Annotated in this window: 37 protein-coding genes; 22 read left to right on the forward strand and 15 right to left on the reverse strand. The window is 70.4% G+C overall.

What is annotated here, in order from left to right:
* Positions 1–27: 27 nt before the first annotated feature.
* From HZZ10_RS13230 to HZZ10_RS19855, 3 genes are read right to left on the reverse strand one after another with little or no spacing between them, the layout of a single operon-like run.
* A complete protein-coding gene (locus tag HZZ10_RS13230; protein ID WP_179913864.1) occupies positions 28–1,311 on the reverse strand; it encodes a DUF4350 domain-containing protein in 1,284 nt (427 codons plus the stop codon).
* The gene (locus HZZ10_RS13235; protein ID WP_179913865.1) at positions 1,308–1,955 is read right to left on the reverse strand and encodes a DUF4129 domain-containing protein; all 648 of its coding nucleotides are present in this window, start codon (positions 1,953–1,955) and stop codon (positions 1,308–1,310) included. The genes HZZ10_RS13230 and HZZ10_RS13235 overlap by 4 nt, the downstream gene beginning before the upstream one ends.
* Complete coding sequence (locus tag HZZ10_RS19855) at positions 1,955–3,307, reverse strand: hypothetical protein (RefSeq protein ID WP_179913866.1); 1,353 nt, start codon at positions 3,305–3,307, stop codon at positions 1,955–1,957. The genes HZZ10_RS13235 and HZZ10_RS19855 overlap by 1 nt, the downstream gene beginning before the upstream one ends.
* 117 nt (positions 3,308–3,424) lie before the next feature.
* Between HZZ10_RS19855 and mtrA the strand changes: the two genes are divergently transcribed.
* The 9 genes from mtrA to secA all read left to right on the forward strand — a co-directional run bounded on the left by mtrA (position 3,425) and on the right by secA (position 18,486).
* Entirely contained in the window at positions 3,425–4,108 is a 684-nt protein-coding gene (mtrA, locus tag HZZ10_RS13245) for an MtrAB system response regulator MtrA (RefSeq protein WP_179913867.1), read from the forward strand.
* 29 nt (positions 4,109–4,137) lie between these two features.
* On the forward strand, positions 4,138–5,898 hold the full coding sequence (gene mtrB / locus HZZ10_RS13250; protein ID WP_179913868.1) for an MtrAB system histidine kinase MtrB: 1,761 nt from the start codon (positions 4,138–4,140) through the stop codon (positions 5,896–5,898).
* A gap of 68 nt (positions 5,899–5,966) precedes the next feature.
* The gene (locus tag HZZ10_RS13255) at positions 5,967–7,730 is read left to right on the forward strand and encodes an LpqB family beta-propeller domain-containing protein (RefSeq protein WP_179913869.1); all 1,764 of its coding nucleotides are present in this window, start codon (positions 5,967–5,969) and stop codon (positions 7,728–7,730) included.
* Between the two features lie 534 nt (positions 7,731–8,264).
* Entirely contained in the window at positions 8,265–8,990 is a 726-nt protein-coding gene (locus tag HZZ10_RS13260; RefSeq protein ID WP_179913870.1) for a ComF family protein, read from the forward strand.
* Between the two features lie 119 nt (positions 8,991–9,109).
* Positions 9,110–9,772, forward strand: a complete 663-nt coding sequence (hpf, locus tag HZZ10_RS13265; RefSeq protein ID WP_056136862.1) for a ribosome hibernation-promoting factor, HPF/YfiA family — start codon at positions 9,110–9,112, stop codon at positions 9,770–9,772.
* A gap of 164 nt (positions 9,773–9,936) precedes the next feature.
* Positions 9,937–11,259 (forward strand): winged helix-turn-helix domain-containing protein, encoded by a 1,323-nt coding sequence (locus tag HZZ10_RS13270; protein WP_179913871.1) that lies wholly within the window; start codon positions 9,937–9,939, stop codon positions 11,257–11,259.
* A gap of 173 nt (positions 11,260–11,432) precedes the next feature.
* Positions 11,433–13,169, forward strand: coding sequence for an ABC transporter ATP-binding protein (locus HZZ10_RS13275; protein WP_056136866.1), 1,737 nt, complete (start codon positions 11,433–11,435; stop codon positions 13,167–13,169).
* Positions 13,169–15,340 (forward strand): ABC transporter ATP-binding protein, encoded by a 2,172-nt coding sequence (locus tag HZZ10_RS13280; RefSeq protein ID WP_373367335.1) that lies wholly within the window; start codon positions 13,169–13,171, stop codon positions 15,338–15,340. The genes HZZ10_RS13275 and HZZ10_RS13280 overlap by 1 nt, the downstream gene beginning before the upstream one ends.
* Before the next feature lie 350 nt (positions 15,341–15,690).
* Positions 15,691–18,486, forward strand: a complete 2,796-nt coding sequence (gene secA / locus HZZ10_RS13285) for a preprotein translocase subunit SecA (RefSeq protein WP_056136868.1) — start codon at positions 15,691–15,693, stop codon at positions 18,484–18,486.
* A 166-nt stretch (positions 18,487–18,652) separates the two neighbouring features.
* Here secA and HZZ10_RS19595 read toward each other — a convergent pair whose 3' ends face one another.
* The gene (locus HZZ10_RS19595) at positions 18,653–19,180 is read right to left on the reverse strand and encodes an Rv3235 family protein (RefSeq protein WP_056136870.1); all 528 of its coding nucleotides are present in this window, start codon (positions 19,178–19,180) and stop codon (positions 18,653–18,655) included.
* A 225-nt stretch (positions 19,181–19,405) separates the two neighbouring features.
* Between HZZ10_RS19595 and HZZ10_RS13295 the strand changes: the two genes are divergently transcribed.
* Complete coding sequence (locus tag HZZ10_RS13295; protein WP_179913872.1) at positions 19,406–19,891, forward strand: DUF6912 family protein; 486 nt, start codon at positions 19,406–19,408, stop codon at positions 19,889–19,891.
* Between the two features lie 105 nt (positions 19,892–19,996).
* Here the strand turns inward: HZZ10_RS13295 and hisN are convergent, their stop codons facing one another.
* From hisN to HZZ10_RS13315, 4 genes are all read right to left on the reverse strand, one after another.
* Positions 19,997–20,797, reverse strand: coding sequence for a histidinol-phosphatase (gene hisN, locus HZZ10_RS13300; RefSeq protein WP_056136875.1), 801 nt, complete (start codon positions 20,795–20,797; stop codon positions 19,997–19,999).
* Between the two features lie 104 nt (positions 20,798–20,901).
* Positions 20,902–21,936 carry a ribosome small subunit-dependent GTPase A gene (rsgA, locus tag HZZ10_RS13305; RefSeq protein WP_056137156.1) on the reverse strand — a complete coding sequence of 345 codons (1,035 nt, stop codon included), beginning with the start codon at positions 21,934–21,936 and terminating at the stop codon, positions 20,902–20,904.
* Positions 21,937–21,941: 5 nt separating this feature from the next.
* A complete protein-coding gene (aroA, locus tag HZZ10_RS13310) occupies positions 21,942–23,273 on the reverse strand; it encodes a 3-phosphoshikimate 1-carboxyvinyltransferase (protein ID WP_056136877.1) in 1,332 nt (443 codons plus the stop codon).
* Between the two features lie 96 nt (positions 23,274–23,369).
* On the reverse strand, positions 23,370–23,927 hold the full coding sequence (locus tag HZZ10_RS13315; RefSeq protein ID WP_179913873.1) for a DoxX family membrane protein: 558 nt from the start codon (positions 23,925–23,927) through the stop codon (positions 23,370–23,372).
* Positions 23,928–24,151: 224 nt separating this feature from the next.
* On the opposite strand from HZZ10_RS13315, the gene HZZ10_RS13320 reads away from it, so the two are divergent.
* Together HZZ10_RS13320 and rsrA are read left to right on the forward strand one after the other, a co-directional pair.
* Positions 24,152–24,862 carry a sigma-70 family RNA polymerase sigma factor gene (locus tag HZZ10_RS13320; protein ID WP_306526180.1) on the forward strand — a complete coding sequence of 237 codons (711 nt, stop codon included), beginning with the start codon at positions 24,152–24,154 and terminating at the stop codon, positions 24,860–24,862.
* Entirely contained in the window at positions 24,859–25,101 is a 243-nt protein-coding gene (gene rsrA / locus HZZ10_RS13325; RefSeq protein ID WP_082544226.1) for a mycothiol system anti-sigma-R factor, read from the forward strand. Before HZZ10_RS13320 ends, rsrA begins: the two co-directional genes overlap by 4 nt.
* Before the next feature lie 159 nt (positions 25,102–25,260).
* Here the strand turns inward: rsrA and HZZ10_RS20175 are convergent, their stop codons facing one another.
* On the reverse strand, positions 25,261–25,335 hold the full coding sequence (locus tag HZZ10_RS20175; RefSeq protein ID WP_156968370.1) for a 50S ribosomal protein bL37: 75 nt from the start codon (positions 25,333–25,335) through the stop codon (positions 25,261–25,263).
* 164 nt (positions 25,336–25,499) lie between these two features.
* On the opposite strand from HZZ10_RS20175, the gene HZZ10_RS13330 reads away from it, so the two are divergent.
* From HZZ10_RS13330 to HZZ10_RS13360, 7 genes are all read left to right on the forward strand, one after another.
* Complete coding sequence (locus tag HZZ10_RS13330; protein WP_179913875.1) at positions 25,500–26,588, forward strand: type IV pilus twitching motility protein PilT; 1,089 nt, start codon at positions 25,500–25,502, stop codon at positions 26,586–26,588.
* A gap of 186 nt (positions 26,589–26,774) precedes the next feature.
* Positions 26,775–27,812, forward strand: a complete 1,038-nt coding sequence (locus HZZ10_RS13335) for a LacI family DNA-binding transcriptional regulator (protein ID WP_179913876.1) — start codon at positions 26,775–26,777, stop codon at positions 27,810–27,812.
* The gene (locus HZZ10_RS13340) at positions 27,809–28,774 is read left to right on the forward strand and encodes an ABC transporter permease (RefSeq protein WP_179913877.1); all 966 of its coding nucleotides are present in this window, start codon (positions 27,809–27,811) and stop codon (positions 28,772–28,774) included. The genes HZZ10_RS13335 and HZZ10_RS13340 overlap by 4 nt, the downstream gene beginning before the upstream one ends.
* Positions 28,775–28,781: 7 nt before the next feature.
* Positions 28,782–29,759, forward strand: a complete 978-nt coding sequence (locus tag HZZ10_RS13345) for a carbohydrate ABC transporter permease (RefSeq protein ID WP_179913878.1) — start codon at positions 28,782–28,784, stop codon at positions 29,757–29,759.
* 46 nt (positions 29,760–29,805) lie between these two features.
* The gene (locus tag HZZ10_RS13350) at positions 29,806–31,416 is read left to right on the forward strand and encodes an ABC transporter substrate-binding protein (RefSeq protein ID WP_179913879.1); all 1,611 of its coding nucleotides are present in this window, start codon (positions 29,806–29,808) and stop codon (positions 31,414–31,416) included.
* An 89-nt stretch (positions 31,417–31,505) separates the two neighbouring features.
* On the forward strand, positions 31,506–32,924 hold the full coding sequence (locus HZZ10_RS13355; RefSeq protein WP_179913880.1) for a glycoside hydrolase family 32 protein: 1,419 nt from the start codon (positions 31,506–31,508) through the stop codon (positions 32,922–32,924).
* A gap of 151 nt (positions 32,925–33,075) precedes the next feature.
* Positions 33,076–33,936, forward strand: coding sequence for a DUF4097 family beta strand repeat-containing protein (locus HZZ10_RS13360; protein ID WP_179913881.1), 861 nt, complete (start codon positions 33,076–33,078; stop codon positions 33,934–33,936).
* Between the two features lie 200 nt (positions 33,937–34,136).
* Here the strand turns inward: HZZ10_RS13360 and HZZ10_RS13365 are convergent, their stop codons facing one another.
* From HZZ10_RS13365 to HZZ10_RS13390, 6 genes are all read right to left on the reverse strand, one after another.
* Positions 34,137–34,757, reverse strand: coding sequence for a GDSL-type esterase/lipase family protein (locus HZZ10_RS13365; RefSeq protein WP_056136890.1), 621 nt, complete (start codon positions 34,755–34,757; stop codon positions 34,137–34,139).
* A gap of 181 nt (positions 34,758–34,938) precedes the next feature.
* Complete coding sequence (locus HZZ10_RS13370) at positions 34,939–38,769, reverse strand: multifunctional oxoglutarate decarboxylase/oxoglutarate dehydrogenase thiamine pyrophosphate-binding subunit/dihydrolipoyllysine-residue succinyltransferase subunit (protein ID WP_156382895.1); 3,831 nt, start codon at positions 38,767–38,769, stop codon at positions 34,939–34,941.
* A 257-nt stretch (positions 38,770–39,026) separates the two neighbouring features.
* Complete coding sequence (locus HZZ10_RS13375; RefSeq protein ID WP_179913882.1) at positions 39,027–39,845, reverse strand: ABC transporter permease; 819 nt, start codon at positions 39,843–39,845, stop codon at positions 39,027–39,029.
* Positions 39,842–40,831 (reverse strand): ABC transporter ATP-binding protein, encoded by a 990-nt coding sequence (locus HZZ10_RS13380; protein ID WP_179913883.1) that lies wholly within the window; start codon positions 40,829–40,831, stop codon positions 39,842–39,844. Before HZZ10_RS13380 ends, HZZ10_RS13375 begins: the two co-directional genes overlap by 4 nt.
* Before the next feature lie 54 nt (positions 40,832–40,885).
* Entirely contained in the window at positions 40,886–42,028 is a 1,143-nt protein-coding gene (locus HZZ10_RS13385) for a HAMP domain-containing sensor histidine kinase (protein ID WP_228087564.1), read from the reverse strand.
* An 18-nt stretch (positions 42,029–42,046) separates the two neighbouring features.
* Positions 42,047–42,784, reverse strand: coding sequence for a response regulator transcription factor (locus tag HZZ10_RS13390; protein ID WP_056136898.1), 738 nt, complete (start codon positions 42,782–42,784; stop codon positions 42,047–42,049).
* 234 nt (positions 42,785–43,018) lie between these two features.
* Here HZZ10_RS13390 and HZZ10_RS13395 point away from each other — a divergent pair, with 234 nt between their 5' ends.
* From HZZ10_RS13395 to HZZ10_RS13405, 3 genes are all read left to right on the forward strand, one after another.
* Positions 43,019–44,347: a hemolysin family protein gene (locus tag HZZ10_RS13395; RefSeq protein ID WP_179913884.1), complete on the forward strand. Its 1,329-nt coding sequence runs from the start codon at positions 43,019–43,021 to the stop codon at positions 44,345–44,347.
* Entirely contained in the window at positions 44,344–45,384 is a 1,041-nt protein-coding gene (locus HZZ10_RS13400; RefSeq protein ID WP_056136902.1) for a hemolysin family protein, read from the forward strand. Before HZZ10_RS13395 ends, HZZ10_RS13400 begins: the two co-directional genes overlap by 4 nt.
* A gap of 345 nt (positions 45,385–45,729) precedes the next feature.
* Positions 45,730–46,491: a M15 family metallopeptidase gene (locus tag HZZ10_RS13405; RefSeq protein ID WP_162246179.1), complete on the forward strand. Its 762-nt coding sequence runs from the start codon at positions 45,730–45,732 to the stop codon at positions 46,489–46,491.
* Positions 46,492–46,705 lie beyond the last annotated feature (214 nt).

Genomic DNA, 46,705 nt, shown 5'->3' on the forward strand with positions numbered 1-46,705 from the left:
CGGATGAGGGGGGTGGGGGTGGTGTGCTCACGCGCGGTGAACCTCGCTCTCCAGCTCGTCGAGATCTGTGGCCAGGCGCGTCAGCTCGACGTCGCCTGCTGGGGGTGGTCCGTAGAGGAGTCCGAGCACCTGCTCCCAGGGTCGGGAGGTGGCGCGGCAGACGGCGTCCACGAGCGCGTCGGGGCTGCTCGACCTCGGCAGGCCCAGACGCCGGGCGATCCTGTCGGCAGCGCCGGCCCGCAACGACGCACCGGCGTGCCCGTAGGCACGCGACCGCCTGTAGAGGCGCCCCCGGCCGAGCGTCGTCTCCGAGGAGCGCACGACGACGGGGAGGTCTTCGGTCGCGAGCGGACCGAGACGCCGCCCCTGCCACAGGGCCAGGACGATCACCACGAGCAGCAGCTGGACGGCGAGCGGCACGGCCCACGGCGGGAGCATGGCCATGACGCCCCCGGGCTCGCCGGCCGCCGTCGGGCGGTCGGGGACCAGCCAGACGAGGGTCTCCTCGTGCCCCAGCATCCGCAGGCCGAGCGCCGCGTTGCCGGCCGTCGTCACCTGGGCGTTGGTCAGGCCTGTCGCGTCGTCGAGGATGCGCACGGTGACGTCGGGGTCGTCGTCGAGCGTCGTGACGGCGTAGTGCCCGGCGCCCGAGGCGTCGGTGAAGCAGACCTGCGCGTCCTGCGCGTCGTCGGCGAGCCTGAGCAGTGCACCCGCCGTCGTGACCTCACCGGCCGCGACGGCGTCGGGGTCCTCGCAGCGGGCGGGCGACGGGGTCGCGAGGTCGGGGCTGCGGGAGGCGTGGGTCACCTGGTCTGTCGCTGCGGCGAGGAGCTCGGGCCCGGGGGCGACGAGCACGACCTGGGCACCGGTGCCGGTCAGCGACCGTGCGACGTCGTCGGGCATGCCGTAGTCGTCGGCGACCAGCAGGGTCGTCCCGGGGCCGGCGAGGCCGATCGCCTCGGCGACCGACGTGGTCGGGCGGACCCTGACCCCCTGGTCGCCGAGCACCTGCGCGAGCGCCATCCCGCCGTCGGGGGAGGGGTTGTCGGCGGCGAACCTGATGGTCGACGTCGTGGGGGTCAGCGTCACGAGGACGGCCCCCGCGAGCAGTGCTGCGGCGAGCCCGGCCACGACCATCCGGGACGTCCGCCAGCGTCGACGCGCGCGGGACGCGACGGTGGTCCCGTCCCCGCGCACCGCGGCGCTCGCAGACGCGGCCGAGGTCTTCGACGGCTGAGAGGACGACGTCGTCGTGCTCGCCGGAGACGCCGGAGCAACGGGTGCCGCGGTCCCGGGTCCCTGGAGGCTCACGAGAGCGTCCCGACGACGGGCGTGCGCGCGGCCGGCAGCTGCGGGGCGGTCGCGGCGAGCGCGTCGTCGAGCGCGCGGATGCCGTCGTAGGTGCTGCGGTCGCTCGGGCGCCGCCCGTAGTAGACGGCGTCGAAGGTGGCACCGGCGTGGTCTAGGGCCGACGCGTAGCCGGGGAACGGTGCCCCGAGCGCCCTGACGGCCTCGTCGGCGGTCCTGCCGGGGGTGTCGTCGAGCAGCGCACGCTCTTCGCAGCGTCGCACGAGGGCGCGGAACGCGTCGAGCGACGCACCAGACAGGTCGCCGGCGCGGGCCTGCTGATCCGCAGCAGCCAGGAGGTCTGCGGCCGACCGGGTGTCGTCCTGGTCCAGGACCGGGGCCGCGGTCCGGCGGTGGTCTCGGCGCAACGGCCCGGAGACGACCAGCGCGACGCCGGCGACGACGAGCACGCCGGCGACCACGAGCACCGCGCCCCAGACACCGCTGACCCCGGGCACGACAAGACCGTCGAACAACCCCGTGAACCAGCGCACGAACCTCTCGAAGAGTGTCGGGCTGTCGTGGTAGACGGGGTTGGTCAGCTCGCCGCGCAGCAGGTCGCGGGCTGTCGTCGCGTCAGGGTCGACGGGGATGCCTGCGAGGTGCATCAGGCCTCGTCGGCCGCCGCGGCCAGCTCGACGTCGAGTCCTTCGCGCCGCATCCGCACGTCGATGTAGAGCAGGGCGACCACGCTCGACAAGAAGGTCGTCGAGATGGTCGAGGCGATGATCTGCGCGACGACGGTGATCGCGACCGCGCCGAGGGGGACGGTGTCACCCGTGGGGAAGAGGATGCTGGCGATGATCTGACCGGGCGAGGCGACGAGGCCGGAGACGATCGAGGTGATGATCGACGACAGCAGGTAGATGCCGAAGAGCCTCCAGAACGACCCGCGGCTGAGCGTCCACCCCCGGGCGATCGACGTGCCGAGCCGCTGTCCCTCGAGGACGTAGGCGGCGGGGGTGAGGATGAACCTCGTCGTGAGCCACACGGCGACCACGACGATCACGACCAGCGCGACGACAGTCACGAGCAGCACGAGCCCGACGGCGTCGGCCGACGCCAGCAGGGCGATGGCGCCGATGAAGACCCCGGCCACCAGCAGGATGCCGATCGAGGGGAGCAGGGAGATCGCGACGAGCCCGACCAGCTTCGAACGGACCTGCAGCCAGAGCTCGGAGACCGTGAAGGACTTGCCGATGACCGAGCGCGAGATGGCCACGATGAGCAGCCCTGTCGTGACGATCGAGCCGAGATACACGCCGATCGTGACCAAGAGGGTCTGGGACAGCTGGCCGGCCAGGCCGTCGAGCCCGAGCTCGGAGGAGACCTGCCCCGAGCCGTCGTCGAAGAGCGAGACGACGCCGTCGTCGAGCCACTGGTTGGCCGACGGTGCGAGGAGGTAGGAGATCAGCGCGGGGACGATGGTCGCCACGGCGGTCACGAGGGCGACCACCCCGAGCATCACCTTGGGGTTCTTGCGGATCGCCGCGAAGGCACCGTCGTAGATCTCGCCGAGGGAGAGCGGACGCAGCGGGATGATCCCGGGCTTCGCCGGACCCGGGCGCCAGCCCGGCGCGGGGAAGCCACCGTGCTGCTGCCCGCCGTGCTGGGCACCTCCGTACTGCTGCGCGCCGTACTGCGGCTGCCCGCCGTACTGCTGCCCGCTCTGCGGCGTCCCGTACCCGGGGCCCGAGGGCGGCGCGCCCGGGTACGGCTGCTGTCCAGCCCCGGGCGCGGCCTGCGGCGGGCCGCCCGGTGCGTACTGCCCGTAGCGGGGCTGGCCGTAGCCGACCTGCGCGGAGGGCTGGCCCCAGCCACCGGGTGCCGGGGTCGTCGGGGAGGTGGGCTGCACGGCACCAGGCTGCGCGGGAGCAGCAGGACCGGGCTCTGGCGGCGTCCCACCGGGCGGTGCGAACGGCGCGGGCTTCTCCTCGGGCGCGTCCTCAGGGCTCGTCATCGGTGGTGCCTCTCGCTGTGCTCGCCGGACCAGAACGGGGTGCTGCTCGTGGAAGATCATCCTCCCTGCTCATCGTGCCACGCGCCGCCCACGCGGGGAGGATGGCAAGATGGCTGGATGAAGTCACGTGTGCTGGTCGTTGACGATGACACCGCGCTCGCCGAGATGATCGGGCTGGTCCTCAAGACCGAGGGATTCGACCCGGTGTTCTGTGCGGACGGCGACGCTGCGATCGGGGTCTTCCGCAGCACCTCCCCGGACCTCGTCCTGCTCGATCTCATGCTGCCGGGCAAGGACGGGACAGAGGTGTGCCGTCAGATCCGCGCCGAGTCCGGCGTGCCCGTCATCATGCTCACCGCCAAGAGCGACACCCTCGACGTGGTCCAGGGGCTCGAGTCCGGTGCAGACGACTACATCTCCAAGCCCTTCAAGCCGAAGGAGCTCGTCGCCCGGATCCGTGCGCGGCTGCGCAGGACCGACGAGCCGGCCCCCGAGCGGCTGACCATCGGCGACCTCGAGATCGACGTGACCGGTCACCGCGTGACCCGGGCCGGAACCGCGATCTCCCTGACCCCCCTCGAGTTCGACCTGCTGGTCGCCCTCGCCCGCAAGCCGTGGCAGGTGTTCTCCCGCGAGGTCCTGCTCGAGAAGGTCTGGGGTTACAGGCACGCGGCCGACACCCGCCTCGTCAACGTCCACGTGCAGCGTCTGCGGTCCAAGATCGAGCACGACCCCGAGATCCCCGAGATCGTGCTGACGGTCCGCGGCGTCGGGTACAAGGCTGGCGCCACGGCGACATGACCGGGGCGCCTCGTCCGGTCCCCCGGTCGGTGAGACGCAGCCTGCGACGTGCCGTCCGCCGGGTCCAGTGGGCCCTGCGCAGGGTCGTGCGTGCCTGGCGCACGTCGATGCAGCTGCGCGTGACGTCCACGGCGATCGGCTTCGGGCTCCTCGCCGTGATGGTGCTCAGCACCTACCTCTCTGGCGCGATCCGCGACGGTCTCTTCGAGCAGCGGATCACCCAGGTCCTCACCGAGAGCGCGCGCTCGACCTCCCAGGCGCAGACGACCTTCAACACGACGACCGCGACGACCACGACAGGTGTCCAGCAGCTCGTCAACGACCTGGTCCGCCTGCTGCAGGGCGGTGGCTCGAGCGGCCGCGAGATCTTCCTCTGGCGCACCGACCCCGACAGCGCGTCATCAGTCCTCAACAGCAGCACCGCGCCTCAGCTGAGCGGGCTCGTCACCGACGACCTGCGTGCCCAGACCGCCCAGGGCGAGGAGCAGCGCTGGCAGTCTGTCTCGATCCCCGACAGCTCGGGGACGGGGACGATCCCGGGCGTGCTCGTCGGGTCGAAGGTCGACGTCCCTGTCGCCGGGAGCTACGAGCTGTACTTCTTGTACTCCCTCGAGGCCGAGCAGGAGACCCTGAGCTTCATGCAGCGTGTGCTCGCCATCGCGGGCGCGGCCCTGGTGATCTTCCTCGCGTGCAGCACGTGGGTCGTCACCCGCCAGGTGGTCAGACCGGTCCAGCGCGCCGCGCAGGTCGCCGAGCGCCTCGCCGACGGGCACCTCGACGAGCGGCTGCTCGCCAAGGGTGAAGACGAGATCGCGACGCTGGCCCGCTCCTTCAACGAGATGGCCGAGAGCCTCCAGGACCAGATCCAGCGCCTCGACGACCTCTCGACCCTGCAGCGCCGCTTCGTCTCGGACGTCTCGCACGAGCTGCGCACCCCGCTCACCACTGTGCGCATGGCGAGCGAGCTCATCTACGAGAGCCGTGACGAGCTCGATCCCGTCCTCAAGCGGTCTGCAGAGCTGCTCCAGGCGCAGCTCGACAGGTTCGAGGACCTGCTGGCCGACCTGCTCGAGATCAGCCGCTTCGACGCCGGGGCCGCCGTCCTCGACGCCGAGGCGCTCGACCTGCGGGACGTCGTCAACGCGGCGATCGACCACGCGACCCCGCTCGCCTCGCGCAAGGACGTGTGGGTCGCGGCCTACTTCGACGAGCGGCCTGTCACGGCTGACATCGACCGCCGGCGGGTCGAGAGGGTGGTGCGCAACCTCCTGGTCAACGCGATCGAGTACGCCGAGAGCGGTCCCGTCGAGGTGCGCGTCTCCTCCAACCTCACCGCGGTCGCGGTGCACGTGCGCGACTACGGGGTCGGCATGCCCAAGGACCAGGTCTCGCACGTCTTCGACAGGTTCTGGCGCGCCGACCCTGCGCGAGCGCGCACGAGCGGCGGGACAGGGCTCGGGCTCGCGATCTCACTCGAGGACGCGCTCCTGCACGGCGGGTGGCTCGAGGCGTGGGCCCGACCCGGTCTGGGCGCGGCCTTCAGACTGACCTTGCCGCGGCGGGCAGGCATCGTGCTGACCAGCTCGCCGATCGAGCTGGAGGCCGGCCAGGCGCCAGAAGACCGCGAGTCGGACCCGGAGACGCACGTCCGCCGCAGCGACGAGGCGGGACCGGCGAGCCTGCCCGACATCGCCCACCTGCCCGGGCACGACGACCACGAGCCTGACGGCGACGAGGGTGCAGGTCCAGGTGCCGTCGGACCCGTCCACGAGCTCGGAGGGCCACGATGAGCCGACGAGAGCACCAGTCCATACCCGGTAGCGGTGGCACATCGCGGCCCGGACGTGCCCGCCGCGCCGTGACGGGGCTGCTCGTCGCCGCGAGCGTGCTCGTGACGGGAGCCTGTGCCCAGATCCCCCAGAACGGCGGGGTCCAGCGGGGCGACGTGACCATCACCGACCCCGGTCCCGTCTACCTCCAGCCGCGCGGTCCGCGCGCCGGGGCCGGCCCTGAGGAGATCGTCGCCGGATTCCTCAGCGCCCAGGCCGGTGGCGTCTACGAAGACTGGGTGACGGCCCGCGAGTTCCTCGACGAGGGCGCGGCTCAGGCCTGGGACCCGACGGTGCGCACCGTCGTCATGGCGCGCGACCCCGAGCTGGACCAGGTCTCCGGCCCGACGGACGAGACGATCGCCGGTGCGCCGACCGACCTCGACGACGGCTCGGAGACCGACGAGCCAGCAGAACCTGTCCTCGCGGAGATCCGCGGTCAGGTCGCGGTGACCTCCCAGCTCGACGCCGAGGGGCGCTACACCGAGGCGACAGTCGGCACGCTGCAAGACCTCTCGTTCTCCCTCGAGCAGCAGCCCGACGGCCAGTGGCGTATCACCGGGACCGAGGACGGCACCTTCATGTCGGACTCGAACTTCAGCACGATCTTCCGCCAGACGAGCCTGTACTTCCCGTCGCGGGACGGAGAGTTCCTCGTCCCCGACGTGCGGTGGTACCCGAGCACCAACACCGCGGCGCACGCTGTCAACGGGGTGCTCGCGGGACCGTCCGAGTGGCTGCGGGACTCTGTCTCCGTCGTCGCCCCCGAGGGCACGCGGCTCGTGCTCGACTCGGTCGTGGTGGACGAGGACGGGACGGCGAGCGTCGACCTCAGCCAAGAGGTGCTCGGGGCGACAGACGACGAGCGGGCGATGCTCCGGGCCCAGCTCGAGGCCGTGCTGCTGCGTGTCTCGGGTGTCCGGGCCGTCGAGGTGACCGTCAATTCTGCGCCGCTCGACATCCGCACACGGGTCGACCCGACCCGTGACCCCATGCCCGCGCTCGCGAGCCCGCTGGTCCTCAGCGGCGAGGCCGTCAGCACGGTGTCGAGCTCCGGGGTCGAGCCCGTCGAGGGTCTCCTGAGCCTCGCGGGCAGCGACCCGACGGCCCTCGCGATCAGCGTGACCGGGGCCGAGGTGGTCTACAGGTCGGGGCGGACGACGATCCGGACCGCGGCGACGGCAGCCGAGCCCAGCCGGGTGCTGCTCACCGGGAAAGACCTCGTCGCGCCGTCGATCGACCGCTTCGGCTGGACCTGGTCCGGGGACATGCTCCCCGGCTCGCCGCTCCAGGTCGTGTCCCCTGACGGTGTGGTGACGGCTGTGGCCGCCGACTGGCTCGACGGCCGCAGCGTCGTGTCGATCCAGGTGTCCCGCGACGGGGCGCGCATCGCCGTGGTCTCGCGCGACGGCACGGGGACTGCGGGGCAGACCAGGATCGACGTGGCCGGGATCGTCCGGGGCGACACCGACATCCCTGTCAGGCTCTCCGACGCGCTCGTGGCAGGCGCGGCCGTCGTCGACGCCTCGCAGGTGGTGTGGGTCGACGAGTCGACGCTCGCCGTGCTCGCCCAGGGCCAGACCTCGGGTGTGCGCACGGTCCACCTCGTGCCGCTCGCTGCACACTCCGAGGCGCTGTCTGGCGTCGAGGGGGCCGAGTGGATCGCCTCGGGCCGCGGACGGCGCGCCGTCTACGTGGTCACGACAGACGGCGAGCTGCTCAACCGCGCGACGACAGGGGCGACCTGGACGCGGGTCGCCCAGGACGTCAGGCTGCCGACCTTCCCGGGCTGACCGGGCCGGCCGGGTCGACAGGGCCGACCGGATGGCCCAGGCCGACCAGGCCGACCAGGGTGCCCAGGCTCCTCGGCTCCGGTGCCTCGGGTGCCCTGCTCCCTCCGGCGCTCTCGGCGTTGACGGGGTCCTCGCGGCGGCTCAGGACTCGTCGTCCACACTGCGCTGGACGCGGGGTGACGTCCACAGGTCTCGCGGGCTGGATGGCCGGACAGCGGCAGGTCCTGGGACCGTCGGACCATGAGATCTCAGCGGACGACCACGACCTGCGTCACACTCCTCCAAGACCTCGTCCGCCTGGTGGTACCGCTGGCCTGTGCCGGCTGCGGTGCCCCCGACGCTGTGGTCTGCCCGGGCTGCCTCGGTGCGCTCGGGACGGCTGCGCGCCGTGCTGACCTGTCAGCACCGCGGCTCGCCCGTCTGCCGCCGCCCCGTGCTGCTCCGGCGCGGCACCGTGAGGGCGACCCCACCCGAGACGTCGGCGCCTCTCCAGCCGGAGGTCTCGGGGCAGACGCCGGGGAGGATGACGGGCTCGTGAGCCTGTGGCCGGTCCTCGCCGGCGTCCCGTACGCCGGGTCCGTCAAGACGCTCGTCGGTGCGTGGAAGGACCGCGGACGGACCGACGTCACGCCGGTCCTGGTCTCGCGTTTCCGCGAGGTCGTCGCCGAGGGCCGAGCCGTCGTCGACGAGCACCTCCGGCTGGGCTGCGAGGTGTGGGTGGTGCCGGCTCCCTCGACGCCTTCTGCTGTGCGCCGACGCGGGAGGCAGCCGACCACCGAGCTCGCGCGGGCGGCGGTCGAGGTGCTGTCGGGCGCGGGGCCCGCAGCGAGCTCGAGGAGAGCCGGAGGACGGGGCGCGGCCGCCAGGCGTGCGCAGGAGCCCGGTGTCCGGCTCGTCCGTGCGCTGGGCCACCGGAAGAGGCGGACGCTCGACCAGGCTGGCCTGGGTGCGCGAGAGCGCGCGAGCAACCTCTCCGGGGCGCTGCGGGCCCGCCGGCGTCACCGGCGTCGCGCACGGCCGGGGACCGGGCGGGAGATCGTCTGCGTGCTCGTCGACGACGTCCTCACCACGGGTGCGACCCTCGCGGAGTGCGAGCGCGCCCTGCACGAGGTGGGGTGCTCGGTCGTCCTCGGGCTCGTGCTGGCGGTCGCACCCAGGCCTGGCGCGATCGGTCGAGAACTCCCTGGTGAGAGCTCCGACGAGGGTGTCACAGACTCTTCTCAGAGTCTCGTGGTGCACTCGGGTCGTCGGACGGGATAGCCTGTCTAGAAGATCTCGACAGAGGTGGGAGGTGGTGAAGAACTGGCTCCCGCGAGGGCGCCCCCGTACCTGGTAGACGGGCGTTGGAGCAACGCCCCCCCACTCCCTTGGAGGCTCACATGGAGATCGTTGTCGTCGGTAGGCACACCGAGGTGGCTGACCGTTTTCGCCGACACGCTGAGGACAAGCTCGCCAAGATCGAGCAGCTCGCACCGAGCGCCCAGCGCGTCGACGTCGAGGTCACTCACGAGAACAACCCCCGGCAGTCTGGGATCCGCGAACGCGTCGAGCTGACCGTCCGCGACAAGGGACCCGTCGTCCGCGCCGAAGCCGCAGCAGACGACCGTTTCGGAGCACTCGACCTCGCGATGAACAAGCTGACCGAACGCTTGCGTCGCGCCAACGACCGTCGCAAGAACCGCTTCCGCAACCCCGCCCCCATGGACACCGCGGACGTCCGGCCGTACGAGCCGCCGCTCCCGCCCGTCACCCCGGAGCCGACAGCTCCCTCGGACCCGGGCGAGACCGTCGAGACGCAGCTCGGAGACTCTCCTGTCGTGATCCGGCAGAAGCTCCACTCGGCTGAGGCCATGACCATCGACGACGCGCTCTACGAGATGGAGATGGTGGGGCACGACTTCTTCCTCTTCATCGACTCTGAGACCGCGCGTCCCTCTGTCGCCTACAGGCGTCGAGGGTGGACCTACGGCGTGATCGCCCTGGACACCTCCTGCAGCATCGACGCTGCAGCGCTCGCAGCCGCGGCGGCAGCGGCCGACTGAGGCGTCCGCCCGTCCCGACGCAGCATCACCTGCGGCGGTGACCAGCAGGACAGCACGACGGCGGCGCGACCTCAGCAGGGGTCGCGCCGTCGTCGTGCGCGGGCACAGGTGAGGGGCGCGACCTGACCTCGACGGATGTCGGTGGCGCAGGCCACACTCAGCCCATGGTCTCTCCAGCACCGCGTGCCGCCCGTCGGATGTCCCTGTCTGCCGCGCGCCGGACCGCGCTCGCCGCGCAGGGGCTGGCAGGGGAGCGGCCGTCCGGGCCGGTCTCGGCGGCACGGTTCCACAAGGCCGTGGGCCGGATGGGGCTCCTGCAGATCGACTCGGTCAACGTGCTCGCCCGGGCGCACCTGGTCCCCGTGTACTCGCGGCTGGGCCCGTACGACACCGCGCTGCTCGACCGTGCCGCCGGTCGCGCGCCGCGACGTCTCGTGGAGTACTGGGCGCACGAGGCGTCCTTCGTCCCGCCCGCCACCTACAGGCTGCTCGAGTGGCGACGACGCAGATACCGGGACCAGGCCTGGGGGAGCATCAGCGCGACCGAGGCCACCCACAGCGCCGAGGTCGAGGCGATCCGCCAGATCGTCGCCGAGCACGGCCCGCTGACGGCCACCGAGGTCGAGCGGCACCTAGGTTCGGCCTCTGACCGGCCCGAGGACGGCTGGGGCTGGCGGTGGAGCGTGGCCAAGCGTGCGCTCGAGCTGTTGTTCTTCACAGGAGAGATCACCTCGGCGGGGCGGACCGCCAGCTTCGAGCGGAGGTACGACCTCGTCGAGCGGGTGCTCCCCGCGGACGTCCTGGCGGCACCTGTGCCCACGGACGCCGAGTGCATCCGTGGGCTGGTCGAGATCGGTGCGAGGGCGCACGGGGTCGGCACGCTGCGCTGCTTCTCCGACTACTTCCGGCTCAAGGGTGCGGCCCCGCGGGACGCTCTCGCCGAGCTCGTCGAGGAGGGCGCACTCGAGCCCGTGGTCGTCGACGGGTGGGACCGCCCCGCCTTCCGCCACCGGGACGCGACCACGCCGCGCCGGGCCGTCGCGCAGACGCTGCTGAGCCCCTTCGACCCCCTCGTCTTCGAGAGAAGGCGACTCGCCGAGCTCTTCGGCACGCACTACCGCATCGAGATCTACGTCCCGGCGCCCCGCAGGGTCCACGGCTACTACGTGCTGCCCTTCCTCGAGGGAGAGTCGATCACCGCGCGGGTCGACCTCAAGGCGGACAGGCGCGCAGGTGTCCTCAGGGTGCTCTCGGCGCACCGCGACCCCGAGGTCACCGACCGCACCCCGGCTGCGCTCGCCCAAGAGCTCCGCGTCCTCGCCCGGTGGCTCGGGCTCGACCGCGTCGAGGTGGAGCGGGCCGGCGACCTCGCGGGCGAGCTCTCGGGGCACCTCGACCGCTCGGTGCCCCTAGGCAGCCCGGTGCCCTTGGACGACTCGGCACCCCTTGACGACTCGGCCGCCCCGTCCGGAGGAGAGCAAGAATGAAGTAGCAGAATTTCGCTCATGTCGGGCATGATCTGTGCGGACGTGCTCGCCCCCGCTCGTCCAGCTCTGGACCGCACCGTCGTCGGACCTCTCCGGTCCGTGCCGTCGCACCTGCCTCCACAGGCGTCGACCTGTCCCTTCCCCTGTCTGCTCGACTGCTCGAAGGAAGTCCCGTGACACTCGTCGCTCTTACCTTGCGCCACGCGAAGCCGTACTCCGCGTGGATCGTGGGGGTGTTCATCTTGCAGCTGGTCTCGACCATCGCTGCTCTCTACCTCCCCAGCCTCAACGCCCAGATCATCGACAAGGGCGTCTCGACCGGAGACACCGACTTCATCTGGTCCACGGGCATCACCATGCTCGTGGTGTGCCTCGTCCAGGTGCTCACAGCGATCGGCGGCGTGTACTTCGGCGCCAAGACCGCCATGGCCGTCGGTCGCGACCTGCGCCGCGAGATCTTCCGCAAGGTCGACTCGCTGAGCGCTCTCGAGATCAACGGTTTTGGCACCGCGACGCTCATCACCCGGAGCACGAACGACGTGCAGCAGGTGCAGATGCTCGTGCTCATGACGCTGAACTTCATGGTGTCGACGCCGATCATGTGCATCGGCGGGATCATCATGGCGCTCCGCGAGGACGTCGGTCTGTCGTGGCTGCTGTGGGTCTCGGTCCCGTTCTTGCTGATCGTCGTCAGCTTCCTCGTCTATCTGCTCCTGCCCCTGTTCCGGCTGATGCAGGACCGTATCGACGGGATCAACGGTGTGCTGCGCGAGCAGATCACCGGCATCCGCGTCGTCCGTGCCTTCGTCCGGGAGCCCTTCGAGTCGGAGCGCTACGAGCGCGCGAACATGGCGATCACCACGGTGTCGGTCAAGGTCGGCAACGTGTTCGTGCTGATGTTCCCGATCATCATGATGATCCTGCACCTGGCCACAGCCGCGGTGCTGTGGTTCGGAGGTCACCGGGTCGACGCGGGCGAGATGCAGATCGGCTCGCTGACCGCGTTCCTGCAGTACCTCCTGCAGATCCTCATGGCCGTGATGATGGGCGTGTTCATGGTGATGATGGTGCCGCGCGCCGTCGTCTGCGCCGAGCGCATCGACGAGGTCCTGCGGACCAAGACCAGCCTGACGGTGCCGCGCACGACTGCTGCGACGGTCCCGACCGCAGGCCGGGTCGAGTTCCGCGACGTCACCTTCGGGTACCCGGGCGCCGAGCGTCCCGTGCTCGACGGGGTCAGCTTTGTCGCCGAGCCGGGCCAGACGACCGCGATCATCGGGTCGACAGGTGCCGGCAAGACCACGCTGCTCAGCCTCGTCTCGCGCCAGTACGACCCCCAGCAGGGCAGCGTCGCGATCGACGGGGTCTCGGTCAGCGATCTCGGGCGTCACGAGATGGCCAGCGTGGTCGGGCTGATCCCGCAGAAGCCCTACCTCTTCTCGGGGACGATCGGCTCGAACCTGAGGTTCGGCCGCCCCGAGGCGACAGACGCCGAGCTCTGGGAGGCTCTGCGGGTCGCCCAGGGGGCTGACTTCGTGCGGGAGAAGACGCACGGCCTCGACGAGCGGGTGTCCCAGGGCGGCACGAACGTCTCCGGCGGCCAGCGTCAGCGGCTCTGCATCGCTCGAGCCCTCGTCGCACGGCCTCGCGTGTACCTCTTCGACGACTCCTTCTCGGCCCTCGACGTCGCGACCGATGCCAGGCTGCGCGAAGGCCTCGGCGAGGCCACGGCGGGCGCGACGGTGATCATCGTGGCCCAGCGTGTCTCGACGATCCGGTCGGCCGACCAGATCCTCGTCATGGACGGGGGCGCTGTCGTCGGTCGAGGGACCCACGACGAGCTCCTCGAGAGCAACGAGACGTACCGCGAGATCGTCGAGTCACAGCTGAGCGTGGAGGGGGTGGCGTGATGATGGCGCGCAAGAAGACGAAGGACGTCGCCGCAGGCGACCACCAGCCCGGCTCGACAGTGGTGGTCGACGAGGTCGACGACCTCGAGCCCGAGTACGTCCCCACCGAGATGGACGGGGACATGTTCGGCGGTGCCCCCGCCAAGAAGGCCCAGCACTTCTGGCCCTCCGCCAAGCGGCTCGTCGGGCTCCTGGCCCCCGAGCGGGTGCGCATGTCTGTCGTGGTCGCGCTCGTCGTGGTCTCGGTGGTCCTCACCGTCATCGCGCCGAGGATCCTCGGCCGTGCGATGGACACGATCTTCAACGGGGTGCTCGGCTCCAGGCTGCCCGAGGGCGTGCCGCTCGAGGAGGTCGTCGCCGGCGCACGCGCGGAGGGGAACGACCAGTTCGCCGACCTCCTCTCCAACGCCGACATCGTGCCCGGCCAGGGCATCGACTTCGACAGGCTCGGCCAGCTCATCCTCGTGGTCCTCGGCCTGTACGTCGTGGCGTCGTTCCTCAGCTGCGCCCAGGGGTACATCCTCAACGGCCTCGTCATGCGGGTGGTCTACAGGCTGCGCCAGGACATCGAGGACAAGATCAACAGGCTCCCGCTCAGCTATTTCGACACCCGGCAGCGCGGCGACCTCATGTCCCGCGTGACCAACGACGTCGACAACATCCAGGCCGCGCTCCAGCAGGCCTTCTCCCAGCTGGTCCAGTCGGTCCTCACGGTCCTGGGCATCACCGCGATGATGTTCATCGTGTCGTGGCAGCTCGCGCTCATCGCCCTCATCGCGCTGCCGCTCTCCGGCGTCATCGCCGGGGTGATCGGCACGCGCTCGCAGAAGCTCTTCGCTGCGCAGTGGAAGAACACCGGGGCCGTCAACGGTCACGTCGAGGAGACGTACTCCGGGCTCGAGCTCGTCCGCAGCTTCGGCCGCGACGAGGAGATGCTCGAGGAGTTCGACGTCCGCAACGAGAAGCTGTACGAGGCGTCGTTCGGGGCCCAGTTCGTCTCGGGCATGATCATGCCCGCGATGACCTTCGTCTCGTACCTCTCCTACGTGCTCATCGCCGTGGTCGGAGGCCTGCGGGTCGCCTCGGGCCAGATCACCCTCGGCGACGCGACGGCCTTCATCCAGTACTCCCGCGAGTTCTCCCAGCCGCTCGGCCAGATCGCCGGGATGGCGAACATGCTGCAGTCCGGTGTGGCCTCGGCCGAGCGGACCTTCGAGCTGCTCGACGCCGACGAGCAGGAGCCCGAGCAGGCCACGGCGACGCTCCCCGAGCGGACCGAGGGACTCGTCCAGCTCGAGGACGTCTCGTTCAGCTACGACCCCGAGGTCCCGCTCATCGAGCACCTGTCGTTCTCGGCGGAGCCCGGGCACACCGTCGCGATCGTCGGACCGACGGGCGCGGGCAAGACCACCCTGGTCAACCTCATCATGCGGTTCTACGAGCTCACGGGCGGGCGGATCCTGCTCGACGGGGTCGACATCACGACCCTGAGCCGCGGTGAGCTGCGGTCCCAGGTCGGCATGGTCCTCCAGGACGCGTGGCTCTTCGAGGGCACCATCCGGGAGAACATCCGCTACGGGCGTCTCGACGCGACCGACGACGAGGTGGTGGCCGCAGCCCAGGCGACGATGGTCGACAGGTTCGTCCGGCAGCTGCCCGACGGCTACGACACCGTGCTCGACGCAGACGGTGGCAGCGTCTCGGCCGGTGAGCGTCAGCTGCTGACCATCGCGCGGGCCTTCATCGCCAACCCGTCGTTGCTCATCCTCGACGAGGCGACGTCGTCGGTCGACACCCGCACCGAGCTGCTCGTCCAGCACGCCATGGCTGCGCTGCGGACCGACCGGACGTCCTTCGTCATCGCGCACAGGCTCTCGACCATCCGCGACGCCGACACCATCCTCGTGATGGAAGACGGCCGGATCGTCGAGACCGGGTCGCACGACCAGCTGCTCGAGCGGCGGGGTGCGTACTACCGCCTCTACATGACGCAGTTCCGTGGCGAGCACACGGAGGTCGACGACGAGGACGGCGAGCACGGCGAGGCCCAGGCGGCCGCTGGTGAGACGGGAGCGGATGCCGCGACATCCCCGGAGGTCCCCTCTGGTGGCGCTGCGGGCAGCACCGAGCAGCCCAGCAGCGGGAAGGGCGACGCGCCCCACCCGGCCTGATCGAGGAGGGGCCGGGCGTCGTGCATAGGTCGGGGGCCGGGGGAGCAGAGTCAGACTCTGCCCCCCGGCCCCCCGTCGCACGTGCGTCGCCTCACCCGACCCGGCGCCCACCGCCTGACCGGGCATCCACCGCCTGACCCGGCGTCCACCACCCGACCTGGTGCCCATCACCCGACCCGGCGTCCACCACCACGGCCCGGCGCCCACCACCACGACCTCCCAGGTCGGCTCCGACATCGCCCGGCAGAGGTGTGTCGAGACCGGTCCGGTCTCGCATACGATGAGAGTTGTATGCCCTCTGAGCCGCTCGGCTCGGCGGGAGAGCTGTGAACTCGAACCGGGAGTACTGCGTGGCTGCGATCCTCGATAAGGTCCTACGTTTCGGCGAGGGGCGCATCGTCAAGAAGCTCTCAGGGCTCGCCAACCAGGTGAACGCCCTCGAAGACAGCTTCGAGGCGCTCACCGACGAAGAGCTGCGCGAGGAGACCGACCGCTTCAAGGAGCGGATCGCCCAGGGCGCGACCCTCGACGAGCTCCTCCCGGAGGCCTTCGCCGCCGTCCGCGAGGCCTCCCGTCGGACCCTCGGGCAGCGCCACTTCGACGTCCAGCTCATGGGCGGTGCGGCGCTCCACCTCGGCAACATCGCTGAGATGAAGACCGGTGAGGGCAAGACCCTCGTCGCCACGCTCCCCGCGTACCTCAACGCGCTGTCGGGCGACGGCGTCCACGTCGTGACCGTCAACGACTACCTCGCCAAGTACCAGAGCGAGCTCATGGGACGTGTCTTCCGCTTCCTCGGGCTCAGCACAGGCTGCATCCTGTCCGGGCAGACGCCCGCAGAGCGCCGCGAGCAGTACGCGAAGGACATCACGTACGGCACGAACAACGAGTTCGGCTTCGACTACCTGCGCGACAACATGGCGTGGTCGACCGACGACCTCGTCCAGCGCGGCCACAACTTCGCCGTCGTCGACGAGGTCGACTCGATCCTCATCGACGAGGCCCGCACCCCGCTCATCATCTCCGGCCCCTCCTCGGGCGACGCCAACAAGTGGTACGGCGAGTTCGCCCGGGTCGTGCGCCGCCTCACCGTCGACGAGGACTACGAGGTCGACGAGAAGAAGCGCACCGTCGGCGTGCTCGAGCCCGGGATCGCCAAGGTCGAGGACTACCTCGGCATCGACAACCTCTACGAGTCCCTCAACACGCCGCTCATCGGCTTCCTCAACAACGCCATCAAGGCGAAGGAGCTGTTCAAGCGCGACAAGGACTACGTCGTCATCAAGGGCGAGGTGCTCATCGTCGACGAGCACACCGGCCGTATCCTGGCCGGCCGTCGTTACAACGAGGGCATGCACCAGGCCATCGAGGCCAAAGAGGGCGTGGCCATCAAGGCCGAGAACCAGACCCTCGCGACCATCACGCTGCAGAACTACTTCCGCCTGTACAGCAAGCTGGGCGGCATGACAGGTACGGCCGACACCGAGGCTGCCGAGTTCCAGGGCACCTACAAGCTCGGCGTCGTCCCCATCCCGACGAACCGCACGATGCAGCGCATCGACCAGCCCGACCTCATCTACAAGAGCGAGAACGCGAAGTTCGACGCCGTCGTCGAAGACATCGTCGAGCGCCACGCGGCCGGTCAGCCCGTCCTCGTCGGGACGACGAGCGTCGAGAAGTCCGAGCTGCTCGCCGCCAAGCTGAAGAAGCAGGGCGTCCCGCACGAGGTCCTCAACGCCAAGCAGCACGAGCGTGAGGCGTCGATCGTCGCCCTCGCCGGCCGCAAGGGCGCTGTCACCGTCGCCACCAACATGGCCGGTCGAGGCACCGACATCATGCTCGGCGGCAACGCCGAGTTCCTCGCCATCGCCGACCTCAAGGCACGGGGCCTCGACGCCGCGGAGACCCCGGAGGAGTACGAGGCCGCGTGGCCCGACGCCCTCGAGGCAGCGAAGAAGGCCGTCGCCGACGAGCACGACGAGGTCGCCGAGCTCGGCGGTCTCTACGTGCTGGGCACCGAGCGCCACGAGTCGCGTCGTATCGACAACCAGCTGCGTGGCCGCTCCGGCCGTCAGGGAGACCCGGGCGAGTCCCGCTTCTACCTGTCGACCCAGGACGACCTCATGCGCCTGTTCGGCAGCGCGCTCGCCGACTCGATGATGCAGCGGTTCCCCGACGACATGCCGCTCGAGTCCAAGATCGTCACCCGAGGCATCGCCTCGGCCCAGGGCCAGGTCGAGAGCCGCAACTTCGAGATCCGCAAGAACGTCCTCAAGTACGACGACGTCCTCTCGCGCCAGCGCTCGGTCATCTACGACGAGCGTCGTCGTGTGCTCGAGGGCGAAGACATGGCAGAGCAGATCCAGCACTTCATCAAGGACGTGCTCACCGCCTACGTCGAGGGTGCGACCGCGACAGGTCACCCCGACTCGTGGGACCTCGAAGGCCTGTGGACCGCGCTCAAGGCCGTCTACCCGGTCTCGATCACGGTCGACGAGGTCGTCGCCCAGGCAGGGAGCGTCGACGCGCTCACCCACGAGCTCATCCTCACCGAGGTGCTCTCCGACGCCGAGCACGCCTACACGGCTCGCGAGACCGAGCTCGGCGAGGCGAACATGCGCCAGCTCGAGCGTCGCGTCGTGCTCTCGGTCCTCGACCGAAAGTGGCGCGAGCACCTCTACGAGATGGACTACCTCAAGGAGGGCATCGGTCTGCGCGCGATGGCCCAGCGCGACCCGCTCGTGGAGTACCAGCGTGAGGGGTTCCTGCTGTTCCAGGCCATGACCGAGGCCATCAAGGAAGAGTCCGTCGGATACATGTTCAACCTCGAGGTCAAGGTCGAGACCGCTCCGGCGGTGACGGCAGCAGGTGCTGCGGCAGCTGCCGGCACGGCTGCCGCCCAGGCTCTCGGAGCGGCTGGTGCTGTCGTCGCCCAGCCCGACGAGGACGGCACCGAGAAGGTTCTCGTGGCGAAGGGGCTGGATGGCCCCGACCGCAAGGTCCCGCTCAGCTACACGGCCCCGAGCGAAGACGGCGTCGGTGCCGTGGTCACCGGCGAGGGCGGCGCCACGCGCACGGTGTCCACCGACGACGAGGACGGGTCGGGCAACCGCGAAGAGCGTCGGCGGGCGAAGAAGAAGAAGTGACGTCGGCCGGCAGGGGCTGCCCCTGACAGCGGAGCAGGACTGCACGGCTACACGACAGAGAGGGCCCCACGGCAACCGTGGGGCCCTCTCTGCGTTCTGGGTACCTTCGATGCCAGCGCGATGCTGGAGCTCTGGCGCGACGCTGGTCGTGCTTCAGCCAGTCGTGTCAGCCGATCTCGAGCACCACGACGCGCCACCGTCCGCGGTGCAGCTCGACACGGAGGGCGGCGGCCCTGACCCTGTCGACGTCGTCGATGATCACGGTGGCCTCGGCGGCCTCCGGCGCGACCCGGACCACGCGTGCCCTGCGGACCCTGGAGCGGGACTGCGGGGTGGGTGGTGCGCCCCGGCGGTCGCGTGCGGCGGACCGCACACGGGCGAGCGCCTCGAGCTGGTCGTAGACCTCGGGGGACACCGACCGCACGAGCTGTGCCAGAGGGCGCACACCCCTCAGGACCTCGGTCGCGGCGTGGGCGACGGCGCAGCACAGCGCCGTCGGGTCGCCGGGGTCGGCGGCGGGTTCTCGTCCTGGTGGGGCAGGTGTGCGCCGCACCGGCGCCGGAGCGGCCCTGTGCCGCAGCCCGTGGCGTGCCGAGACCGTAGCGGTTGAGCTCTCTCGGTTGACAGATGCCGTGTCGGTGCGACGGAGCTCCTGTCTGTCGGCGGCGGGGGCTGTAGGGGCCAGCGCAGTCATGGTGGTCCTTCGGTAGGTGACAGATGGGCCCGAGACCAGTGCTCGGGCCTGACTGCACGTCCGGCTCCGTCGACTCCTGCCCGGGTCCTCGGTCCTCTAGGTATAGCTATGCGAGGTTGACGAAGTACAGACAAACAGGACCCTGTGGATAAGTCGCCCACATCACCCGGAGGTCGCCTCTGTGGACTCGGCGTCCCGGTGTGCCACGGGTGGCACACTAGAGCCATGCGCCTCTACGTCCCCGTGACGCTCGCCGAGATCGACGCCCTCACCGGCCCCACCATGACGCTCGAGACGCGGGGGGCTCACGCCGCGACCCCGGCCCTCGTGGCCGAGCTCGCCGCCGAGGGGGTCGACGACCTGGAAGAGGTCGAGTACGTCGCCCAGCTCGCCGCAGCCGACGACTCGCTCGTCCTCGTGGCCGCCGACCCCGCCGTCCCGTGGCTCCGCGCCGTCGTGTCGGTCGACGTCCCCGACTCCTCGGTCCGACCTGTCGAGGCGGCGGCCGACGACGACGACGTCGCGTCGAGCGCAGTGACGGTCGAGGGTCCCCTGACGGGCGTCCGCATCGTCTGCGCGCACGTCGACGAGCCCGAGGCCGCGAGCGACATCCAGGCCGTCATGGGTGGCGACGACGACGCGATCGAGCGTCTGGCCGACCGCGACCTGCTCTGGTACGACGCGACCGAGATCTCCTCGATCCCTCGCTGATCTTCCTGGGGGCTGCTCGCTGACGCCGCCGCTGCGCGGCTGCGGCGGGCGCTGGGCGGCTGCTGCGGGCGCAGGGCCGCCGTCGCGCTGCGGCGCTGAGGTGTCTCAGTGCGTCTGGAACCCCACGGCCGAGAGCACGTGGTCGTGCAGGTGCCCGTTGGTCACAGCCGCGTTGCCGCCGAAGGGCCCGTCGACACCGGCGAGCGAGGTGAAGCGTCCACCGGCCTCGGTGACGATCGGCACGAGGGCCGCCATGTCGTACAGCTCGAGCTCGGGCTCGACGGCGATGTCCACGGCTCCCTCGGCGACGAGCATGTAGGACCAGAAGTCCCCGTAGGCGCGGGTGCGCCACACCTGGCGCGAGAGGTCGAGGAAGTGCGGCAGCCGACCGCGCTCCTCCCACCCGCTCAGGCTCGAGTACGACATCGACGCGTCAGCGATGTCGCTGACACCGGAGACCCGCAGACGGGTGGCCGAGGACAGCGAACGGCCGGTCCACGCGCCGGTCCCGCGAGCGGCCCACCAGCGGCGCCCGAGCGCCGGGGCGCTGACGACACCCATGACGATGTCGTCGCCGTCGGCCAGCGCGATGAGGGTGGCCCAGACGGGGACCCCGCGCACGAAGTTCTTGGTGCCGTCGATCGGGTCGATGATCCACCGGCGCGCGCCGTGGCCCGTCGCCCCGAACTCCTCGCCGAGCACGGCGTCACGGCCGCGTGACCTGCCGAGCTGCCCACGGATGATCTCCTCGGCGCTCTTGTCGGCGTCGGAGACGGGCGTGTGGTCGGGCTTCGACTCGACGTGCAGGTCGAGGGCCTTGAAGCGTGACATGGTCTGCGCGTCGACCTGGTCGGCGATCACGAGCGCGAGCCTGAGGTCGTCGTCGTACTGGGAGCGGGCGGTCATGCCCCTCACCGTATCTCGTGAGGTCGCGGCGCTGCGCCGCGGCGCGCGTCTACCAGCAGGAGGTCACCAGCGGACGGCGCACCGGCTCGTGCCTGCGCGAGACGTCAGCTGCGCGAGACCAGCAGCCTGCGGAAGGAGTCGAGCCGGGCAGCGCGGGCAGCCCGCACCTCGTCGTCGTCGGCGGCGGTGACCCAGTCGTCGAGCGCACAGTCTGGAGAGCCCTCGAGGTGGGTGCAGCCACGCGGGCACTCCTGGGCGACCTCGTCGAGGTCGTCGAAGGCCGTGAGCAGGTGCTCGATCTGCACGTGGGCCAACCCGAAGGAGCGGACCCCTGGGGTGTCGATGACCCAGCCGCGGGCTCCGTCGTGCTCGGGCAGGCGCAGGGCGACCGCCGAGGTCGAGGTCTGGCGTCCGCGCCCGGTGACGTCGTTGACGACGCCTGTCGTGCGCATGGCACCGGGGACCAGGGCGTTGACGAGGGTCGACTTGCCGACCCCCGAGTGCCCGACGAACACCGAGGTCCGCCCCGAGAGCGCGTCGCGGACGGCGTCGAGCGGCGTGATCTCGCCCTCGTCGCCGCGGAAGGTCGTCACGACGGATACACCGATCGGCTCGTAGAGGGAGCGCAGGGCGTCGGGGGAGGCGAGATCGGCCTTGGTGAGGCAGAGCAGGACGTCCATGCCGGCGTCGTAGGCGGCGACCACGCAGCGGTCGATCATGCGGGTGCGGGGCTCGGGATCGGCCAGGGCGGTGACGATGACGAGCTGGTCGGCGTTCGCGACGATGATGCGCTCGTAGGGATCGGTGTCGTCGGCTGTGCGGCGCAGGACCGTGGTGCGCTCGGTGATCCGGACGATGCGGGCGAGGCTGCCCTCTTCTCCGGAGGTGTCACCCACGACGTCGACCCTGTCGCCGCAGACGACACGCTGCCGGGTCAGCTCGCGTGCTTTCATCGCCGAGATCACGTGCTCGTCAGGCTGGTCCTCGTCGAGCAGGAGCGTGTAGCGGCCGCGGTCGACACCGGTGACGAGGCCCGAGACGGCGTCCTCGTGCTCGGGGCGCGTCTTGGTCCGTGGGCGCGAGCCCCGCTTGCTCGGACGGCTGTGGAAGTCGGACTCGTCGATCGGGCGTCGTCCCACAGCGGTCAGGCTCCCGCGCCCTGTGCGGCGAGCATGCCGGACCACAGGTCGGTGAAACCGGGGAGGGTCTTGGCCGTCGTGCCGACGTTCTCGACCTGTACCCCGGGCACCCGCAGGCCGATGATCGCCCCCGCTGTCGCCATGCGGTGGTCGTGGTAGGTCTCGAAGACCCCGCCGTGCAGCGGGCGCGGGGTGATGACCAGACCGTCGCTCGTCTGCTCGGCCTGCCCGCCGAGACGGGTGATCTCGGTCGCGAGGGCCGCGAGACGGTCCGTCTCGTGCCCGCGCAGGTGCGCGATGCCGCGCAGCCGGCTGGGGGAGTCGGCGATCGCGGCGAGGGCGGCGATGGTCGGGGCGAGCTCGCCCGCGGCGTGCAGGTCGACGTCGATCCCGCGGACCTCGCCGGTGCCGGTGACCGCCAGGACGTCGCCCTCGAGGTGCGCGGAGCCGCCCATGCGGGTCAGCAGCTCGGCCATCATCGCGCCGGGCTGGGTGGTGGTCGCCGGCCACCCCGGGACGCGGACCGTGCCGCCGACCACGAGGGCTGCGGCGAGGAAGGGACCGGCGTTGGACAGGTCGGGCTCGACCCTGACGTCGCGCGCTGCGACTGGGCCCGGCGAGACCTGCCAGATCGCCGGTCGGGAGTCGTCGACGACCACGCCGGCCTCGCGCAGCAGCTCGACGGTCATGTCGATGTGCGGGATGCTCGGCAGCGTCGTGCCCGTGTGGCGCAGCGTGAGGCCCTGCTCGAAGCGCGCTGCGGCCAGCAGGAGACCGGAGACGAACTGGCTCGACGCGGAGGCGTCGACGTCGACCGACCCGCCGCGGACCGAGCCTGTGCCGTGGATGGTGAAGGGGAGCAGCCCACGCCCGCCGTCGTCGACGCGCACGCCGAGACCGCGGAGCCCGTCGAGGATCGGTCCCATCGGACGGACCCTGGCGCCCTCGTCGCCGTCGAGGGTCACCCGGGCGCCGGAGAGCGCGGCGACAGCCGGGACGAAGCGCATGACGGTGCCGGCCAGCCCGCAGTCGACCGTGACGTCCCCGCTGACCGCGCCGGGGGTGATGTGCCACTCGCTCGGGCTCTCGCCCTCGACCACGGTCGCACCGAGGGAGCGGAGCGCTGCGACCATGAGGTCGGTGTCGCGGCTGCGCAGCGCGCCGCGCAGGGTGCCCGGGCCGTCGGCGAGCGCGGCGAGCACCAGGAACCGGTTGGTGAGCGACTTCGAGCCGGGGACCTCGACCGTCGCGTCGAGCCGGCCGGGGGCTGCTGCCAGGGTCGGCGCAGCCCAGAGGTCGGCGTGCTCGGCGGGGCTCGTCGTGGGGGTGCTCGTCATGGTCCCCAGGTTATGGCACCGGGTGCCGAGACCGTGAAGCGGTCTCGGCACCCGGTGGCGTGCGAGGGCCCCGCGGACGGGGCTGAAGAGCTGGGGTCAGTCAGGGGTGACCGCGTCGACGACCTTCGTCTTGGCGGAGGACGCCGCCTTGCTCACCTTCGCGACCCGCGCTGCGCGCGCAGCCGTGGTCTCCTTGGCGGCCTTGATCGCAGCGTGCTTGTCGCGGGCGTTCTCGATCCGCCACGACATGCCGGGACGCCCCTCGGTGTCGACGCCGGCGAGCAGCGCAGCGCCGAGGGCGCCGAGCCTGCGGACGAACCGCTCCGTCCGCACGGAGCGGGAGACCGGGCCGGAGGTGAAGGGCTGGTCGGCGAGGGCGACCGGGACCGTCAGTGCGGCGAGGAACAGGGCCGAGCGGCGCGGTGCGCGACCCGTGGCCATCGACACGGCGGCGGCGACGGTGAGCGCGCCGTGCACGCGGACGGCGGTCTTGAGCTGGTTCTCCGTGAGCGGGGCCTGGCCGATCCGGGAGGTGACCTGGTCGGCCGGACCGCGCGCCGCCACGGCGTGCGCCGCAGGGTGGCGGAGGGCGTCGAGGCCGTCGTGCACGAACCAGGTGGCCAGCAGGGGTCGGGCGATCTTGCGCAGCAGCATCGGTGGGTCTCCTCACGACCAGGGTCCGGCAGGTCCCGCTGTGCCCGGCCGGGAGCAGCTGGTCCAGCAGGTCCCGCGGGGTCTCGCAGGTGCTGGCGCCGGGGTCGGCGCCGTCTGGCTCCGACTCTATCGCCGGACGTGGGCGGACGCTGCGCGAGGGCGTCGCAGAGGCGACCGGGAATGCGTGCGGCCGCAGTCGTGTTGACGCCCTCGTGACATGCGTACTGGAAGAGACGACGACCACCCGGGCTGCCCGTGCAGGCACCGGGGTGCCTGTGGGACTAGGCTCGGTCGTGATGACTGAAGACACCCACCGCGCGCCCGAGGCCGAGGGCGACGCCGAACGGACCCGACGGTTCGAGCGTGACGCGCTCGCGCACCTCGACCAGCTGTACTCCGCCGCGCTGCGGATGACCCGCAACCCGAGCGACGCCGAGGACCTGGTCCAGGAGACCTTCGCCAAGGCCTTCGCGGCCTTCCACCAGTACAGGCCTGACACCAACCTCAAGGCCTGGCTGTACAGGATCCTGACCAACACCTTCATCAACACGTACCGCAAGAAGCAGCGCGAGCCCCAGCAGTCTGCTGCCGAGGACGTCGAGGACTGGCAGATCGCCCGGGCGGCGTCGCACACCTCGACGGGTCTGCGGTCGGCCGAGGCCGAGGCGCTCGACAGGCTGCCGGACTCGGACGTCAAGCGGGCCCTCCAGGAGATCCCGGAGGACCGTCGCATCGCGGTGTACCTCGCGGACGTCGAGGGCTTCCCGTACAAGGAGATCGCCGAGATCATGGGCACGCCGATCGGCACCGTGATGTCGAGGCTGCACCGTGGGCGTGGCCAGCTGCGCGCGCTGCTGACGGACTACGCGGCCGACCGGGGATTCGCAGGGGCAGACCGTACGGCAGGGACTACGAGCACGAAGGGGGAACGGTGAGAGACGACGACAGCTGCGACGAGGTGATGAAGCACCTCTTCGAGTTCCTGGACTCCGAGATGACCACCTCGGACGCCGAGAAGATGCGCGTGCACGTCGCCGAGTGCTCTCCGTGCCTCGCCGAGCTCGGCATCGACGAGATGGTCAAGCGCCTGCTCCGCCGCTCGTGCACCGAGCAGGCCCCCGAGCACCTGCGCGTGCGCATCCACACCCAGATCACGCTGCTCAGCGAGGGCTGAGCACCACCGGGCGAGCAGGCCCGCCGGTGCCTCGGCCGAGTCACGTGCGCACGTGACACGTCAGGCTGTACCGGAGCACCGGATCCGGGCGCTCACCCCCAGACGCACGAAGGGCCCCGTCACAGCTGCGACGGGGCCCTTCGTGTACGTATCGACGAATCAGGCGTTGGGACGCTTGCCGTGATTCGCTGCGCTGCCCTTACGGCTGCGACGCTTGCGTCCGCGCTTGCTCATGGTTACTCCCTGACGTCGAAGGACTGGTTGGTCGCGCGCGACAGCGCACGAGCCTCGTCTCTATGGTCCCACACATAGGACAGTGCCTCGAACCCGGGCGTGGCGGTGGCTGTCACCTGCCCTCGTGCCTCAAGTCTCGCTGCGCTCCTGCCGATGGATCGCACGTGAGCGAAACGCGCCAGTCCGTCATCCCGCTGCTCCACGCCCTCGCGAGCACCGGAGCCTCCGACCTGCACTGCAAGGTCGGCTCCTCGCCGCGCGTCAGGGTCGACGGGCGGCTGCGCAAGCTGCAGGTCGTCCCGCTCGAGCCCGCCGACACCCTGTCGATGCTCGCCGAGGTGCTCCCCGACTCCTTCCTGAGCGACTTCGAGCGCAACCACGAGGCGGACTTCGCCTATCAGCTCGACGGCGTGGGCCGGTTCCGCGTGAACGCCTACCAGGCCCGCGGGCACGTCGGGCTCGTGCTGCGCCGCGTGACCGAGGGGACGGTGTCGCTCTCCGAGCTCGGGCTGCCCGAGATCGTCGGGGAGCTCGCCCTGGAACCCCGAGGCCTCGTCCTCGTCACCGGACCGACAGGCTCGGGCAAGACGACGACCCTCGCCTCGATGGTCGACCTCATCAACACGCTCCGCGAGGTCAACATCATCTCGATCGAAGACCCGATCGAGGTGCTCCACGAGGACAAGAAGGCGATCATCTCCCAGCGGGAGGTCCGCCACGACACCAACGACTTCGGCTCGGCCCTGCGCGCGGCCATGCGCCAGGACCCCGACGTGATCCTCGTCGGCGAGATGCGCGACTCCGAGACCGTGCGGGCTGCGCTCGCGGCGGCCGAGACCGGGCACCTCGTCATGTCGACCCTGCACACCATCGACGCGCAGGAGACCGTCAACCGGGTGGTCGACTTCTTCCCGCCGCACGAGCAGACGCAGGTCCGTGCCGCGCTGTCGCAGTCGCTGCGCGGGGTCGTCTCGCAGCGGCTCGTGCGCCGGGCGGACACCGCCGGGCGCCGGGTGGTCTGCGAGGTCATGGTCAACACGGGACGCACGGCCGAGGCGATCGTCGACCCTGCGAACAACCCGCCGCTGCTCGACCTCATCGCCGACGGCGGCTACTACAAGATGCAGACCTTCGACCAGCACCTCTTCGACCTGGTCCGCGACGGTGTGGTCAGCTACGAGGACGCGTGCGCCGTCGCGACGAACCCGCAGGACCTCACGGTCGAGCTGCGCGGTGCTGGTCTGATCGGCTGAGGTCGCCGCCCTGCGGTAGGGGCGGGCCGGGCCGGGGCCGGCGAGCGCCGCGTGCGCGGCGTCGACGCGCCCGGCCTGCCCTGCGCGACCGCCTCCGTCAGACTGCCGCGAGACGGCTCTTGACACCGCCCGCAGACCGCCCCTACCTTTCAGTCATACGATTAACCGACTCGATGGAGAGCAGCGATGGTGCGACGTACCCAGCCCGTGACGATGAAGGATGTCGCGGAGCGTGCAGGCGTCTCGCAGGCCACGGTCTCGCTCGTCCTCAACCGCGTGCACGGCAGCAGGGTCGCCGACGCCACCCGGGCCCGGGTCATGGACGCTGTGCGCGACCTCGAGTACCGCACGAACGCCTTCGCCAAGTCTTTGCGCAGCGGCGAGTCCGGGATGATCGGCTTCATCTCCGACGAGGTCGCGAGCTCGCCCTTCGCAGGAGAGCTCCTCAAGGGCGCGCAGCTCTTGGCGTGGGAGACCGGCAACGTGATCCTGGGGGTCGACACCTTCGGCGACCCCGGGCTCGAGGCTGCGGCGGTCGACACGATGCTGTCCTACAGGGTGCGGGGCGTCGTGTACGCGTCGATGTTCCACAGGGTGGTCGACGTGCCCGAGGGTCTCGCCGGCGTCCCGACCGTGGTCGTCAACGCCCAGGACCGTGCCGGGAGGGTCCCGAGCGTCTTCCCTGACGAAGAGCTCGGCGGCTACACGGCGACCCGGCACCTGGTCGAGGCCGGTCATACCCGGATCGCGATGATCAACATCCAGTCACCGGACAGCACGCTGCCTGCGGGGATCGGACGTCTCGCCGGCTACCGCCGGGCCCTCGACGAGGCCGGGATCGCCGAGCGGCCGGACTGGGTCCGCTACGGCACCGGGATCGTCGAGGACGGGCTCGCCCTCACCACGGAGCTCATGTCCGCACCCGACCGTCCCACAGCGATCTTCTGCGGGAACGACCGCACGGCCTGGGGTGCCTACAGAGCCCTCGAGAGGCTCGGCCTGAGGACCCCGCAGGACTGCTCGATCGTCGGTTTCGACAACCACCAGATGGTCGCCCCCTATCTCGACCCGGGGCTCACGACGCTCGAGCTCCCGTACGAGCAGATGGCCACCACGGCCGTCGAGATCCTTCTCTCTGGCGCTCCGGACACCGCCGGTGCGCATCCCGTCGAGTGCTCGCTGATCTCTCGTGGATCGGTGACCGAGGCAAAGGTGCCCGCATGACCACGAAGTCCCCACCCCGGAGCGCGCAGACGCGCCCGGTGCGACGTCCCGCAGGCTTCCGGCAGACGCTGAGGCGTGCTCGGCGGAGCTGGCAGTTATACGTATTACTAGCCCCAGCGCTGCTCTCGGTCCTCGTCTTTAAGTACTGGCCGATGTACGGCGCCCAGATCGCCTTCCGCAACTACAACCCGGCCGACGGCTTCTCCGGGAGCCCGTGGGTCGGTCTCGAGCACTTCGAGCGCTTCATCAGCTCGTTCCAGTTCGAGAGGCTCCTGGCCAACACCCTCACGGTCAACGCCCTCGGGCTGCTCATCGCCTTCCCGGTGCCGATCATCCTCGCGCTTATCGTCAACCAGCTGCAGAGCGACAGGTTCAAGAAGTTCACGCAGACGGTCCTGTACTCGCCGTCGTTCATCTCGGTCGTCGTGGTCGTCGGAATGATCCACCTGCTGTTCTCGCCCCAGTCGGGGATCGTCAACAACGCGATCGTCGCCCTCGGCGGAGACCCGATCTTCTTCATGGGGTCGCCCGACTGGTTCCGGCCCCTGTACATCGGGTCGGACATCTGGCAGAACGCCGGCTTCTCGATGATCGTCTACCTCGCGGCGCTCACCGCGATCGACCCCTCGCTGCACGAGGCGGCCCGGGTCGACGGCGCCGACAGGTGGCAACGGATCCGGCACATCGACATCCCCGGGATCCTCCCGGTCGTGACGATCTTGTTCATCCTGGCGATCGGCAACCTCTTCAACCTCGGGTTCGAGAAGGTCCTGCTCATGCAGACCGACCTCAACCTGCCGACCTCCGAGGTGATCCAGACCTACGTGTACAAGGCAGGTCTGCAGCAGGCGCAGTTCAGCTATTCGGCCGCGATCGGCCTGTTCAACTCCCTGATCAACCTCGTCCTGCTCCTGACGTTCAACCGGATCGCCAGGCGCGCAGGCCAATCGAGCCTCTGGTGATGACGCCATGACCCACACGATCTCTCCGACGAGCCCTGCCACCGATGCAGGCTCGAACCCGCCGCCGCGTCAGCCTCGCAGGCTGCCACCCCTGCGGTCCTTCAGGGAACGCTTCGGCGACCCCGCGTTCACCGTCGTCTCGATCGGCACGCTGCTGGTCGCGATCGCCGTGATCCTCTACCCGCTCTACTTCATCGTCATCGCCTCGTTCAGCGAGCCCTCGGCGATCCTCAACGGTCAGGTGTGGCTCTGGCCGAAGGGCTTCACGGTCGAGGGGTACCAGCGGATCTTCGCCGACCCGGCGATCCTGAGGGGCTTCGCCAACTCGGTCCTGTACACGGTCCTGGGCACCACGATCAGCGTGGTCCTCATCTTGTGCGGCGCCTACGCGCTGTCCCGCAGGGACCTCTTCGGCCGCAAGGTGATCATGATGGTCTTCATCGCCACGATGTTCATCGACGGCGGTCTCATCGCCCGGTACCTCGTGGTCCGCGACCTCGGCATGCTCGACACGATCTGGGCCGTGGTGCTGCCTGGTTCCGTCGGGGTGTGGAACCTCATCATCGCCCGGGCGTTCTTCGAGAACAACGTCCCCGGCGAGCTGCGCGAGGCCGCCCAGCTGGACGGTGCCAACGACTTCAGGTTCTTCTTCCAGATCGTCCTGGCGCTGTCGAAGCCGCTGATCTTCCTCATGATCATGATCCACCTCGTGGCGAACTGGAACGCGTTCTTCGACGCCCTCATCTACCTCGATGACGAGAGCAAGTACCCCTTGCAGCTGGTGCTGAGGAATGTCCTCATCCAGTCCGAGGTGACCTCCGCCGGAGGCACCGCCGGCCTCGACTCCTACGCCGCTGCACAACGCCTCGGCGAGCTGATCAAGTACGGGATGATCGTGATCTCGAGCATCCCTCTCCTGGTCGTGCTGCCGTTCATGCAGAAGCACTTCACCAAGGGCGCCCTGCTCGGCGCTGTGAAGAGCTGATCCGCCCATGCTCCCCCTGATGCGCCGAACCGACAGGAAGACCCTCATGAGACACCGCCGTTTCACCACAGTCACCACGCTCACCGTCACCGGGTCGCTGCTGCTGGCCGCCTGCGGAGGAGGGGGTGGCGGAGCCGTCGACGACCAGTCGGCCGACGTCGGCCTCAACCTCGAGGGGCTGCCGGTCGTCGACACGAAGATCACGCTGACCTTCGGCGGGACGAAGTCCGCCCTCGCCCCCGACTACGGCGACATGGAGCTCGTCCAGCAGTGGGAGAAGGACACCAACATCGCGATCGACTGGACCAACCTCCCCGAGCAGGTCTACGCCGAGAAGAAGAACCTCATGCTCGCAGGCGACAGCCTGCCCGACGTCCTCTACAACACGGGTCTGAGCGACGCCGAGATCGTCCAGAACGGCAGCAACGGGACGCTGCTGCCCCTCGAAGACCTCATCGAGGAGTACGCCCCGACGCTCTCTGCGATCCTCGAGGAGCGCCCCGACATCCGGGCGGCGCTCACCGACTCCGAGGGGCACATCTACACCCTCCCCTCGGTCGAAGAGCTCGGGATCCTGCAGTACCCGAACTTCCTGTACATCAACAAGGCCTGGCTCGACGCCCTCGGGCTGGCGATGCCGACGACCGTCGAGGAGTACCACGCGGCCCTCGAGGCCTTCAAGACGCAGGACCCGAACGGCAACGGCAAGGCCGACGAGATCCCGCTGTCCTTCAGGACCGACTCGTTCTGCGCCAACCCGCACGACCTCGTCGCAGCCCTCGGCGGCCAGCCGGAGAACAACGACCACCGCATCGTCCGGGACGGGAAGGTGCAGTTCACCGCGAGCACCGACGAGTACCGCGCCGGGATCGAAGGCCTCTCCGAGTGGTACTCCCAGGGTCTGATCGACCCTGAGTCCTTCTCGCAGGACGACGTGGCCTACCTGTCCAAGGGCAAGGCCGAGACCCCGGTCCTCGGGTCGTTCTTCTGGTGGGAGCTCGAGGAGATGGTCGGCGACGACCGCGCCGGCGACTACGCGATGCTCGGCGTCCTCGAGGGTGTCGACGGAGAGCGCCTGGCGAGCGTGGCGAACAACCAGGAGATCAGCCGCGGGGCGATGGCGATCACCCGTGCCAACGCCTACCCGGCAGCGACCATGCGCTGGGCCGACCGTCTCTACGACCCGGTGATGTCCGCGCAGGCCAGCTGGGGCCCGCTCGGCGTGACCCTCGAAGAAGGCGCCGACGGCATGCTGGTCCAGATCCCTGCCGCCGAGGGCGAGTCCGAGGGCGAGCGACGCCAGAAGGTCGCCCCCGGCGGCCCGAAGATCACCACGGCCGAGGACTTCGAGACCGTCGTGGCCCCCGAGCCGCGCGCCAAGGTCCGCCAGGACCTCGTCGAGGAGTACTACGCCCCCTACGCGGCCAACGAGGCCTACCCCCCGGTCCTGCTCTCGACCGACGAGCTCGACCGGACGTCCTTCGTCGTGACCGACATCAACAGCCTGGTGAAGGAGAAGTTCGCCAGCTGGATCGTCGAGGGCACCGTCGGGGCCGAGTGGGACGGCTATGTCTCGACCCTCGAGTCGATGGGCGTCGACGACGTGACCGCGACCTACCAGCAGGCCTACGACCGCTTCCAGCAGGGCGGCGCCTGACCACCGAGCCGGAGCGGGCGCACCGCCCGCTCCGGCTCCGGCCGCCCCCTCGCAGCACGACGACCCCTCGACTCTTCAGGAGCCACACCGTGACCTTCCCCCCTCCCTCCACGGGCACAGTCCCCTCGCTGCGTCCCGTCGCCCACTTCACGGCGCGCGACACCTGGCTCAACGACCCCAACGGTCTGCTGTTCCACGACGGCACCTATCACCTCTTCTTCCAGAACAACCCGCAGGGGTCGACCTGGGGGGAGATCTCGTGGGGGCACGCGACCTCGACCGACCTCGTGACCTGGCAGGAGCAGGACGTCGCGATCTGGGCGACCGACGACGAGATGGCCTTCTCGGGCAGCGCCGTCGTCGACAGCCAGAACACCAGCGGGCTCGCAGGGCCCGGTGAGACGGCCCTCGTGGCGGTCTACACCAGTGCGGCCCGTCCTCGCGCCGGTGCACCGGCGATCCAGTCGCAGTCGCTGGCCTACAGCGTGGACGCCGGAGCCACCTGGACCAGGTACGCGGGGAACCCGGTCCTGGACATCGGGTCGACCGAGTTCCGCGACCCGAAGGTCTTCTGGTTCGGCGCAGAGACCGGAGCCGACGGCGGCCCGGGGGAGGGCCACTGGGTGATGGTCGCCGTCGAGGCCGTCGACAGGCGTGCGGTCCTCTACACCTCGCCCGACCTCCTCTCGTGGACCTACGCGTCGGCCTTCGGCCCGGCGCACGCGACCGGTGGTGTGTGGGAGTGCCCCGACCTCTTCCCGCTCGTCGTGCAGGAGACCGGCGAGACCCGCTGGGTGCTCGTCGTCAGCCTCAACCCCGGCGGGATCGCCGGAGGATCAGGCTCGCAGTACTTCGTCGGAGACTTCGACGGGACGACCTTCGTCGCGGAGCGCCTGTCGACCTCGACCGAGCCCGCCGACCACGACTGGCTCGACTACGGCCGTGACTACTACGCCGCGGTCTCCTTCAACCACGTCCCGGACGGTCGACGCCTGATGGTCGGGTGGGCCAGCAACTGGGAGTACGCCAACGAGACCCCGACAGCCCCGTGGCGCTCAGCGATGTCCCTCGTCCGGGTGGTCGACCTCGTACGGGGCGCGGACGGGCGTCACCGGGTGAGGCAGCAGCCGGTCCTCCCGCCGGCGGAGGTCCTCCCGGGCGTCTTCGAGCTCTCCGTGCCCTGCGGCGTGGGCGACCGGACAGCCCTCGTGCTCACCGGTGACGACGGCGGGTCGGATCGGCTGGTCCTCACGGTCGACGGGGACGAGCGCAGCATCACCTGCGACAGGACGCAGAGCGGTGCCGTCGACTTCCACCCGGCCTTCCCCTCGGTCGACTGGGCACCGCTGCCGGTCGGGGCGGACGACGTCGTCGACGTCGTCGTGGTGGTCGACGCGACTGTCGTCGAGGTCTACGTCGGGGGTGGGCTGGTGACGCTCACCGAGCAGGTGTTCCCGTCGAGCCCCTTCACCCGCCTCGACCGCGAGGTCCTCAGCACCGCAGGGTAGGTCTGGGGCGATCACGTCGTCGCCGGGTCTGGTGCACGTCTCTGGTGACGCCCAGCCAGGGCGTCTACGGTGGGACGACGAGGTGCACGGACCCGGCCGGGCGCAGAGCCGACGAGCCGACGTGCACCGCCCCGACGACAGGAGTGTGTGCATGCGCAACGAGACCTGGGTCATCGCGGAGCCGCGGACCCTGACGACCTCTGTGGTGGCCAACGCGGCCGACGCTGCGGCAGCCTTCGGCGAGCAGCCGACCTTCGGCGCCGGGGACGGGCCCGTGACCCGCGTGGTCGTCTCGCTGACGGGCGGCTCGGTCCGTGTGGAGGCGCACGACAGGGTCGACGTCGAGCTCGACGTCCTCGCGCTGTCCGACCGTCCCGTCGTCGCCCGGCTGGAGGGGGAGACCTTCTCGGTCTCCTACGACTTCTCGGGTGTCGAGGGCCTGGTCGACAGGGTCAAGAGCTTCTCGGGCAAGGACACCGCCGACGTGGTCGTGCGGGTCCCGCGCGCCGCGACGGTCAAGGTCACCACGGCGCGCTCCGACGTGAGCGTGCAGGACGTCGAGGCCCCGGTCACCGTCACCACGGCGAGCGGCTCGGCCGAGGCTGTCAGCCTCACCGGTCCGTTGTCCCTGACGACGGCCTCCGGACGGGCAGCCGTCACGCAGCACACGGGTCCGGTCACCGTCCGGACGGTCTCGGGCACGGCGCACGTGGCGGGCACGATCACCCGGGCGGACGTGCAGACCGTCTCGGGCCAGGTCGCCCTCGAGCTGGCCGGCAGCGCCGGGCACGTGAGCACCAAGACGGTCTCCGGGCGCATCTCGGTGCGGGTCGCCCCCGGCACGGGCATCGACCTCAAGGCGCGCACCGTGACCGGGACGGCGTCCTTCGACGGCGAGCGGATCACGGGGGAGAACCGCACGGCGCAGATCGTCCGCGCCGAGGCCGGCGCGACGCTCTTCGTCGACGCCAGCACGGTCTCCGGAGACGTCACCGTCTCGCACACGCTCTGACAGCGACAGCGACAGCGAGCGCGGCGGTCGGTGTCAGGTGGTCTGAGCATCCTGCCTGACCGGACCAGACGCTCGCACGACGAGAGCCCGCCCCTCAGGGGACGGGCTCTCGTCATGTGTCACGGCGCTGTGCGACGCGTCGCCGGGTGTGTCACCGATGGGCGCACGGTGCTCGCCCCCTAGCGGCAGTCCGCGAGCCCTCAGGCGCTCGCGTCGTCGTCCGGCAGCCCCAACCAGCCGTACCAGCCCGTGTGCAGGACGAGCCACGCCATGAGTCCGTAGCCGGCCTGGCCGGGGTACGGGACGCCGTTCGCAGCGATGTCGCCGAGCCACTGCTCGTGGTCGACGAGGGGGGTGAAGGTGTCCACGTAGGGCACGCGGCGGCGGTTGGCCACGTCCCCGAAGGCCGACGACAGCTCGGCGAGCCGTTCGCGGTCCGCGTCCGCACCGGGGGGCGGGCCGACGACGAAGGCCGGGATGCGCCGGGAGTCGGCGACGTCGAGCATGTTCGCGAGGTTGAGGCGGCTGCGGGCGACCGACAGGTCGGCGTCGACGTCAGCGCGGCCGAGGGCGATCACGAGCCTGTGGTCGACCTCGGGGGCACCTGTCGCCCGACGGTTGAACTCGCCCTCCCAGCGGGCGCTGAGCGCTGTCGTCGTCTCGCCGGGGACCACGAGCGGGAAGACCATGGTGAGCGCTGGGGAGTGGGTGCGGGCTGTGACCCGGCCCAGCCAGCCGAGGCCCTTCGGGTCCCCGACGCCTGCGGCGAGCTCGTCTCCGACGACGCAGATGCGGAGCTGGTCCTGGCCTGGCGATGTCACGGGTGCTCCTGGTCGTTCGGTGCTGGGGGACGGCGAGGGATGCCGGGCGTCCGGTCGTGCTGAGCCTGTCACGGCTGCTGAGCCCATTCTCCGTCAGGTCGGCGCGCCAGACGCGGAACGGGCGCCCGCCACGCCTTCGCGTGTCGTGCGCCCGTCCACGTGGAGCGGTCGTGCAGCCGGGTCAGCGGGCGAAGGCGCGCTCGACCAGGTCGGTCTGCTCGGCGAGGTGCTTCTTGGCCGAGCCGGCCGCCGGCGAGGCCGACGCCGTGCGCGAGACGACACGCATCTCGCGGCCGATGGCCTCCGGGGCGTTGAGCGCGATGAAGGGCCACGCGCCCTGGTTCTCGGGCTCGTCCTGGACCCAGACGACCTCGGCGTCACCGAAGGGCGCGAGCGCCTCGCGGAGCATCTCGCCCTCGAGCGGGTACAGCTGCTCGAGACGCACGATCGCCGTCGACCTGTCGCCGCTCTTCACGCGGTGCGCGAGCAGGTCGTAGTAGACCTTGCCCGAGCAGAGCAGCACCCGGTCGACCGACGAGGCAGAAGCCTCGGCGAGGTCGTCGGCGATGATCTCGCGGAAGGTGCCGCTCGTGAAGTCCTCGGTCGGCGAGGCGGCGGCCTTGAGGCGCAGCATCGACTTCGGGGTCATCACCACGAGCGGGCGGCGCGGACGGGCGTAGGCCTGACGTCGCAGCAGGTGGAAGTACGAGGCCGGGGTGCTCGGGAACGCGACCGTGAGGTTGTCCTCGGCGCAGAGCTGGAGGAACCTCTCGACGCGGGCCGAGGAGTGGTCCGGTCCCTGGCCCTCGTAGCCGTGCGGGAGCAGCAGGACGACCGAGGAGTTCTGGCCCCACTTCTGCTCGGCCGAGGAGATGAACTCGTCGATGATCGTCTGCGCGCCGTTGACGAAGTCGCCGAACTGCGCCTCCCACAGCACGAGTGCGTCGGGGCGCTCGACCGAGTAGCCGTACTCGAAGCCGAGGGCCGCGAACTCGCTGAGCGAGGAGTCGTAGACCCAGAGCTTCGCCTGGTCGCCCGAGAGGTAGAGCAGCGGGGTCCACTCGGCGCCCGTCTCGCGGTCGTGCATCACGGCGTGGCGCTGCACGAAGGTCCCGCGGCGCGAGTCCTGGCCGGCGAGGCGGATCGGCGTGCCCTCCATGAGCAGCGAGCCGAAGGCGAGGATCTCGCCGTAGCCCCAGTCGATGCCACCCTCGGAGGACATCGCCGCACGCTTCTCGAGGAGCTGCGCGAGCTTGGGGTGCACAGTGAAGCCGGCCGGCGGGGTGGCGTGCGCCTGCCCGATGCGGTCGAGGACCGACTGGTCGGTCGCGGTCTTCCAGCCGACCATCGTGCCGGCGTCCTCGCGCTGGGACTCAGGGCGCTCGAGACCGGCGACAGGGTCGGAGTTGGCGGGCGGGGTGTAGCCACCCTCGCGGGTCTCGGTGAAGACACGCTCGAGCTGGGCCTGGTAGTCCTGGAGGACCTGCTCGGCCTCCTCGACGCTGATGTCGCCGCGGGCCACGAGGTTCTCCGTGTAGAGCTTGCGGACCGAGCGCTTGGCCTCGATGAGGTTGTACATGAGCGGCTGGGTCATCGAGGGGTCGTCGCCCTCGTTGTGACCGCGGCGGCGGTAGCAGACCATGTCGATGATGACGTCGCGGTCGAACTCCTCGCGGAACTCGAAGGCGAGCTGTGCGACGCGCACGACGGCCTCGGGGTCGTCGCCGTTCACGTGGAAGATCGGCACCTGGAGGCCCTTGGCCACGTCGGTGCAGTACAGCGTGGAGCGCGAGGACGACGGCCCGGTGGTGAAGCCGACCTGGTTGTTGATGACCACGTGGATGGTGCCGCCTGTGCGGTACCCGCGCAGCTGGGCGAGGTTGAGCACCTCGGTGACGACTCCCTGGCCTGCGAACGCCGCGTCGCCGTGGATGAGGATCGGCAGGACGGAGAACCCGTCGCCGCCCAGGTCGATGCGGTCCTGCTTGGCGCGGACGATGCCCTCGAGGACAGGGTCGACGGCCTCGAGGTGAGAGGGGTTGGCCGCGAGGTACACCTTGGTGGTCGCGCCCGACTCGGAGGTGAAGGTGCCCTCCGTGCCCAGGTGGTACTTGACGTCGCCCGAGCCCTGGACCGTGCGGGGGTCCTGGTTGCCCTCGAACTCGGAGAAGATCTGCGCGTAGCTCTTGCCCGCGATGTTCGCGAGGACGTTGAGGCGACCGCGGTGCGCCATGCCGATGCAGACCTCGTCGAGGCCGGCGTCGGCAGCGCCCGACAGCACGCCGTCGAGGAGCGCGATGACCGACTCGCCACCCTCGAGGGAGAAGCGCTTCTGCCCGACGAACTTCGTCTGCAGGAAGGTCTCGAAGGCCTCGGCCGAGTTGAGGCGACGCAGGATGCGCAGCTGCTCCTCGCGCGGGGTGCGCTCGTAGCCGGCCTCGAGGCGGGCCTGGAGCCACTTGCGCTGCGTGCGGTCGGCGAGGTGCATGTACTCCGCGCCGATGGTGCGGCAGTAGGAGTCGCGCAGCAGGCCGAGGATGTCGCGCAGCGTCGCCTTGGGCTTGGAGCCGAAACCGTTGACCGGGAACACCCTGTCGAGGTCCCAGAGCGTCAGGCCGTGCGTCTGGACGTCGAGGTCCGGGTGCTTGCGCTGGCGGTACGCGAGGGGGTCGGTGTCGGCCATGAGGTGGCCGCGCGAGCGGTAGGAGTGGATGAGCTCGGCGATGCGCGCCGGCTTGGCGGCCTCGGCGTCGGCGTCCACGGTGTTGTCGCGGACCCAGCGCACGGGCTCGTAGGGGACCCGCAGCGAGGCGAAGACGCGGTCGTAGAACCCGTCCTCACCGATGAGCTTGAGCCCGAGGATCCGCAGGAAGTCACCCGACTGCGCGCCCTGGATGATGCGGTGGTCGTAGGTCGAGGTGATGGTGAGGACCTTGGAGATCGCCATCTTCGACAGCTGCTCGAGCGACGCCCCGGCGAACTCGGCCGGGTAGTCCATGGCGCCGACGCCGATGATCGCACCCTGGCCGGTGACCAGGCGCGGCACGGAGTGCACGGTGCCGATGGTGCCCGGGTTGGTCAGCGAGATCGTGGCGCCCTGGTGGTCCTCGACCGTGAGCTTGTTGTTGCGGGCGCGGCGGACGATGTCTTCGTAGGCGGCCCAGAACTGCGCGAAGTCCATCGTCTCGGCAGCCTTGATGCTCGGGACGAGGAGCTGGCGGGTGCCGTCAGGCTTGGGGAGGTCGATCGCGAGACCGAAGTTCACGTGCGCCGGCTGGATCACCGAGGGCTTGCCGTCGACGAGCGCGTAGCTCGCGTTCATGGACGGCATCTCCTTGAGGGCCTCGACGAGCGCGAAGCCGATGAGGTGCGTGAAGGAGACCTTGCCACCGCGACCGCGGACGAGGTGGTTGTTGATGACGATGCGGTTGTCGACCATGAGCTTGGCCGGCACGGCGCGCACCGACGTCGCCGTGGGGACCGTGAGGCTGGCCTCCATGTTGGAGACGACCCGGGCGGCAGGGCCACGGAGCTTCTGGACGTCGTCCTGTCCCTCGGTCGCCGACGGGGAGGTCCGCACCTTCGCGACCTCGGCGTAGGGGGCCGTCGCGGGCTGGGCCGTGGCGACGGGGGGCTGGGTGGGGGAGTCTGCGTGCACGGCGGCCTCCTGCGACTCGGCGGCCTTCTGGACCTTCTGCGCCTGGCGGGCGGCCTGCTCGCCGTGGGTGCGCGGGGCTGCTGCTGCGGCGCTGGCCTTCTCGGCCGGGGCCTGCTGGGCGGGGGCTGCCGGTGCCGGCGTCGAGGCAGGCTGCTGGGCTGCAGGAGCCGGGGCTGCCTGCGGGGCGCTGCCTGCGGGCGCGCCGCCGATCGACGAGGTGTCGGGGCTCGCCTCTCCCGGGGTGTAGCTCTCGAAGAAGTCCCACCACGCAGGGTCGACGGCGTTCTTGTCGGCGAGGAACTGCTCGTACAGCTCGTCGACCAGCCACTCGTTGGCTCCGAAGATGGCACTCACAGCACTGATCGACTCTGACTCAGCATTCGAGGACACGGAAGGGTTCGCCCACTTTCGTACAGATCGCTACCGCGGCGCGCGGTATCTGACGCTCCCAGCCTAGGGCCTAAAGACCTACGTCCCGGACCGTAACCGGGGCTATTCGCCCAGTGACTTTCGTCCGATCTCTCCGGGCTTCACCGCATGGCAAACCCAGGGCAACGAGAGTCTGGGGAACACCCAAAGAGGGTCCGGGCTTCGTCTGTGGCGGGTATGGCTCACGACACGTCGCGCCGCAGCGTCGTGAGCGAGCCGACCGCGGCGAGCACGAGGGCGTAGCCCGCCAGCACGGCCAGGCCGGCGCCCCAGGGGAGCACGTCGGCGATCCCGGCGGAGGAGAAGACGCTGCCGCCGGTGATCGCCTCGCCGGCCGCTCCCGGGAGGTAGCTCGCGACGCTCGCGCCGACGTCGCCGACCTGGGTCAGACCGAGCCGCAGCACGGCCTCGAGGAACTGGGTGTAGACGAGGATCACAATGATCGCGAGGACCTGGTTGGTGAGGATCGAGCCGAGGGCGACGCCGACGGGGGCCCACACCGTGAGCGCGAGGACGGAGCGTGCGACGAGCGTCCAGGTCTCGCCGTCGCCGAGGAGCGTCGCCGACCCGCCGAGGGCCAGACCTGCGGCTCCGGCGCCGACAGTCGCGAGGGTCGCGACGGTGCCGTAGACGATGCCGATCGGCAGGGCGGCGATCATCTTGGCGACGAGCACCCGGGTGCGCGACGGGCTCGCGAGGAAGGTCGGGGTGATGGTCTGGTGCCTGTACTCGCCCGTCATCGACAGCGCGCCGATGATCACCGGGAAGACGTAGCCGAAGGCTGCGGCCGTGCCGTACACGGAGCTGCGGACGCTGTCGGGCGAGGCGAGGTCGGCACCCGGGCTGCTGCTCTCGACCGCGAGGCCTGCGGTCCCCGCTCCGATGGACCAGCCGAGGAAGATCCCGATGAAGGCCATGTAGGCGGCCATGACGAGCAGGAGGACCCACCAGAGTCGGGTCGTGACGAACTTCCTGTACTCGCTGCGCAGGGCGACGTTCATGCTGCTGCTCCTGACGTGGTCGGCTGGACAAGTCTGAGGAAGAGGTCTTCGAGGCTGTCGGTCTTGTCGAGGAGCCCGTGCAGCTCGACGCCGGCGGCGAAGGCGGCGGCGCCGACCTGCGCGGTGCTCACGTGGTCGACCTCGAGGGTCGTGCCGTCGGCCGACCGGCTCGAGACGTGCCACCGGTGCTCGGCGGCGAGCCTGTCGAGCGCTGGCCCGTCAGGCGAGGTCACGGCGACACGGGGTGAGGCGAGGGCGCTGAGCTCGGCCATCGACGAGGCATGGACGAGACGCCCTCCGGCGATGATCACCACGTCGTCGACAGACTGCTGCACCTCCGAGAGCATGTGGCTCGAGACGAGGACCGTCATGCCCTGCGCCGCGAGGTGCCGCAAGAACCCGCGGAGCCACCGGATGCCCTCGGGGTCGAGGCCGTTCGACGGCTCGTCGAGCAGCAGCACCCGCGGGCTCCCGAGGAGCGTGGTCGCGAGGGCGAGGCGCTGGCGCATGCCGAGGGAGTAGCCGCCCACCCGGCGCCGTCCAGCGGCTCCCAGGCCGACCTGCTCGAGCAGCTGGTGGCAGCGCGTGTCGTCGGCGCCCGCGTAGGGGGCGTAGGTCCGCAGGTGGTCGAGGCCCGTGCGCCCCGGGTGGAAGCTCGTGGCCTCGAGCGCGGCTCCGACCTCGCGGAGCGGGTCCGGGATGTCGGCGTAGGCCCGTCCGGAGATGGTCGCCGTGCCGCTCGTGGGCGTGGCGAGCCCGAGCAGCATGCGCAGCGTGGTCGTCTTGCCGGCGCCGTTGGGGCCGAGGAATCCGGTCACGCGCCCTGGCAGGACGTCGAAGCTGAGGTCGTCGACGGCCGTCACGGCCCCGAAGGTCTTGGTGAGACCGCGGACCGAGACCGTGCCGGGAGCGAGGGCGGGTCCTGCGGGCCGACTGCCTTCGGGCTTGGCAGGTCGATCGGTTCTGACGGCGTCGTCGGAGGTCATGCGAGCAGCGTAGTTGTTATAGCCCGGCTATAACAAGTGGCGATGTCTGCGACCTCAGAGCGTGTCGGCCCCGGAGCTGCTCGCCCCGCCCACGACGTCGCTGTCCGAGGGATCAGGCTCTTCCCCCGGTGGACGCTGCGGCAGAGCGACCCGCATCGTCGCACCGGCGAGGGTGTCGGCGACCTCGACGGTCCCACCATGAAGGTCGACCGCCCAGCGCACGATCGCCAGACCGATCCCGGTCCCGCCGGACCCTGTCCCGCCGGCCGTCGGTGCCCCGTTGACCCCGGCGCCCCCTCGGGCGAACCTCTCGAAGATCCGCTGACGGTCCTCGACCGCGACCCCCGGACCGTTGTCGCTCACGTCGAAGACGATCTCGTCGTCGGTCCGGCGCGCCATGATGCTCACCTCGCCCATGAAGGGGGAGTGCCGGATCGCGTTGTGCAGCAGGTTCACCAAGATCTGCCGGAGACGTTCCTGGTCCGCCGTGAAGGTCGCGTCCTCGGGCTCGACGTCGACGAAGAACGCGAGCTGCTTGCCGGCCTCGATGGTAGACACCGAGTTCACGACGTCCTCGAGGAAGTCCTTCGCGACCACCTCGGTGAGGTTGAGGTCGGCGGCCCCGGCCTCGACCCGCGACAGGTCGAGCAGGTACGCGATGAGCCGCGTCAGCCGCTCGGTCTGCGTCAGGGCCGTCTGCATGGTCGCGGGGGTCGGCTCGACCACACCGTCGACGAGGTTCTCCAGCTGGGCGTGCAGGGCCGCGACGGGTGTCCGCAGCTCGTGCGAGACGTTCGCGATGAGCTCGCGGCGCACCCTGTCGGAGGAGTCGAGGTCCTCCGCCATGATGTTGAAGGCCGTCGCCAGCTGCCCGACCTCGTCACGGCTCGTCGCCTGCACCCTGCGGCTGTAGTCGCCCTCGGACATCGACCGGGCGGCCGAGGTCATCTCGCGCAGCGGCGACGTCATGCCACGGGCCAGCAGCATCGTGAAGAGCATCGAGGCGACGATCGCGAGCGGGAAGGTCCGCGTCGGGCCGAGGTTGTACCGCAGCCCGAGCCAGGTGACGAAGGCCGCGAGGGTCACCGACGCGGCGACGACGATCGCCATCTTGATCTTGAGGGTCTTGAACCTGTCGAGCGGCCTGACGTCCGGCAGGTGCGGCCGGAGCGGGCGGACGTTGCGCGGGGAGCTCATGGTCGAGGTGTCCAGACCTCAGGCGCTCGCGGGCGGCTCGAAGGCGTAGCCGACCCCGTGCACGGTGCGGATCAGGTCCGCACCGAGCTTGCGGCGCAGCGCCTTGATGTGGGAGTCGACGGTGCGGGTGCCGCTCGCGTCGGCCCAGTCCCAGACCTCGGCGAGCAGGCGCTCACGCGTCTGCACGGTCTTGGGCGAGCTCGCGAGCATGACGAGGAGCTCGAACTCCGTCGGCGTCAGGTGGATCTCCTGCTCGGCGCGGTGCACCCGACGCTGGGCGCGGTCGATGACGACGTCGCCGATCACCATGGGCGGCTCGGCGCCGTCGGAGGCCGAGGAGGCCTGAGCGGCCCTGTCGACGCGGCGGAGCAGCGCCTTGAGGCGGGCCACGAGCTCGCGCATCGAGAAGGGCTTGGTCATGTAGTCGTCGGCGCCGACCCCGAGGCCGATGAGCATGTCGGTCTCGTCGTCGCGCGCTGTGAGCATGAGGATCGGGACGGGGCGCTCGGCCTGGATTCGGCGGCACACCTCGAGCCCGTCGATCCCGGGGAGCATGACGTCGAGCACCACGGCGTCGGGCTGCATGCGGGCGGCGGCGTCGACCCCGCTGAGGCCGTCTCGGGCCACCTCGGTGCGCCAGCCCTCGGCGCCCAGGCGTTGGGCGATCGCCGTGGCGATCGCGGGCTCGTCCTCGACGATGAGGATCGAGGCACCGGCTGAGGGGGAGCCGTCGGGGCGCGGTGAGGTGACTGACATGCCTTCACAATTGCACACCGGCGGGCTCTTCGGCACGAGAAACGGCGGTCGACCCGCGCGAGTTCCCTGGAGGAACTGTGGAGAGCGCCGGGTGGCGGACAGCCGGTCGACTATTATTCTCATCCTGATGACAGCCGACCATCCGTCACGACACGTGTCCTCGACATCGACTCCCCCCGGGCCTGGTCTGCACGACGACCACGCGGGCCTCACCTCCGTCTGCGGTGAGCGACGGTGACCGACTGGTTGTTCGTCGGTCTCGGCGTCCTCCTCACCATCGGCACGGCAGTCTTCGTCGCGAGCGAGTTCTCGCTCGTCACCCTCGACCCCGCGGTCGTCGGGTCGGACGACGACGAGGACGACGACCCTGACTGGCGCGGACGCAGCGTCCGCGGAGCCGTCAAGCACCTGTCGACCGAGCTCTCCTCCGCGCAGGTCGGCATCACCATCACGACCATCCTGCTCGGGTACACGGCGCAGCCGGCCATCAAGAACCTGGTCGGCGGTCCGCTCGAGAGCACCGCGCTGTCCGCGACTGTCGCCGGCGTGGTCGCCGTGACGGTGTCCCTCGTGCTCGTCAACTTCTTCTCCATGCTGTTCGGAGAGCTGATCCCCAAGAACTACGCACTGAGCCGGCCGCTGCCGACAGCCCGTCAGGTGGTCCCCGTGCAGCGGGTGTTCACCCGTCTGCTGCGACCAGTCATCGCGGCTCTCAACGGCTCGGCCAACGCGATCCTGCGGCGCGTGGGTGTCGAGCCCAAGGAGGAGCTCTCGGGTGCGCGCTCGGCCCCCGAGCTCGCCGCGCTCGTTCGCAGGTCCGCCCAGGTGGGCACCCTCGACGTCTCCACGGCCCGCCTCATCACGAATGCCGTCGAGCTCGACGAGCTCACGGCGGTCGACGTGATGACCGACCGCATGCGGGTGGCCGTGGTCGCCCGTGAAGACACCGCCAACGACGTGATCGAGCTGGCACGACGGACCGGCCACTCGAGGTTCCCGGTGATCGACGCCTCCAGGGACGACATCGTCGGGCTCGTCCACCTGCGTCGCGCCGTCTCCGTGCCGCGGGAGCGCCGGGACCACGTCCCGGCTGTCGCCCTGATGGACGAGGCACCCCGGGTGCCGGAGACCGTGCGGCTCGGCCCGCTGCTCGTCGAGCTGCGCTCCTTCGGCATGCAGATGGCCGTGGTCGTCGACGAGTACGGTGGCACCTCGGGGGTCGTGACCTTCGAGGACGTCGTCGAAGAGCTCGTCGGTGAGGTCTCCGACGAGCACGACGCGCGCCGCGCCGGCGCGCTGCTCGCCTCCGACGGCTCGTGGGTGGTCCCCGGGCTGCTCCGGCCCGACGAGCTCGAGGAGCGCACGACGCTGCGCGTCCCTGAGGGGCCGGACTACGAGACCCTCGGCGGGCTCGTCATGGCCAGGCTGGGCCGGGTGCCCGTCGTCGGGGACGTGGTGCGTCTGGACGCGGAGTACGAGGGTGGGACCGTCACGGCCACCGTCGAAGAGATGGACGGGCGCCGGGTCGACCGGCTGCGTCTGCGGACAGGGGACACGGCATGAGCTCCGGGCTCGCACTGACCATCGGCGCGCTGCTGCTCGCCGCGAACGCGTTCTTCGTCGGTGCGGAGTTCGCGATCATCTCCGCGCGGCGCAGCGCCATCGAGCCGCTCGCGCTCGCCGGCAACAAGCGTGCCAAGACCGTGCTGTGGGCCATGGAGCACGTCTCGCTCATGCTCGCCTGCGCCCAGCTGGGGGTGACCATCTGCTCGACAGGGCTCGGTGTGATCGCCGAGCCCGCGCTCGCGCACCTGATCGAGGTCCCGCTCGAGGCGCTCGGGGTCGGCTCGGCGCTCGTCCACCCGATCGCCTTCGTGCTCGCGCTCGCGCTCGTGGTCTACCTGCACGTCGTGCTCGGCGAGATGGTCCCCAAGAACCTGTCGGTCTCAGGGCCGGACAAGGCCGTGCTGTGGTTCGGCCCGCCGCTCGTGCTCGTCGGTCGCCTGCTGCGTCCTGTGATCGTCGCCCTCAACTGGCTCGCCAACCACGCCGTGCGGCTGACCGGGGTCGAGCCCAAGGACGAGGTCGCGTCGGCCTTCACGGCCGAAGAGGTCCAGTCGATCCTCGAGCACTCGCAGGCCCAGGGCTCGCTCGTCGACGAGCAGGGGCTGCTCGCCGGGGCGATCGAGTTCTCGGAGCGCTCAGCCGCCGATGTCATGGTGCCCCTCGACGAGCTCGTGACCCTGGCCGAGGGATGCACCCCGGACGAGGTCGAGAGGCTCGTCGCACGGACAGGCTTCAGCCGTTTCCCCGTGGTCGACCCTGGCGGCGACCTCATCGGGTACCTGCACCTCAAGGACGTGCTCTTCGCGACCGAGGACCAGCGCGACGTGCCGCTCCAGGTGTGGCGCACGCGCGCCCTGGCCGAGGCCTCACCGGACGACGAGGTCGAGGTCGTCCTGCGGGCCATGCAGCGCTCCGGTGCCCACCTGGCGCGGGTCTGGGACGGTTCTGCAGTCCTCGGAGTCGTCTTCCTCGAAGACATCTTGGAAGAGCTCGTAGGTGAGGTACGTGACGCCATGCAGCGCGAGGCTCGGTGAACGGGTCCGCTGCACCAGCGGCTTCACAGTCCGCCCACACGCTGATCACCGCAGATGCAGGTGAAGTGTGGGTAGACGGCTTGGAAACGGGCCGATCGTTCGTTACTGTTCTGTGACAGAGGTACTGCGGTCTTGCCACCTCGTCCGGGTCCGCCCGGACCAGGAGTGCGAGGCCGCTTCGTCTGCCCGGTGGTTGCCGGTCAGGCCCGCAGAGATGATGGAGGTGTAGTGGAGCAGCAGTCCGACCTGGTCACAGGTGAAGCTCCCCTCTCCCGACGGGCGATCCGCGAAGCGGCAGAACGTGAGTCACGGCGTCCCGCTCGCGTCCGACGCACCCCGTCACCCGTGAACAACCCGACCCCCGGGTCGCACCGCTGGATCCCGCGCGCCGCCGTCTTGACGAGCCTGGCTGTCGCGACGATCGCCGTGCCGATCTCGGCTGGCGCTGGGAACGTGTCCACGGACGTCCAGGCCGAGTCAGGGGCCGAGCCCCAGGTGGTCGACGTCCCCGAGGTCCAGGCGGAAGCCGTGGGGCCGACCGCGACGAGCATCCTCGCTACGGCGTCGAGCGGCTCGGCCGTGCCGGCCAGCCTCGCTCAGTCCGTCCCGACCGAGCAGCGCACTGTCGCCGCCGCGAGCCGGTCTGAGGAGCGCACCTCGCTCACCACCTCCGGCTGCGACATCACCAACCTCCCGACGGGGACCAACGGCAACCTGTCCTCTGAGGGACTCTGCGAGCTGTGGGACACCGGTCAGTACGCTCGCGCTGACGCAGCCGACGCGCTGATCGCGCTGAACGAGGCCTACAAGGCCAAGTACGGCGTCAACATGAAGATCACCGACGGCTACAGGACGCTCGCGTCCCAGGTCTCCCTCAAGGGGACCAAGGGCGGCCTGGCGGCTACCCCGGGCAAGTCCGAGCACGGCTGGGGTCTCGCCGTCGACCTCAACGCCGAGACCTACAAGGGAACCGAGAAGTTCGCCTGGCTCAAGGAGAACGCACCGCTCTACGGCTGGGACAACCCCGCCTGGGCGCGTGCCGGTGGCAGCGGCGCCTTCGAGCCGTGGCACTGGGAGTTCACCGAGGGTGTCGAGGGTCGTAGCTGACCTTCCCCCAGCATCGTCTTCACGAGAGGGCCCGGCCAGGTGGCCGGGCCCTCTCGTGGTCTCGGAGCTGGAGCCGGTGTGCAGGTCGCGTCGTGACCGCGCTCCGGTCTGACTGCGCTCCGTGACGGGCCCGACCGGCCGCGACGGGTCAGACCAGTCCCGACGTGACCGACGGGTCGTCCCAACTCCCGCAGGGCCTTCGACAGACGGCCGA

It is taken from the genome of Sanguibacter inulinus (assembly GCF_013415325.1).
Lineage (GTDB): Bacteria > Actinomycetota > Actinomycetes > Actinomycetales > Cellulomonadaceae > Sanguibacter > Sanguibacter inulinus.

What these genes read in the sequence shown, in the direction of transcription:
- HZZ10_RS13390 (WP_056136898.1), bottom strand. Translation starts at nt 42,784, where the DNA reads ATGTCAGTCACCTCACCGCGCCCCGACGGCTCCCCCTCAGCCGGTGCC.
- hisN (WP_056136875.1), bottom strand. Translation starts at nt 20,797, where the DNA reads ATGACCGCCCGCTCCCAGTACGACGACGACCTCAGGCTCGCGCTCGTG.
- HZZ10_RS13235 (WP_179913865.1), bottom strand. Translation starts at nt 1,955, where the DNA reads ATGCACCTCGCAGGCATCCCCGTCGACCCTGACGCGACGACAGCCCGC.
- HZZ10_RS13385 (WP_228087564.1), bottom strand. Translation starts at nt 42,028, where the DNA reads ATGAGCTCCCCGCGCAACGTCCGCCCGCTCCGGCCGCACCTGCCGGAC.
- HZZ10_RS13270 (WP_179913871.1), top strand. Translation starts at nt 9,937, where the DNA reads ATGGTCTCTCCAGCACCGCGTGCCGCCCGTCGGATGTCCCTGTCTGCC.
- HZZ10_RS13380 (WP_179913883.1), bottom strand. Translation starts at nt 40,831, where the DNA reads ATGACCTCCGACGACGCCGTCAGAACCGATCGACCTGCCAAGCCCGAA.
- HZZ10_RS13375 (WP_179913882.1), bottom strand. Translation starts at nt 39,845, where the DNA reads ATGAACGTCGCCCTGCGCAGCGAGTACAGGAAGTTCGTCACGACCCGA.
- HZZ10_RS19595 (WP_056136870.1), bottom strand. Translation starts at nt 19,180, where the DNA reads ATGACTGCGCTGGCCCCTACAGCCCCCGCCGCCGACAGACAGGAGCTC.
- HZZ10_RS13295 (WP_179913872.1), top strand. Translation starts at nt 19,406, where the DNA reads ATGCGCCTCTACGTCCCCGTGACGCTCGCCGAGATCGACGCCCTCACC.
- HZZ10_RS13345 (WP_179913878.1), top strand. Translation starts at nt 28,782, where the DNA reads ATGACCCACACGATCTCTCCGACGAGCCCTGCCACCGATGCAGGCTCG.
- HZZ10_RS13400 (WP_056136902.1), top strand. Translation starts at nt 44,344, where the DNA reads ATGAGCTCCGGGCTCGCACTGACCATCGGCGCGCTGCTGCTCGCCGCG.
- HZZ10_RS13280 (WP_373367335.1), top strand. Translation starts at nt 13,169, where the DNA reads ATGATGGCGCGCAAGAAGACGAAGGACGTCGCCGCAGGCGACCACCAG.
- HZZ10_RS13315 (WP_179913873.1), bottom strand. Translation starts at nt 23,927, where the DNA reads ATGCTGCTGCGCAAGATCGCCCGACCCCTGCTGGCCACCTGGTTCGTG.
- HZZ10_RS13340 (WP_179913877.1), top strand. Translation starts at nt 27,809, where the DNA reads ATGACCACGAAGTCCCCACCCCGGAGCGCGCAGACGCGCCCGGTGCGA.
- mtrA (WP_179913867.1), top strand. Translation starts at nt 3,425, where the DNA reads ATGAAGTCACGTGTGCTGGTCGTTGACGATGACACCGCGCTCGCCGAG.
- HZZ10_RS13335 (WP_179913876.1), top strand. Translation starts at nt 26,775, where the DNA reads ATGGTGCGACGTACCCAGCCCGTGACGATGAAGGATGTCGCGGAGCGT.
- HZZ10_RS19855 (WP_179913866.1), bottom strand. Translation starts at nt 3,307, where the DNA reads ATGACGAGCCCTGAGGACGCGCCCGAGGAGAAGCCCGCGCCGTTCGCA.
- hpf (WP_056136862.1), top strand. Translation starts at nt 9,110, where the DNA reads ATGGAGATCGTTGTCGTCGGTAGGCACACCGAGGTGGCTGACCGTTTT.
- aroA (WP_056136877.1), bottom strand. Translation starts at nt 23,273, where the DNA reads ATGACGAGCACCCCCACGACGAGCCCCGCCGAGCACGCCGACCTCTGG.
- HZZ10_RS13350 (WP_179913879.1), top strand. Translation starts at nt 29,806, where the DNA reads ATGAGACACCGCCGTTTCACCACAGTCACCACGCTCACCGTCACCGGG.
- HZZ10_RS13360 (WP_179913881.1), top strand. Translation starts at nt 33,076, where the DNA reads ATGCGCAACGAGACCTGGGTCATCGCGGAGCCGCGGACCCTGACGACC.